Origin of the sequence: Thalassotalea euphylliae, from assembly GCF_042682785.1 — a bacterium.
GTDB lineage: Bacteria > Pseudomonadota > Gammaproteobacteria > Enterobacterales > Alteromonadaceae > Thalassotalea_F > Thalassotalea_F euphylliae.
In genome coordinates, this window is record NZ_JBHUIB010000007.1 from 114,933 (window position 1) to 171,656 (window position 56,724).

General features: G+C 43.9%; 50 protein-coding genes, 1 tRNA gene and 1 rRNA gene (1 of these 52 cut by a window edge). 25 read left to right on the plus strand and 27 right to left on the minus strand.

Annotated elements, in window-relative coordinates:
• Positions 1 to 400: the end of an alpha/beta fold hydrolase gene (locus tag ACFSJY_RS14180; RefSeq protein ID WP_386035497.1), read on the plus strand. Its footprint begins 545 nt before the window's first position; 400 of the gene's 945 nt are visible here — the last part of the coding sequence; its start codon lies beyond the left edge, outside the window; it ends in the stop codon at positions 398 to 400.
• A gap of 162 nt (positions 401 to 562) precedes the next feature.
• The gene (locus ACFSJY_RS14185) at positions 563 to 2,653 is read left to right on the plus strand and encodes a M13 family metallopeptidase (protein WP_386035643.1); all 2,091 of its coding nucleotides are present in this window, start codon (positions 563 to 565) and stop codon (positions 2,651 to 2,653) included.
• Between the two features lie 73 nt (positions 2,654 to 2,726).
• Here ACFSJY_RS14185 and ACFSJY_RS14190 read toward each other — a convergent pair whose 3' ends face one another.
• Positions 2,727 to 3,323, minus strand: coding sequence for a C39 family peptidase (locus ACFSJY_RS14190; RefSeq protein ID WP_386035500.1), 597 nt, complete (start codon positions 3,321 to 3,323; stop codon positions 2,727 to 2,729).
• Between the two features lie 474 nt (positions 3,324 to 3,797).
• On the opposite strand from ACFSJY_RS14190, the gene ACFSJY_RS14195 reads away from it, so the two are divergent.
• Positions 3,798 to 4,616, plus strand: a complete 819-nt coding sequence (locus ACFSJY_RS14195) for a class I SAM-dependent methyltransferase (protein WP_386035503.1) — start codon at positions 3,798 to 3,800, stop codon at positions 4,614 to 4,616.
• A gap of 94 nt (positions 4,617 to 4,710) precedes the next feature.
• Here ACFSJY_RS14195 and dbpA read toward each other — a convergent pair whose 3' ends face one another.
• On the minus strand, positions 4,711 to 6,096 hold the full coding sequence (dbpA, locus tag ACFSJY_RS14200; protein WP_386035506.1) for an ATP-dependent RNA helicase DbpA: 1,386 nt from the start codon (positions 6,094 to 6,096) through the stop codon (positions 4,711 to 4,713).
• A 139-nt stretch (positions 6,097 to 6,235) separates the two neighbouring features.
• On the opposite strand from dbpA, the gene ACFSJY_RS14205 reads away from it, so the two are divergent.
• The 4 genes from ACFSJY_RS14205 to ACFSJY_RS14220 all read left to right on the plus strand — a co-directional run bounded on the left by ACFSJY_RS14205 (position 6,236) and on the right by ACFSJY_RS14220 (position 8,366).
• Entirely contained in the window at positions 6,236 to 6,709 is a 474-nt protein-coding gene (locus ACFSJY_RS14205; RefSeq protein ID WP_386035509.1) for a LabA-like NYN domain-containing protein, read from the plus strand.
• A gap of 191 nt (positions 6,710 to 6,900) precedes the next feature.
• The gene (locus tag ACFSJY_RS14210; protein WP_386035512.1) at positions 6,901 to 7,446 is read left to right on the plus strand and encodes a CIA30 family protein; all 546 of its coding nucleotides are present in this window, start codon (positions 6,901 to 6,903) and stop codon (positions 7,444 to 7,446) included.
• Positions 7,446 to 7,661, plus strand: a complete 216-nt coding sequence (locus ACFSJY_RS14215) for a TIGR02450 family Trp-rich protein (RefSeq protein WP_386035515.1) — start codon at positions 7,446 to 7,448, stop codon at positions 7,659 to 7,661. The genes ACFSJY_RS14210 and ACFSJY_RS14215 overlap by 1 nt, the downstream gene beginning before the upstream one ends.
• 15 nt (positions 7,662 to 7,676) lie before the next feature.
• Complete coding sequence (locus tag ACFSJY_RS14220) at positions 7,677 to 8,366, plus strand: flavin reductase family protein (RefSeq protein ID WP_386035518.1); 690 nt, start codon at positions 7,677 to 7,679, stop codon at positions 8,364 to 8,366.
• Between the two features lie 38 nt (positions 8,367 to 8,404).
• On the opposite strand, the gene ACFSJY_RS14225 is transcribed toward ACFSJY_RS14220, so the two are convergent.
• From ACFSJY_RS14225 to ACFSJY_RS14240, 4 genes are all read right to left on the minus strand, one after another.
• Positions 8,405 to 10,012, minus strand: a complete 1,608-nt coding sequence (locus tag ACFSJY_RS14225; protein ID WP_386035521.1) for a cryptochrome/photolyase family protein — start codon at positions 10,010 to 10,012, stop codon at positions 8,405 to 8,407.
• Positions 10,005 to 10,163: a DUF2256 domain-containing protein gene (locus ACFSJY_RS14230; RefSeq protein ID WP_386035524.1), complete on the minus strand. Its 159-nt coding sequence runs from the start codon at positions 10,161 to 10,163 to the stop codon at positions 10,005 to 10,007. The genes ACFSJY_RS14225 and ACFSJY_RS14230 overlap by 8 nt, the downstream gene beginning before the upstream one ends.
• Positions 10,164 to 10,196: 33 nt before the next feature.
• A complete protein-coding gene (locus tag ACFSJY_RS14235; RefSeq protein ID WP_386035527.1) occupies positions 10,197 to 11,507 on the minus strand; it encodes a DASH family cryptochrome in 1,311 nt (436 codons plus the stop codon).
• Positions 11,508 to 11,600: 93 nt separating this feature from the next.
• A complete protein-coding gene (locus ACFSJY_RS14240) occupies positions 11,601 to 12,449 on the minus strand; it encodes a peptidylprolyl isomerase (protein WP_386035530.1) in 849 nt (282 codons plus the stop codon).
• Positions 12,450 to 12,573: 124 nt separating this feature from the next.
• On the opposite strand from ACFSJY_RS14240, the gene ACFSJY_RS14245 reads away from it, so the two are divergent.
• Entirely contained in the window at positions 12,574 to 13,284 is a 711-nt protein-coding gene (locus ACFSJY_RS14245; RefSeq protein WP_386035533.1) for a DUF445 domain-containing protein, read from the plus strand.
• 181 nt (positions 13,285 to 13,465) lie between these two features.
• Complete coding sequence (locus tag ACFSJY_RS14250) at positions 13,466 to 14,653, plus strand: amino acid aminotransferase (RefSeq protein ID WP_386035536.1); 1,188 nt, start codon at positions 13,466 to 13,468, stop codon at positions 14,651 to 14,653.
• 64 nt (positions 14,654 to 14,717) lie between these two features.
• Here the strand turns inward: ACFSJY_RS14250 and ACFSJY_RS14255 are convergent, their stop codons facing one another.
• Complete coding sequence (locus ACFSJY_RS14255; protein ID WP_386035539.1) at positions 14,718 to 15,323, minus strand: PEP-CTERM sorting domain-containing protein; 606 nt, start codon at positions 15,321 to 15,323, stop codon at positions 14,718 to 14,720.
• A 280-nt stretch (positions 15,324 to 15,603) separates the two neighbouring features.
• Here ACFSJY_RS14255 and gmk point away from each other — a divergent pair, with 280 nt between their 5' ends.
• From gmk to ACFSJY_RS14295, 8 genes are all read left to right on the plus strand, one after another.
• Positions 15,604 to 16,230 (plus strand): guanylate kinase, encoded by a 627-nt coding sequence (gene gmk / locus ACFSJY_RS14260; RefSeq protein ID WP_386035542.1) that lies wholly within the window; start codon positions 15,604 to 15,606, stop codon positions 16,228 to 16,230.
• A gap of 55 nt (positions 16,231 to 16,285) precedes the next feature.
• On the plus strand, positions 16,286 to 16,564 hold the full coding sequence (rpoZ, locus tag ACFSJY_RS14265) for a DNA-directed RNA polymerase subunit omega (protein WP_386035545.1): 279 nt from the start codon (positions 16,286 to 16,288) through the stop codon (positions 16,562 to 16,564).
• A 148-nt stretch (positions 16,565 to 16,712) separates the two neighbouring features.
• The gene (gene spoT / locus ACFSJY_RS14270; RefSeq protein ID WP_386035548.1) at positions 16,713 to 18,815 is read left to right on the plus strand and encodes a bifunctional GTP diphosphokinase/guanosine-3',5'-bis pyrophosphate 3'-pyrophosphohydrolase; all 2,103 of its coding nucleotides are present in this window, start codon (positions 16,713 to 16,715) and stop codon (positions 18,813 to 18,815) included.
• Positions 18,816 to 18,831: 16 nt separating this feature from the next.
• Entirely contained in the window at positions 18,832 to 19,221 is a 390-nt protein-coding gene (locus ACFSJY_RS14275; RefSeq protein ID WP_386035551.1) for a RidA family protein, read from the plus strand.
• Positions 19,222 to 19,546: 325 nt separating this feature from the next.
• Positions 19,547 to 20,257 carry a tRNA (guanosine(18)-2'-O)-methyltransferase TrmH gene (trmH, locus tag ACFSJY_RS14280; RefSeq protein ID WP_386035554.1) on the plus strand — a complete coding sequence of 237 codons (711 nt, stop codon included), beginning with the start codon at positions 19,547 to 19,549 and terminating at the stop codon, positions 20,255 to 20,257.
• A gap of 1 nt (position 20,258) precedes the next feature.
• Positions 20,259 to 22,352 carry an ATP-dependent DNA helicase RecG gene (recG, locus tag ACFSJY_RS14285; RefSeq protein WP_386035557.1) on the plus strand — a complete coding sequence of 698 codons (2,094 nt, stop codon included), beginning with the start codon at positions 20,259 to 20,261 and terminating at the stop codon, positions 22,350 to 22,352.
• A gap of 183 nt (positions 22,353 to 22,535) precedes the next feature.
• Entirely contained in the window at positions 22,536 to 23,534 is a 999-nt protein-coding gene (locus tag ACFSJY_RS14290) for a 2-hydroxyacid dehydrogenase (protein ID WP_386035646.1), read from the plus strand.
• A gap of 68 nt (positions 23,535 to 23,602) precedes the next feature.
• Entirely contained in the window at positions 23,603 to 24,901 is a 1,299-nt protein-coding gene (locus ACFSJY_RS14295) for a hypothetical protein (RefSeq protein ID WP_386035560.1), read from the plus strand.
• A gap of 74 nt (positions 24,902 to 24,975) precedes the next feature.
• On the opposite strand, the gene ACFSJY_RS14300 is transcribed toward ACFSJY_RS14295, so the two are convergent.
• The 4 genes from ACFSJY_RS14300 to rep form a co-directional block, all read right to left on the minus strand.
• Positions 24,976 to 25,449 carry a helix-turn-helix domain-containing protein gene (locus ACFSJY_RS14300; protein WP_386035562.1) on the minus strand — a complete coding sequence of 158 codons (474 nt, stop codon included), beginning with the start codon at positions 25,447 to 25,449 and terminating at the stop codon, positions 24,976 to 24,978.
• A 199-nt stretch (positions 25,450 to 25,648) separates the two neighbouring features.
• Positions 25,649 to 26,617, minus strand: a complete 969-nt coding sequence (locus ACFSJY_RS14305; protein ID WP_386035565.1) for a S41 family peptidase — start codon at positions 26,615 to 26,617, stop codon at positions 25,649 to 25,651.
• A gap of 71 nt (positions 26,618 to 26,688) precedes the next feature.
• Complete coding sequence (locus ACFSJY_RS14310) at positions 26,689 to 27,171, minus strand: hypothetical protein (RefSeq protein ID WP_386035568.1); 483 nt, start codon at positions 27,169 to 27,171, stop codon at positions 26,689 to 26,691.
• A 64-nt stretch (positions 27,172 to 27,235) separates the two neighbouring features.
• Complete coding sequence (gene rep, locus ACFSJY_RS14315) at positions 27,236 to 29,251, minus strand: DNA helicase Rep (RefSeq protein WP_386035571.1); 2,016 nt, start codon at positions 29,249 to 29,251, stop codon at positions 27,236 to 27,238.
• Between the two features lie 152 nt (positions 29,252 to 29,403).
• Between rep and ubiK the strand changes: the two genes are divergently transcribed.
• Positions 29,404 to 29,664, plus strand: a complete 261-nt coding sequence (gene ubiK, locus ACFSJY_RS14320) for a ubiquinone biosynthesis accessory factor UbiK (RefSeq protein WP_386035574.1) — start codon at positions 29,404 to 29,406, stop codon at positions 29,662 to 29,664.
• Between the two features lie 80 nt (positions 29,665 to 29,744).
• On the opposite strand, the gene ACFSJY_RS14325 is transcribed toward ubiK, so the two are convergent.
• The 5 genes from ACFSJY_RS14325 to ACFSJY_RS14345 all read right to left on the minus strand — a co-directional run bounded on the left by ACFSJY_RS14325 (position 29,745) and on the right by ACFSJY_RS14345 (position 34,877).
• Positions 29,745 to 29,918 carry a DUF6435 family protein gene (locus ACFSJY_RS14325; RefSeq protein ID WP_386035577.1) on the minus strand — a complete coding sequence of 58 codons (174 nt, stop codon included), beginning with the start codon at positions 29,916 to 29,918 and terminating at the stop codon, positions 29,745 to 29,747.
• Between the two features lie 131 nt (positions 29,919 to 30,049).
• Complete coding sequence (locus tag ACFSJY_RS14330; RefSeq protein ID WP_386035580.1) at positions 30,050 to 31,318, minus strand: Xaa-Pro dipeptidase; 1,269 nt, start codon at positions 31,316 to 31,318, stop codon at positions 30,050 to 30,052.
• 55 nt (positions 31,319 to 31,373) lie between these two features.
• The gene (locus ACFSJY_RS14335) at positions 31,374 to 32,882 is read right to left on the minus strand and encodes a S10 family peptidase (protein ID WP_386035583.1); all 1,509 of its coding nucleotides are present in this window, start codon (positions 32,880 to 32,882) and stop codon (positions 31,374 to 31,376) included.
• Between the two features lie 127 nt (positions 32,883 to 33,009).
• Positions 33,010 to 33,723: a helix-turn-helix domain-containing protein gene (locus ACFSJY_RS14340; RefSeq protein WP_386035586.1), complete on the minus strand. Its 714-nt coding sequence runs from the start codon at positions 33,721 to 33,723 to the stop codon at positions 33,010 to 33,012.
• Positions 33,724 to 33,947: 224 nt separating this feature from the next.
• Positions 33,948 to 34,877 (minus strand): SPFH domain-containing protein, encoded by a 930-nt coding sequence (locus tag ACFSJY_RS14345; protein ID WP_386035589.1) that lies wholly within the window; start codon positions 34,875 to 34,877, stop codon positions 33,948 to 33,950.
• Between the two features lie 291 nt (positions 34,878 to 35,168).
• On the opposite strand from ACFSJY_RS14345, the gene ACFSJY_RS14350 reads away from it, so the two are divergent.
• Entirely contained in the window at positions 35,169 to 37,346 is a 2,178-nt protein-coding gene (locus ACFSJY_RS14350) for a S46 family peptidase (protein WP_386035592.1), read from the plus strand.
• Between the two features lie 91 nt (positions 37,347 to 37,437).
• Here the strand turns inward: ACFSJY_RS14350 and ilvA are convergent, their stop codons facing one another.
• From ilvA to ilvG, 5 genes are all read right to left on the minus strand, one after another.
• Positions 37,438 to 39,009, minus strand: coding sequence for a threonine ammonia-lyase, biosynthetic (gene ilvA, locus ACFSJY_RS14355; protein ID WP_386035595.1), 1,572 nt, complete (start codon positions 39,007 to 39,009; stop codon positions 37,438 to 37,440).
• Entirely contained in the window at positions 39,002 to 40,888 is a 1,887-nt protein-coding gene (ilvD, locus tag ACFSJY_RS14360) for a dihydroxy-acid dehydratase (RefSeq protein ID WP_386035598.1), read from the minus strand. Before ilvD ends, ilvA begins: the two co-directional genes overlap by 8 nt.
• A gap of 181 nt (positions 40,889 to 41,069) precedes the next feature.
• Positions 41,070 to 41,996, minus strand: a complete 927-nt coding sequence (locus ACFSJY_RS14365) for a branched-chain amino acid transaminase (protein WP_386035601.1) — start codon at positions 41,994 to 41,996, stop codon at positions 41,070 to 41,072.
• Between the two features lie 52 nt (positions 41,997 to 42,048).
• Positions 42,049 to 42,306: an acetolactate synthase 2 small subunit gene (ilvM, locus tag ACFSJY_RS14370; protein ID WP_386035604.1), complete on the minus strand. Its 258-nt coding sequence runs from the start codon at positions 42,304 to 42,306 to the stop codon at positions 42,049 to 42,051.
• 13 nt (positions 42,307 to 42,319) lie between these two features.
• Positions 42,320 to 43,993, minus strand: coding sequence for an acetolactate synthase 2 catalytic subunit (gene ilvG, locus ACFSJY_RS14375; protein WP_386035607.1), 1,674 nt, complete (start codon positions 43,991 to 43,993; stop codon positions 42,320 to 42,322).
• 388 nt (positions 43,994 to 44,381) lie between these two features.
• On the opposite strand from ilvG, the gene ACFSJY_RS14380 reads away from it, so the two are divergent.
• A complete protein-coding gene (locus ACFSJY_RS14380; RefSeq protein WP_386035610.1) occupies positions 44,382 to 45,905 on the plus strand; it encodes a YifB family Mg chelatase-like AAA ATPase in 1,524 nt (507 codons plus the stop codon).
• Here the strand turns inward: ACFSJY_RS14380 and ilvY are convergent.
• Positions 45,882 to 46,778: an HTH-type transcriptional activator IlvY gene (gene ilvY / locus ACFSJY_RS14385; protein WP_386035613.1), complete on the minus strand. Its 897-nt coding sequence runs from the start codon at positions 46,776 to 46,778 to the stop codon at positions 45,882 to 45,884. The two genes, ACFSJY_RS14380 and ilvY, sit on opposite strands and share 24 nt — an antisense overlap.
• Before the next feature lie 135 nt (positions 46,779 to 46,913).
• Between ilvY and ilvC the strand changes: the two genes are divergently transcribed.
• From ilvC to ACFSJY_RS14400, 3 genes are all read left to right on the plus strand, one after another.
• Positions 46,914 to 48,398, plus strand: coding sequence for a ketol-acid reductoisomerase (gene ilvC / locus ACFSJY_RS14390; RefSeq protein WP_386035616.1), 1,485 nt, complete (start codon positions 46,914 to 46,916; stop codon positions 48,396 to 48,398).
• Positions 48,399 to 48,554: 156 nt separating this feature from the next.
• A complete protein-coding gene (locus tag ACFSJY_RS14395) occupies positions 48,555 to 48,740 on the plus strand; it encodes a hypothetical protein (protein ID WP_386035619.1) in 186 nt (61 codons plus the stop codon).
• Between the two features lie 91 nt (positions 48,741 to 48,831).
• Complete coding sequence (locus ACFSJY_RS14400; protein ID WP_386035622.1) at positions 48,832 to 50,745, plus strand: methyl-accepting chemotaxis protein; 1,914 nt, start codon at positions 48,832 to 48,834, stop codon at positions 50,743 to 50,745.
• A gap of 67 nt (positions 50,746 to 50,812) precedes the next feature.
• Here the strand turns inward: ACFSJY_RS14400 and ACFSJY_RS14405 are convergent, their stop codons facing one another.
• From ACFSJY_RS14405 to ACFSJY_RS14415, 3 genes are all read right to left on the minus strand, one after another.
• A complete protein-coding gene (locus ACFSJY_RS14405; protein ID WP_386035625.1) occupies positions 50,813 to 51,874 on the minus strand; it encodes an SEL1-like repeat protein in 1,062 nt (353 codons plus the stop codon).
• A gap of 154 nt (positions 51,875 to 52,028) precedes the next feature.
• Positions 52,029 to 52,595, minus strand: coding sequence for a PEP-CTERM sorting domain-containing protein (locus ACFSJY_RS14410; RefSeq protein WP_386035628.1), 567 nt, complete (start codon positions 52,593 to 52,595; stop codon positions 52,029 to 52,031).
• A gap of 148 nt (positions 52,596 to 52,743) precedes the next feature.
• On the minus strand, positions 52,744 to 52,875 hold the full coding sequence (locus ACFSJY_RS14415; protein ID WP_386035631.1) for a hypothetical protein: 132 nt from the start codon (positions 52,873 to 52,875) through the stop codon (positions 52,744 to 52,746).
• A gap of 92 nt (positions 52,876 to 52,967) precedes the next feature.
• Here ACFSJY_RS14415 and ACFSJY_RS14420 point away from each other — a divergent pair, with 92 nt between their 5' ends.
• Positions 52,968 to 54,587, plus strand: a complete 1,620-nt coding sequence (locus ACFSJY_RS14420; protein WP_386035634.1) for a response regulator — start codon at positions 52,968 to 52,970, stop codon at positions 54,585 to 54,587.
• Between the two features lie 99 nt (positions 54,588 to 54,686).
• Entirely contained in the window at positions 54,687 to 56,018 is a 1,332-nt protein-coding gene (locus ACFSJY_RS14425) for a spinster family MFS transporter (protein ID WP_386035637.1), read from the plus strand.
• Positions 56,019 to 56,283: 265 nt separating this feature from the next.
• On the opposite strand, the gene ACFSJY_RS14430 is transcribed toward ACFSJY_RS14425, so the two are convergent.
• Both ACFSJY_RS14430 and rrf read right to left on the minus strand, forming a co-directional pair.
• A tRNA-Tyr gene (locus tag ACFSJY_RS14430) sits at positions 56,284 to 56,368 on the minus strand.
• A 43-nt stretch (positions 56,369 to 56,411) separates the two neighbouring features.
• Positions 56,412 to 56,526: ribosomal RNA gene (gene rrf / locus ACFSJY_RS14435) — 5S ribosomal RNA — on the minus strand.
• Positions 56,527 to 56,724 lie beyond the last annotated feature (198 nt).

Genomic DNA, 56,724 nt, shown 5'->3' on the forward strand with positions numbered 1-56,724 from the left:
ACCTGTGGTGTTAGCGCGCAACTTACCGGATTATGAAAAACTGATTTCGTTTGTTTTTCATAACAAGCCTTTCATGCCTGACTTTTTCGTCACAGAGCTCGCTAAGCGTGCGGAACAAAGCTACGACATTCAAGCGAAAATTTTCGATGATTTACACAACGTTGCCGGAGACAAGCTAATATTAAGCTCGCCACTTGATGAAGCCCTGATCTCGTTTAACAAGCCCACACTTATCACTTGGGGCAAGCAAGACAGAATTCTGCATGCCGACGGCGCCAATAAGCTTGCCAGCAAACTCACCAACGTAAATGTTGAATTAATGGAGAACATGGGACATTTACCTATGATTGAAGCGCCTAAAGTAACAGCGAATCAATTTTTGGTCTTTGCTCAGAAGTAAACTAATCCCTATTCCAGTTCGTAACGTGTCGACAACGACAATTGTTACAATAATGTTAAGTTATTAATTGACACACACGACTCAATTGATAGTTTTCTATAGGTACACATAACAACTAGATATTATTTGCAATAATACGCCACCAAATAGGCTCCAATCATGATGAAAAGAACACTACTCGCGTCAGCAATAGCAACGTCTCTGCTATTGGTTACTGGCTGCAACGATAAACAAGCAGAACAAAAAACCGTTGAAAAGTCTGTAGAAAAAGTCGAGCAGACCACAGCGAAAGCTGAACTTGGTTCATTTGGCGTTGACTTGTCAGCACGAAATGAAGCCATCAAACCAGGCGATGACTTCTTTATGTATGCGTCAGGCACATGGTACGACAATTACGTAATGCCAGCCGACAAAACACGCTTTGGTGCGTTCACTGCCTTGGCAGAGCGCAGTGAAAAGCAAGTTAAGGAAATTATCGACAGTTTAGCGTCGCTAGAAAATCCAAGCGCGGAAGAAAAAATGATTGCTGACTACTTCCAAGCCTACATGGATGTTGAAGCACTCAATAAAAAAGGCATTGCGCCTATTCAAGACGTGTTAGATGGCATCAACAACATCAGCAATGTTACCGACCTAACTGCAGCATTTGGTCGCGCGTGGTTAGAAGGTACATCAAGCCCTATCAGTGGTGGGATGTGGTTTAACCGTATCAATCCCGATCAGTACCAAATGTCTTTAGGCGTATCAGGTTTAGGTATGCCAGACCGTTCTTACTATTTAACTGACAGCGAACGTTTTACAGATATTCGTACAGCCTATGTTGCCCATATTGCCGAAATGCTTCAGTTTGCGGGTATTAACGCGGAAGAAGCCTCTAAAAAAGCAGACGCGATTTTGGCGCTAGAAACCAAAATAGCGAATATTCAGTGGCCACGTGAAAAACGCCGCAACCGTGATTTAACGCTTAACCAAATTGAGCGTGAAAACCTAGCAACTGAATATGCTGGTTTTGATTGGGACACCTATTTCAAGCAAACAGGCTTTGCGATTCCACACCTTAATGTGTCGCAACCGGAACCTGTTAAAAACGTAATTAAACTGGTTAACGACGAGTCTCTTGATACGTGGAAAGACTACCTGACTTACCACGCCATTACAGGCAATGCGTCGTTACTCTCAGAAGATATTTACAACGCTGATTTTGCCTTCTACGGCACTAAATTGCGTGGTCAACAAGAGCCTCGCCCTCGCTGGAAGCGCGCGGTAAGCGAAATGTCCGGTACACAATCACTCGGCTTTGCTATTGGTAAAGTGTATGTAGACCGCTACTTCCCAGAATCTTCAAAAGCGCAAATGGCAGAACTTGTCGAAAACTTGCGTGTTGCGCTGGGCCAACGCATTGATGGCTTAGATTGGATGGGTGATGAAACCAAGAAAGCAGCGCACGAAAAGCTAGCCGCTTTCAACCCGAAAATCGGTTACCCAGACGTATGGCCTGAGTTAGACGGCATCAAGGTGAGTAATAACGACCTGATGGCCAATATTCGCAATATCCGTCAGTTCTTCCGTGCAGATGCTGCATCAAAAGAATTAGAGAAAACAGACCGTAACCGCTGGGGTATGACACCGCAACGTGTGAACGCCTACTACAATTCGTCGTTCAACGAAATTGTATTCCCAGCAGCAATACTTCAACCACCGTTCTTCGATCCAAATGCTGACCCTGCCGTAAACTACGGTGCTATTGGCGCAGTCATTGGTCACGAAATGGGTCATGGCTTTGATGACCAAGGCTCGAAGTCTGACGCTAATGGCATTCAGCGTAACTGGTGGACAGATGAAGACCGCGCCGCCTTTGAGAAAAAAGCAGACGTACTTGCCGCACAGTACAGCAAATACGAACCTATCGAAGGCAACTTTGTTAACGGCCGTAACAGCTTAGGTGAAAACATTGGTGACGTAGGTGGTCTTGCTATGGCTTACCACGCATACAAGTTAAGCTTGAACGGTAAAGAAGCGCCAGTGATTGATGGTGTGACGGGCGACCAACGCTTCTTCTTAGCATGGGCACAAGTATGGAAAGAAAAACGCACCGAGCAAAGCATGTTGCAACAATTACGCGCAGGTACTCACGCGCCAGGACGTTACCGCGCACAAGCCCCTCGTAACCACGATGCATGGTACAAAGCGTTTGACGTGAAACCAGGTGACGCGCTTTACCTAGCACCGGAAGACCGCGTAAGAATTTGGTAAATATATTTATCTACTGACAGTAAAAAGCCGCTATCAATTAGCGGCTTTTGTTTACGGTATCCTGCTATTTAAATCAGTATGGAGCAAGTCCAGCTAGTGTTGCATTCCAAAACATATTCCCACTGTATGTGAATGACTGACCATATGGTACTTCAAAAGTACCAAAATACGGGTCATGTATGAACATTGTCTGTTTTTCAGAATTGTAGCCAAAGCCAACTACAACATGACCAGAAAATGAGCCTTGATAAAAAATAATAATTGGCCTTCCTGAATCAATTTCTCTTACAAACTCACTCCAAGTTAATGGTGTTGGGTAATAATAGTTGCCTATTCCTAGGGCATTGAATGAATTAACAATTTGGTTAGTACTTCCAGCTGTGACGCAATTTCCAGGAAAGTTACAACAATCTATCCCATACCAGAACTGTAATGTCTGACATTGAAGAGCTCTTCTTCCATAATACCCAGAAACCATTTCAATCACAGCAGCCCAACACCACACTTCTGTCTGCTGGCGATAATGTGAAACATTTAATGTTTTTGCTGAAGAGTCAGAGTAGTCAGGAGTAAAAGTAGTACTTTGGTTTGATGAAGAGTCTAATCCTTCATCACATGCTATTAGAATAAATAAAACAGGTATAATTAATATCAATTTGTACGTTTGCATTGTCTTGTTTCCTTTTGCAATTAGTAATGTTCCTAGAGCAACAACACAAGAACGATCTAAGTGTAGTAGAATTAATTCGGAAGTAAGCTGAACTCTCAGACAGAAAACTGGAAATGCAGAATTTAGAGTAATCTACGGTAGATATTCCATATAAAGAAACACACGATAGGATATAAATATCAATAAGATAAGGGATTACATTGCCATAACAAGATTTCTTTCGCATCACACAAACTTGAATTTTCCAATGCTTACCCTGTTTTTCATTTATGAACTTTTTTGACTCTATTGTTTACTCTTTGCAGTACTTGTACGAATAGCCACGCCAAAAACTTTAAGCAAGATATTTCCGCCACCATTCATAATGGCTTAACATCATTTGCGAAAAATGTGACCCATACTCAGCCAACTGATGTATAACAATAAGTATTATTCTGACCCCAAAATCAAACACATAAACCAAGGTAATTTAAAATGAAAAACCGAACTACACTATTACCCTTGTCGATGGCGCTTGCTTTAGCACTATCTTTTACTAGTGCGGCTGATGGGCATGGTCACAAAAGCGCTGACAATGCACATCGAAGTGAAGCAAACCAGCAACGCGACGAGTTTCGAAAGCCTCACCAAACGCTTGCGTTCTTTGGTGTAAAAGCGAGCGACAAAGTGGTTGAAATTATGCCAGGCGGCGGTTGGTATACTGAAATTCTTGCACCTATGTTGAAAGACGAAGGGCAACTAGTTGCTGCACATTTCCCTGAGGCAACGACGTCAAAATACCGTAAGCGTTCACGCGATAACTTCGAGAAAAAACTGGCCGACAACAAAGATGTATACGGCAAAGTGGTGGTTGCTGACTTTGATGCGAACGCGAGTGTAGACGCAAAAACGACAGAGGCTGATGTTGTTCTGACCTTTCGCGGCTTACACGGTTTGCAAAATGGCGGTAACCTAGCCAGTGCATTTGCCCAGTTTAACCAAATGCTTAAAAAAGGCGGCACGTTAGGCGTTGTTCAGCATCAAGCACCAGAAGGCTACGATATCGTTGAAACATCTAAAAAAGGTTACCTGCCGAAGTCTCATGTTGTGTCTGTAGCGACAGCGGCAGGGTTTGAGTTAGTTGCTGAAGGGTATTTTCATAACAACCCACTCGATCGCATAGTGGCTGATGGCGTGCAAGGCGGTGTATGGAGCTTGCCACCTAGCTTGCGTGTTGAAAACGATGCTGATAAAGAAAAGTTTAAGAAAGTAGGTGAATCAAACCGTATGACATTGCTTTTCAAAAAGCGCTAACGGTTTCCTTTTTTAAAAACCAAAGCAGTTAACATAAAAAAGCAGCGCTTAGCTGCTTTTTTATTGCCTATTTCGGCCACTTGATATCGCTGGCTTAGTTCAAACTACGTGCTCTGAAGTTTTTACCTTTCATTTTGCCATTCATGATTTTTTTCAATGCGGCTTTTGCGACTTTGCCTTCAACGGCAACATAAGCTTTCATATCAAATACTTGAATTTTGCCTACCTGATTCCCCTGAATACCGTCTTTACCAGTTAAGCCACCCACGATATCACCTGGTCTCAGCTTTTGCTTTTTACCACCGTCAATCTGAAGCGTCACCATTTTCGGTTTATTAGGGCGTTGCGATAACACGCTGTCATCTGGCATCACGTAGTTTTGAATGTCTTGCTGTTGATAAGTTTCAATATCAGCAATACGGCGCGAATCTTTGTCACAATAAATAGAACACGCTATACCTTTACCGCCAGCACGCCCTGTACGGCCAATGCGATGCACATGCACTTCTGGATCGGGCGTTATGTCAAAGTTGATCACCGCATCTAGGTCATCAATATCTAAGCCACGCGCGGCAACATCAGTGGCAACCAGAATCAATGCGCTTTTATTAACGAAACGGACAAGGGTTTCATTTCTGTCACGCTGGTCTAAATCACCGTGCAATGCCAACGCGCTAAAGCCAGCGGATTTAAGTTGGTCAGCCACTTCTTGCACCACTTTTTTGGTGTTACAGAACACCACGGTTGATTCGGGCTTATGTGCCAGTAACAAACGGGTTAATGCATCAAAACGATCTTCATTGGTATCGACATGATAAAACGCTTGTTCAATGCTGCTTTCTTGATGCACTGACTCTACTTTTACATGTTCAGGCTTACGTAGCATTTTACCCGAAATCGCTTTGATTTTTTCAGGGAAAGTAGCACTAAACAGCAAGGTTTGTCGCTCAACAGGGCATTGCGCGACAATGTTGTCGAGGGCGCTTTGAAAGCCCATTTCTAGCATGCGGTCCGCTTCATCAAGCACCAACATATTGACGTGTTGTAAGTCGAGTCGGCCTCGACTCAAGTGATCTTCAATACGACCAGGCGTACCAACAATAATATGCGCGCCATGTTCTAAAGAGCCAATTTGTGGCCCCATCGGTACACCGCCACATAATGTGAGTACCTTAATATTGTGTATAGCACGCGCTAAGTTGCGAATTTCTTTAGCGACTTGATCGGCTAATTCTCGTGTTGGGCACAGCACTAACGCTTGTATTCTGAACTTTTTAACATCGAGTTTATTCAATAAACCCAGCCCAAATGATGCCGTTTTACCGGAGCCTGTTTTACCCTGCCCAATAACGTCTTTGCCCGCCAGAATAAGCGGCAAACTTTGCGCTTGAATGTCGGTCATGGCAGTAAAACCAAGCGAATCTAGGTTTTCTAATAATGGTTTCTTTAGCGGTAAAGATGAAAAAGTCGCAGCTTGCAAAAGATTGCCCTTAAATGTTGGGAAGGAAAGACATAAGATATCGACATATTGTAACAGCTAGCAGCCAGATTAGCTGAGCTATTTGCCTTTACGCATAAGTGATTATCACTTAGTCACCCTTTTACAGGCTTCGTATCCTATGATGAAAACCGCTATTTTTGTTGATGTTCAAAATATCTATTACACAACTCGCCAGGCTTTTGGCCGACAGTTCAACTACCGCGCATTTTGGCAACAGATATCAGAAAATCACGATATTGTATTGGCTAATGCATATGCCATTCAACGCAGCGACGACCAACAACATAAATTTCAAACAGCGCTTAAACATATTGGATTTAATGTAAAACTAAAGCCATTTATACAGCGTAACGACGGTTCAGCAAAAGGTGATTGGGACGTAGGTATCACCATAGACATTATGGAAGCTGCTCAAGAGGTAGACAAAGTGATATTGCTTTCTGGCGATGGCGACTTTGAACTATTGCTCGGTCATATTCACCATAAATACGGTACAACCACCGAGGTATTCAGCGTTGAACAGCTAACGGCAAATGGCCTTATCCAAATAGCCAACAGTTTTAAGCCTATTAACCATGAGCTGCTGCTCTAGCGATTGGAATAACAGGCCTGCTTATAAATTGAGCTTTTTAGGACAACCTTGCGTAGTAATTTAGGTATAACCTGTTTCATGAACTTTTTGCCTCGCTTTTGCGGGGCTTTTTTATGTCTAGCGATCTTGAACTAAACTTTTAACTACACCCAAGCGTAATAACCTTTATAGCTTCGACCGGAGCACACCCTATGAATATTTTCAGGATTGCTGTTTTGACTGCACTACTCTCCGCGCCCGCACATGCCGATGACATTCGCTTTGACGATGTGGAAACCCGCCACTGGATGACCATTAACGATACCGTGATGGGCGGTGTGTCTAACAGTCGTTTCTATCATGAATATGACTACGGTGTATTTGAAGGTGTTGTTTCGCTCGATAACAACGGCGGCTTTGCGTCGATTAGACGCGTGATATCCCCCGATTTTCATAACGGCGGAATCGTACGATTGATTGTAAAAGGTGATGGCAGACGCTATCAATTCCGATTGAAAACCGATGGCTTATATGAAGGTGCCGCCTACGTTGCTGAATTCACCACTAAAGCCGACCAATGGCAGCAAATTCAGTTTACCGAGAAAGATTTTACTCCGCGCTTTCGTGGTCGTTATGTTGATGGTGCGCCAGCATTGCGCTTCGGTGACGCCATTCAAGTAGGCTTGCTTATTGGCGACAAAATTGAAGGTAAATTTAAACTACAAGTGCAAGCCATAGAGGTGTTAGAAACCATTTAATGAATCAAGTTGCTTCGAAGAAACTGCTCCACTCTAAGTGGACACACGTCACCCCTGTCAAAAAAGAAAAGCACTTTACCATCATCAATGTCGAATTTGATGATGATGGCAAAGTGATACTTTGCGAAATCCAAGCCGTATTAACCCATAACATTCGTGAAATTAACTGGCGCGATTTAAAAGACAGCAAGGTATGGAAGCAAGGCTGGAAATAAACGCTGAAAAACTTTATGAAAACATTTAATCGTTCAACACTTAATACGCTAGAAGCGAGATATCGCACTCGCTTAATCAATAGCTTGTCCGGCTTTAAAAGCGCTAACCTCATAGGCACGCAAGACGCTGATGGTCAGCTGAATTTAGCCATTGTGAGCTCGGTTGTGCATCTAGGTGCCAATCCACCACTTATTGGCATGATCATGCGTCCTAATTCTGTGCCAAGACATACGTTCAGCAATATCATCGACACTGGCTTATTTACTATCAATCAAATTTCGACAGAATTCTGGCAAGCCGCTCATCAAACATCTGCTCGTTATGAACAAGAACAAAGCGAGTTTGACGTCGTTGGCTTAACACCAGAATTCTTGGAAAACTTTGATGCGCCATTTGTAGCCGAAAGCCAGCTTAAATATGGCGTTAAGCTGTTAGAAGTGAAGCACATTGAAGCTAACAATACAGAATTTATTATCGGCGAAGTGTGCCAAATTCATGTTGCTGACAGCGCGGTGCGCAATGATGGCTACATCGACATTGAAAGTTTGGAAACCGTTGCCGTATCTGGGTTAGATAGTTACCACGTAACCAACCGGCTATCACGCTTAAGCTATGCTAAACCTGATCGCCCTGTGGCCAGCCTTACCGTAGATGGTGAAAAAACAGCGCCAAACGCTGACTACTTTGCTGTGGTGCGGAACTAGACCGAAACTTGCGCACCACGCGCTATACACTGGATGACCTACAAATCGTTGAGATTAGCGAGGAGGTATTCAGCCCTTTCCAATGTTTGCGTCTGTAGCTCTGGTTTTTGCTTATCCCAATTACGGTACACCATGGCCTGACGAGGATTATTGCCAAACTTGTCACGATGCTGTGTCATAAAATGCCAGTACAAACTGTTAAGTGGACATGCATTATCACCCACTTTTTCTTTTACTTTGTAATCACAGTGTTTGCAGTAGTCACTCATTTTGTCGACATAATTACCAGACGCTGCGTATGCTTTCGATGCGACAATGCCGCCATCTGCGAACTGGCTCATGCCACGGGTATTGGGCATTTCTACCCACTCAATAGCGTCGATATAAATACCAAGATACCAGGCATCAACCTCATCAGGATGAATACCCGCTAGCAAACAAAAGTTGCCCGTTATCATCAAGCGTTGAATGTGGTGTGCATAAGCATATTGCAGTGATTGTTTTACGGCGTGTCGCATGCAATTCATGCGTGTTTCACCCGTCCAAAACCACTCAGGTAAACTGGCTTTCGCATCAAGCGCATTTTTTTCTGCGTAATGCGGCATATTCGCCCAATAAATGCCTCGCACAAATTCACGCCAGCCAAGAATTTGTCGAACAAACCCTTCTATTTGCGCCAGCGAGACCTGTGCACTGTTTTCTCGATAATACTTAATCGCCCGATCGACCACTTGCATGGGCGAAATCATTTTCGCGTTAAGTGCGAAAGACAGTCGCGAATGATACAAACTCCATTGGCGATCGGACATCATATCACTGGCTTGACAGGTCATCGCATCCTGAAACTTGCCGAAAAGCGGTAAACACACACGGCAAAAGTGCTCGAGTAAGTCCAAAGACTGCTGCCTGGTCACGGGCCACAAGAGTTCATCTGGCTGTTCACCGAAATGCACTATGTTGTGTCGCGCCAGTCTTTCATTAATCTCGCGAACATCATTGGCGAATAGCAAAGGCTCTGGCAGTTGCTCAATGTCAGCTGCTTTAAGTTTATTGCGATTGTCTTGATCGTAATTCCATTGGCCGCCTTCAGGCTCGCCCTCTACCATCAAGTAATCAAAACGTTGCCTAAGTTTGCGGTAAAAAACTTCTAGCCGATGACGCTTTTCCGCTTGAAAATAAGTAGGAAGTTCGTTGAACGTTAAAAAGAAGTGTTCTGTTTCAACGCAGCGTGATTGCCCCTCAAAACTTTTGGCAAAAGTAAAAAGCTCCTCACTTAATCGGTATTCGTCCGGCCGTTGGTAACTAAATGCTTGGCATTGATATTGGTCTAATAAGGCAGCAAGTAAATCCGGTAATGCGGTGAATTTCGCTGTTTCATCCAATGTTAAATGCAATACGTGATGCCCGGCCTGCCCAAGCGCATGGGCAAATTGCGACATCGCCAAGAAAAACGCCTGAATTTTTTGTACATGATGTTTCACATACTGCTGCTCTTGATGCAGTTCAGCCACTACATACAGCACGTCATTGTGCTTTTGATGAAACCAGCTATGCGCAGCATTCAGCTGGTCACCCAAAATAAGCCGTATTTCACGGTATGTATTGTTCAACGGTTTCTCGCCTTTCGTTTGAATTGCTTTATTCACTCGTGGCTTTTCCTTTGTTTTTATTGCTTCGACATCGCTTTGAGCAGAAGACGACCTCTTCCCAGCATAGTCGCCACTTTTTACGCCATGCAAATGGTCGCTGACATTGGGGACAAATTTTCTCAGGCAGCGACAACTTTTTATGGGCCATAGATGTACTTTACGCGGAGTTTTTGTCTAGAAGTTATTGCGCTATAGGCCAGTCGGCAATGTCGACAGAGTCTATGGGATGGGTAGACTGTTCGCCCTGCCAGCGCTTGACGTATTCACCGTCTGCATCAAACATTTGCTGTTGCTTTTCAATGTTGAAATGACGGCCACCGCGCGGGTCAACGCCCACGCCTGCAATGTATTGCCAATTCCCCCAGTTAGCGGCGGGGTCATAGTCAACCAACTGTTGCTGAAAGTACGCAGCGCCGTATCGCCAATCTAGACAAAGTTCGTTGACTAAACAGCTAGCGGTTATTTGTCTTGCACGATTAGAGATAAACCCGGTGTCTCGCAATTGATGCATGATGGCATTCACAAGTGGATAAGGCGTTGCGCCTTGCTGCCACTTCACAAACCTTTCACCGTGGAAGCTTGTTAACGGCTTTTTGTCGCGAGTCCCAGTAAAGTTAAATAGCGCGTCGCCAATTTTCAGTGCCAACCAATGAAAGTACTCGCGCCATAGCAGTTCAAAGAATATCCAATACGTGGACTCATTACTGCCATGGGTTATTTCATGATTTCGCAGCGCCGAATATATTTGGCGAACCGACAAACAGCCGTTAGCTATCCAAGGGCTAAACTTGGTCGACGCTGCCCAGTCGTCTATCGCATTGCGTGTTTCTTTGTAATGTTGAGCTAAGTCACTCTGAAAATAAGCGTCTAAATGCATCGCACCCGGTCTACTGCCGCCGTCAAACAGTGATTCACCAGAAAAACAGCCAGCGACTTGTTCGAACTGCTCACTGTCGATCGGAGATGGTGGCAAGCTCGCCAGTTGTTGGGGTGGCGCAATTGCCGGTAAATTTTTCTCTAACTTTCGTCTAAAAGCGCTGAAGCTAGCGGGCAGATCGTCTAGTGTAAAAGGCAATTGATGGCGCTCATACAGCGTGTGTTGCCAGATACCATTCCAGCTAACCATAGGAATCTTTTGCTGAAGCTGCAATAACTGTTGCTGGCTTTGACTATCACTTGCACTGGAGTAGTAAACCACGTCTACGTTGTGCTCACGAATCAATGCATTAAGTACGTGCGCTTTTTCGCCTACTTGCACAATCAAGTGCTGGTCTAGTGTGAGTAGCTGTTCCGATAAATCGTGCAATGCTTGCTGAATAAAGAGCTGTCTGTGCTCTCCGGTTTTAGCGCACTGGTATTGCTGTTTTTTCTGCTCGTTGGGGTCTATCACATACACCAACAATAAACGCTGACAATAGCTCGCCGCCGCGAATAATGCTCGGTTGTCTTGTACACGTAAATCTGAGGTGAACAGGAAGAGGCCTGTGTTCATCGTTGTACCTGTTAGCGGTTGTACTTTTCAATATTCATAATCGAAATACGATGAACACGAGGGTAAAGATTAGCAAGATCGCGGTATAAGCTGCTACCGGATGACCTTGCTTCTCACCGGTACTTGGCAAACATCTAATACTGGCGGTGGTTTTTTATAGAAAAAAGCGTGTGGCCTTGCACGGCGATCAACGATTTTGTCCTTAAAGGCTTTGCTATTTGTGTCCTCTATCTGGATAACAAATTGCTCTGCTTTGGGTAACGATGACATCAGTTGCATGCTCAAGATTGGCGTATAGTCTTTTGCATCAACGGGCTTATCACCTTCTATCACCGATGTGCGCTTGATCGCCTGGACATTGTCCATACCGTAAACCACTCGACCAAATACCGTCATAATGCGATCTAAGTAACGTGGAGCTTGGCCATTGGTGATGTAAAAATGACTAGTGGCGGAGTCAGGCTCATTCCCTCTTGCCATCGCAACAACACCAGGACAATGTGTAAGCCATGCTTTGTTATCTTTACTGTCGCTAGCCACGGCAAAACCATCAATAAATCCGGTTTGTTCGGCAAATAAGTCGTTTGATTGAATTGATGTGATGGCGCTGCTATCAAGAGTCCATTCACTCTCTATCGCCAGCGTTTTTTCTTTTGCGGACGCTTCTTCACTTTGTCCCGGACCCACTTGTGCAACAAAGCCGTCAATCACCCGATAAAACGTATTGTTGTCGTAATGCCCTTTGCTGGCTAATTCAGCAAAGTGCTTCACATGATTAGGCGCAAACTGTGGCGCCAGCTCAAACACTACTTGACCGTGCGGCAGTGTCATGACCATCAATTTTTCAGGGCTTACTGTGCGCCACTGAGTATCAGCAAGCGTTTGTGGACTTAACAGTAGCGCACCTAGCGCAATAGCATGTTTAATAAGGCTTTTTGTCATTGTTATCTCGTTTGATGTTTCCCTGATGAATGCCTGCTTATCTTGCGTAACACTTGTCGACAAATCAATACACTTGCTACCATTGCCGCCATTATCTTGATTTGTCGCAATCTGGGAGACAAATGTGAACAAAAGCAGTGTCACTAACTTTATTGCCTTAGCCCTTGTCTTGGCGGGTCATTTTACTGAAAACGCCATTGTTTTCGGTGTTGGTCTTTTTGCCCTGTCAGGCGCCGTGACTAACTGGTTAGCAGTGCATATGCTGTTTGAAAAAGTGCCAGGTCTCTACGGTTCAGGCGTTATTCCTGCACGTTTTGAAGATTTCAAAGTTGGTATTCGCCAACTGATGATGAATCAATTTTTCACGAAAGAGAATATTGATCGCTTTTTGTCTGACGATAAGGGAGGTGCTGCCAGCATTGACCTCACACCAGTTATCGAGAACGTTGACCTAAACCCCGCCTTCGATGGGCTAGTTGAAGTTATTGAAGGTTCTTCGTTTGGCAGTATGTTGGCCATGGTTGGCGGACGAGAAGCCATTGAACCCATGCGAGAGCCCTTTATAGGGCGCATGAAAACCTCGGTAAAAGACATCACCCAAACCGAAGACTTTAATGCCAGTTTGCGCGCATCACTTGAAGGCGACAGTAATATCGCCCACATGCAAGATAAAGTGAGCGATATTATCAGGCAGCGACTTGACGAATTAACCCCGCAATTAGTGAAAGAAATCATTCAAGACATGATTCGAACTCACCTCGGCTGGCTTGTTGTCTGGGGCGGTGTATTTGGCGGTTTAATTGGCTTAATTGCCGCGCTCACAAAAACGTTTTAATCGCTGTTGAGATTTGTTGCCACGGGTGTAAATTTTTAAGGCATATTTTATTGCAAAATATGCGGTAAATTTTTGATTCAGCGCTTTAATTTAGCCATCTAAATAGCTATGCTTGTTCTTTACATGCGCCAGCAAAATGCTTGGCGTTTTTATCCCGCAAACTAATAAGGTAAACGGAGCCATGTTTGGTAGCTTGAAGGCATTGCCAGCCGATCCAATTCTAGGACTATTGGCAAAATATCGTGAAGATGCAAACCCACAGAAAATTGACTTGGGTGTTGGTGTTTATAAAGACGAGTCTGGTCACACAGCCATTCTAAATTGTGTGAAGACCGCGGAAAAATTCCGTCACGATAACGAAGATACCAAAGTTTACATTGGCCCAACTGGCTCGCCGCTGTTCAACGACGAAATGGCGAAGCTTATTTTCGGTGATCACAAAGTATTATCTGAAAACCGTGCGCGTACGGTTTCAACACCTGGCGGCACTGGTGCACTTCGCGTAGCTGCTGAGTTCATCAAATCATGCAAAGCTGGTGCAACTATCTGGGTGAGTGACCCAACATGGGCTAACCATACAGGTTTATTCCAAGCAGCAGGCTTAACGGTAAAAACATACCCGTACTACGACTTTGAAAACAAAAAACTCGATTTCGAAGGTATGTTGAACGCATTAAAAGAAGTGAGCGCTGATGATGCAGTGCTTCTTCATGCATGTTGTCACAACCCAAGTGGTATGGACCTTAGCCAAAAACAATGGCAACAAGTAGCGGAAGTGGCTAAAACAAACGGCTTCTTACCTGTTGTGGATATGGCTTACCAAGGTTTTGGTGATGGCTTAGACGAAGACGCTTATGGCCTACGTTTAATGGCTGATAGCGTTGAAGAAATGATTGTTTGTAGCTCATGTTCAAAGAACTTCGGCTTATACCGAGAGCGCATCGGTGCAACAACCATTATCGGTAAATCAGCTGCGGCAGTAGATACAGCATATTCTGTATTACTTTACGTCGTTCGCGTTATCTACTCTATGCCACCAGCACATGGTGCAGCGATTGTAGAAACTATTTTAAGTTCAGACGAATTACGCAACGAATGGTACACAGAGTTAGCAGAAATGCGTGACCGTATTAACGGCAACCGCCAAATGATTGTTGATAAGTTAGTTGAAAATGGTGTGACACGTGACTTCAGCCACATTGTGCGCCAAAAAGGTATGTTCTCGTTCCTAGGTATTACCCCAGAGCAAGTACAACAACTGCAAGACGAGTACAGCATCTACATGGTTGGTTCTAGCCGTATGAGCATTGCTGGTATTGCCAACAGCAACGTTGATTACTTAGCACAATCAATCGCCAAAGTGCTTTAGCACGACATCGCTTCTAACAAAAAAGCCCACTTAATAGTGGGCTTTTTTGTTATAAATAATTAGGTTATTTCGTTCTTCTTGCTCTTAAACCCAATAGACCTAGACCAAGCAAAGCGATAGATGCTGGCTCTGGCACTACAGTAATATTTAAATTACCAAGTACACTTTCCATTCTAGCACCTTGACCATTATTGACTGACATCGGATCGAATAAGAAACCAATGTAGTCACCCGAAATTGAGCCTAAAACAGAAGAGATATCGACACTAATAGTGTCACCATAGTTTAAGCCGTTGACAGTAAAGCTACCTAACACCGTGCCTGTTGGGTTAAAATCACTATTAGTAACTACGCCATCACCATCAAAAGCGACAATATCGAACATACCTAGATAATCAACATCTTGACCGTAAAGAAGTTGACCTGTGTATTCAAGAAAATCGAAATTTAACGTCGCTGTTGCACCTGAAGCAATGCCAGAGATATCAAATTCAACAATACCTCTGGTTTCTTCACCACCCCAGTAACCTGTAGCGATAATATCAGGATTATTGGCATGGGTGTGACTACCGTCTGCTATCGCATCCATATCAACCGCTGAAATAATTGAAGCATTTGAAACTAAACTTACCGACAGTAAAGAGGCAAGTATCAGTATTTTCTTAAACATATTTTTATCCTTATTAGTATATTCAAAAGTAGCAACAGCCAGATATATGCCACCAATACTTTTCACATATATTTCAATAAAATACGAAACCCTTGCAATTAAAATCGTAAAGAGATGTAAAATATAGCTACACTTTCTGTTGACGCTTTTTACATGTCATTAACATCTTGATTTACTGAGAAGTTTGTCAGCATTTCTCATATAACTACATTCATCAGTAAAGACAAAATTTCACAAATTCGGTATAGTGCGCCCATCATTCGAACATATATTTTTAGCTATGACTTCTGGCAACCTTTTTATTTTATCGGCACCTAGCGGTGCAGGAAAATCGAGCCTTATTTCGGCCTTGTTGAAGCAAGACGCTGAGCGTGCTATGCAAGTGTCGGTATCGACGACTACGCGTGACCCGCGACCGGGCGAAGAAAATGGTGTGCATTACCACTTCGTTAATAAAGCAAGCTTCGAGCAACAAATTAAAGACGGTGTGTTTTACGAATACGCAGAAGTTTTTGGTAACTACTACGGCACGTCTGCTACCGCTATTGACGAACAACTAGCGCAAGGTATTGATGTGTTCTTAGATATAGACTGGCAAGGCGCACAACAAGTGCGTATGAAAAAGCCCGATGTCACTACGATTTTCATCGCTCCACCATCGCGCAAAGAACTAGAAAACCGTCTAAAGAACCGAGGCCAAGACAGCGACGACGTTATTGCTGGCCGCATGGCTCAAGCGCAATCAGAATGCTCGCACTATCAAGAGTTTGACTACATCATTGTTAACGATGATTTTGACACCGCGCTCAACGATTTAATGACGATTGTGAACAATCAGCGACTTAAGCGCAGCCAGCAGGCAATAAAGCATCAAGATTTATTCGACGATCTATTGGCTAATGATTGATCGTTTACTATAATAAGCGGCTATTTTTTAAATTAATCAGTGTTGGAGTAGCTAAATGGCTCGCGTAACTGTTGAAGATGCAGTAGATAAAATCGGCAATCGCTTTGACTTGGTGTTAGTTGCATCACGTCGTGCACGTCAAATTGCCACTGGTGGTAAAGATCCTTTAGTTGAAGTCGAAAATGACAAGCCAACGGTTCTAGCACTTCGTGAAATCGAAAAAGAGTTAATCACGTCAGACATCATGGATGACGCTGATCGCCAAGAACAAGTTCAGCAAGAATCAGCTGAGCTAGCAGCAGTTGCTGCAATTGTTGGTGGCCAACAAGGCTAATTCAACTTAGCATTCGAAGAAACGCGTACGCTCATATGAGACTACGCGTTTTTTTATACCTGTATTGGCATTCCGGTCAATAATGCGTATTCTAGCCTTATCCCACAACGTTTCTTTCTATACACGCCGTCATATTTGGGAGCAATGAGTGTATCTATTTGAACCATTAAAAGAATTTGTCTCTAGTTATCTATCAAAAGTACAGATAGATCTGCTGAAAAAAGCGTATATCGTGGCGCGCGATGCTCATGAGGGACAAATGCGTTCAAGTGGTGACCCATATATAACGCACCCTGTCGCCGTGGCGCTTAATCTTGCGAAGATGCATTTAGACCATGAGACGTTAATGGCTGCATTGCTTCATGACGTGATTGAAGATACGGAAGTCACCAAAGATGAACTCGCTGAGCTTTTTGGGAATACCGTGGCAGAGCTTGTCGAAGGTGTCAGTAAACTAGACAAACTTAAGTTTGATAATAAAGAAGAGATGCAAGCGGAAAACTTCCGCAAAATGGTTTTGGCGATGACCAAAGACATTCGCGTTATCTTGATTAAGCTTGCTGACCGTACTCATAATATGCGCACATTGGAGTCACTTCGACCTGAAAAACGCCGCCGCATAGCACGCGAAACCCTAGAAATTTACGCTCCAATAGCCAACCGACTTGGTATTCATGACATCAAAAATGAGTTAGAAGTACTTGGCTTTGAAGCACTTTATCCGATGCGCTCTCGTGCGTTGCGCTCTGCGGTAAAACAAGCGCGAGGAAATCGTAAAGAAATTATTAATAACATTCAGGGCGAAATTGAACAGCGCCTTGAAGAAGTCGGTATTAAAGCGCAAGTGATAGGTCGCGAAAAGCACCTTTATTCCATTTACCGAAAAATGCAAAACAAAGAACTGATGTTCAACGAAGTGATGGACATCTATGCGTTTCGCGTTATTGTGCCGGACAAAATTGACGATTGTTATCGTTCTTTGGGTGCGGTTCATAACCTGTTTAAACCTATTGAAACACGCTTTAAAGACTATATTGCTATTCCGAAAACCAATGGTTATCAATCGCTGCACACATCACTTGTAGGACCACACGGTATTCCCGTTGAAATTCAAATTCGTACCAACGATATGGACCAAATGGCCGATAAAGGTGTTGCTGCCCATTGGTTATATAAACAAGACAGTGATGACAGCGGCACTACTGCGCAAATGAAAGCGCGCCGTTGGATGCAGAGCCTTCTTGAACTTCAACAAAGCGCCGGCAGTTCGTTTGAATTTATCGAAAACGTAAAATCAGATTTATTCCCAGAAGAAATTTACGTGTTCACGCCTGACGGTCGGATTATCGAGCTACCAATGGGGGCAACAGCGGTAGATTTCGCGTACGCCGTACATACCGATGTCGGTAATTCTTGTGTTGGCTGTAAAGTTGACCGTAAACCTTATCCGCTGAGTCAGCCGATTGATTCAGGCCAAACGATCGAAGTAGTGACGTCTCCTGCTGCGAGACCTAATGCGACCTGGTTAAACTTTGTCGTTACCGCTAAAGCACGTATGCAAATTCGTTCCTATTTACGTTCACAAGAGCGTAACGAATCTGAAGCGCTTGGTTTACGATTGCTTAGTCATGCACTTGGCACTACGAAGCTTGAAGATATTGCCCAAGAGAAAGTTGATCAGGTAGTTAAAGAAACCGGTAATAACGACTTCGAAGAGTTATTGGTTAATATCGGCTTAGGTAACGCGCTTAGTATTGGTATCGCTAGACGCCTAACTGATGAGTTCACCGATGACAGTGAACAGCCCGCATCTTCTAAAGCCAAAATGCCAATCAAAGGTACTGAAGGCATGATGGTAACCTACAGTAAATGTTGTCGCCCAATTCCTGGTGACACCATCATGGCCTACTTAAGTCCTGGGAAAGGACTTATTGTGCATCAGGCAACCTGTAAAAACATCAAAGCACAAGAGTCGAAGCTATTCCCTGTGAGATGGGATACCGATATCGACAAAGAGTTTATTGCTAAACTACGCGTAGAGATCATGAACCATCAAGGTGCGCTTGCGGCATTAACGAACGTAGTCGCTAAGTGCGAATCAAACGTACACACGCTAAATTCTGGCGAGAAGGATACTGGCTTGTATGCCATCGACATGGAAATTACCTGCCGCGACCGTATTCATTTAGCCGACATTATTCGAAAAATTAAAGTCATGGTCGACGTGCAAAAAGTTGTCCGTAACAAATAATTCAACAGGATTCCCAATGAAAACAATTGTAAATACAGATAAAGCGCCTAGCGCTATTGGCACTTATAGCCAAGCCGTAAAAGTCACAAACACCGTATACCTTTCTGGCCAAATTCCTTTAATCCCTGAGACTATGGAAGTTATTGAAGGCGGCTTTGCAGAGCAAGCGGAACAAGTTTTTAAAAACCTAGTAGCTGTTTGTGAGGCAGCAGGTGGCGAAATCAATGATATGGTGAAAGTGAATATCTTTATGACTGACTTATCAAACTTCGCAACAGTTAACGAGATTATGGCGAAGTACTTCCAGGAACCTTACCCTGCGCGTGCAGCTATTCAAGTATCGGCATTACCAAAAGGTGTTGATATTGAAATTGACGGCGTAATGGAAATCCCAAACGTCGCTTAAATAGATAAATTATCTCAGCCTAAACAATTGACGTGTAGAGGCAAAAGCTAGGCGCAGACATAAATGCGACTTTTCGATACTTTTCGCATTTAAACAAGGCGCTGCGTATTTTAGCCAGAAAAACTATCGCTCAGCTATTCTAAACAGTTGGTGTTTAGCAAAGGCAGACGAGAAATAAAGCTAGGCGCAAGATATAAATGCGATTTTCGATACATTTCGCATTTAGACAAGGCGCTGCGCATTTTAGATGTATGAGCATACACGTAGTATGTGATTACGAATAAAATAAGTAGCAACGCAGTATCAATGTGAAATGTGAAGAAAGATGACTCCTGAAAGATTAGCGCGTATTAACAATATGCTCGACAAACGCCAACCAGACCTGTCCGTATTAATGGAAGGTGTGCACAAAGCACATAACCTTGCGGCAGTCGTTCGCACCTGTGACGCTATTGGGTGTAGTGAAGTGCATGCGGTTTGGAAAACTGAGCAAATGCGTACCTCTGGCGGTGTAGCAATGGGCAGCCAAAATTGGGTTAAGGTAAATCACTATGATAAAACAGCTGACGCCATTGCCCAGTTGAAAAAGCAGAATATGCAAGTGCTAGTGACGAACTTATCTGATAAGGCTGTCGACTTTAGAGAGATTGACTACACCAAGCCTACTGCCATTATTTTGGGCCAAGAAAAATTCGGGGCTTCCGACATTGCTAAAGAAATGGCTGATCAGGATATTGTCATCCCGATGGTCGGTATGGTGCAATCGCTTAACGTATCAGTAGCAAATGCTGTTGTGCTTTATGAAGCACAACGCCAACGTGAAGCAGCCGGTATGTACAATCAATCGACTATCTCTGAAGCAGAGCGCCAGCGTGTGCTGTTTGAAGGTGGCCACCCTATTGTAGCTAAAGTATGTAAAACCAAAGGCCTTCCATATCCTAAAATTGATGAAGAAGGTCAAATTGTTGCGTCAGACGAATGGTGGCAACAAATGCAAATGACACAAGCTGCGTGGCAGGAAATCGATAACGAGTAGTATGCCTGCGAAAGGACTCACCAATCTCGCCCAACTCACTATCGCATCGTTGAAAGGTGTTGGGCCTGCAATGGCCGACAAGTTTGCTAAGCTTGGGCTAGTGTCAGTACAAGACTTACTGTTTCATCTCCCTTTGCGCTACGAAGATCGCACGCGTGTGATGGCTATTCGCGATCTCATGCCGGGTATCTATACCAATATCATTGGCGAAGTCACCAATAGCCAAATTATTCAGGGCAGAAAACGGATGTGGGTGCTAACCATCAATGATGGCTCTGGCTCTGTCGACTTACGCTTTTTCCATTTTTCGGCGGCACAGAAAAATGCATTACCGATAGGTACAGAGATTCGTTGTTATGGAGAAATTCAACGAGGGCCACGTAGCTTTCAAATTGTTCACCCGGAATACAAGTTACTGGATCAAGACAATCCATTAACACCGGTTGAAGAAACGCTTACTCCTGTTTACCCAACAACCGACGGCTTAAGGCAAATAAGTCTGCGCAATATCACAGAACAAGCTCTAAAGCGCTTGGAACATGGTAGTGTCGAAGAACTGCTGCCTAAAGAGTTTCTAAATGAACCGTTTACATTAGCAGAAGCATTAGCACTTATTCATCGCCCACCACCCGATGTATCTACCACGCAACTTGAAGAAGGCCGTCACCCTGCTCAACTGAGACTAATTAAGGAAGAGTTGCTCGCTCATAACTTAAGTATGCTGAAACTGCGTGAGTCGAGTGACAAACACGAATCAGTGAGCATGACCGTCGATGATACTCTTAATAAAAAGTTTCTAGACAGTTTGCCATTTAAGCCCACGAACGCTCAGGCACGTGTGGTCGACGAAATCAGAACCGATCTCGCAAAATCACTGCCGATGATGAGACTGGTGCAAGGTGATGTGGGTTCAGGTAAAACACTTGTAGCAGCGCTATCCGCTATCACGGCAATTAGCCAAGGTTACCAAGTAGCCCTGATGGCACCAACAGAGATATTGGCAGAACAACATGCAATCAATTTTCAAAACTGGTTTGAGCCACTAGGAATAACCGTGGGTTGGCTTGCGGGCAAAACCAAAGCAAAAGCGCGCCGTGAAGCACTCGAAAAACTCGCTGATGGCACCATTCAAATGGCCGTTGGTACCCACGCCCTTTTCCAAGAGCAAGTTGCATTTAAAAAACTGGCACTGATTATTATTGACGAGCAGCATCGCTTCGGTGTTCATCAGCGCCTATCATTGCGGGAGAAAGGTGCTTTCGATAGTAAATATCCACACCAACTGATCATGACGGCAACGCCGATACCGCGTACTTTAGCGATGACCGCCTATGCTGATCTAGATACCTCAATTATTGATGAGCTACCACCAGGTCGCACACCTATTACTACAATAGCACTGCCTGATACACGCCGTGACGATGTCATTGAACGCATCCGACAGGGATGCACCCAAGATAACCGTCAGGCGTATTGGGTATGTACCCTAATTGAAGAGTCAGAAGTGCTGCAATGTCAGGCAGCAGAGGACACGGCAACCTACCTACAGCAAGCCTTACCTGAGCTCAAAATAGGGCTGGTACATGGCCGTATGAAGCCTGCAGAAAAACAAGCGGTAATGGAATCGTTTAAAGAAGGAGACTTGCACCTGCTCGTGGCTACAACGGTGATTGAAGTCGGTGTTGATGTCCCCAACTCAAGCTTGATGGTAATAGAAAATCCAGAACGTTTGGGCTTAGCACAACTGCACCAGCTTCGTGGTCGCGTGGGGCGTGGTGCTGTCGCGTCACATTGTGTATTGATGTATAAATCGCCACTATCGAAAACGGCGACGAAACGATTAGGTGTGTTACGAGAAAGCAACGACGGCTTTGTGATCGCGCAAAAAGACCTTGAAATACGTGGCCCAGGGGAAATGCTAGGTACAAAACAAACTGGCCTTGCTGACCTTAAAATCGCTGACCTAGTGCGTGACCAAGCGATCATCCCCGAGGTGCAGCAACATGCTTACTTACTTTGGAAGCAATACCCTAAACAAGCAGAAGCGATTATTGAGCGATGGATGGGTAACCGTGAGAAATACTCTAACGCCTAACACTGGCCTTAGTTGCACCATCAATCGTAACAGTCGACAGCTCAAATAGTTGAAAAAACTTCAATAAGATTTAATGGAAAAATAGCTTGAGCTGTTTCACACTGATGATGGTGGTGGCATGTTGCAATGCTCACCCAAACCACCCTAAAGCACCTCAGAGCCATAGCAGAAGGATCCGTTGCCATGTTTAAAGTCGCTGTATTTAGTAGCAAGAAGTACGATAAAAACTTTCTAGACAAGTTTAATTTCAATACATCACTTGCATTCGAGTATTTCGAGAGTAAGTTGAGTGCGGAAACCGTAGAACTTGCCAGCGGCTTTGATGCGATATGCATCTTTGTCAATGATACCGCTGATAAGCATGTCTTAGAAAAACTTGCGAGCTTTGGCATCAAGGTTATCGCCCTTCGCTGTGCGGGTTTTAACAATGTTGATATTGAAGCTGCGCAGCAATTAGGCTTGCAGATTTGTCGTGTACCCGAATATTCACCGGAAGCAGTCGCTGAGCATACCGTTGGATTAATGCTGACATTGAGTCGCAAGTTTCACAAAGCCTATAACCGTATCCGAGAAGATAACTTTTCTCTTGATGGTTTGATGGGTTTTAACCTCCACAATAAAACCGTTGGCATCATAGGCACAGGCAATATCGGTTTAGCGACATTGCGGATTCTTAAGGGATTCGGCTGCCACTTACTGTGCAGTGATCCTACAGAAAATGACGAAGCTGTCGCTATGGGTTGTCGATATGTATCGGCCGACACGCTGTTTGAAGAGTCAGATATTATTAGCCTGCACTGTCCTTTGTTACCGCAAACGAAGCACATCATTAATGAACAGTCACTCGCCAAAATGCGCCCTGATGTCATGCTCATCAATACAAGTCGCGGTGGTCTGATTGACTCTCATGCCGTGGTCAAAGCACTAAAAGAGAGGCGTTTAGGCTACTTAGGTATCGATGTTTACGAACTGGAGAGCAGCCTATTTTTCGAAGATTTATCGGGTGAAATTATTCAAGACGATGTGTTTGCACGTTTAAGCACATTCCCCAATGTGTTAATAACCGGTCACCAAGGCTTTTTTACTCAAGAAGCCATTTCTACCATTGCTAAAACAACCATCAGTAACTTACAGCATCTTCTAGAGAAAAAAACGCTCGATAAAGCATTTTTACTATACTAACTGCACTTTGAGTTGATGCAATTTGCGTCGAATGTATAATGCATACAAAAATAAAACAGGCATTTATTATGAAAACTTGGCTAATCAGCCTATTGGCAATGCTTAGCTTGCTAGCCACTGGTTGTAGTAAACAAGAAGAGCAAACCATGGAACAAACTCAAGCCCTAAATAACATTGCAGAGCAATACGTAAAACTTATCTTAGATGTTGGTCACCATCATCCATACTACATTGACGCATATTACGGGCCTGAGAAGTGGAAAGACGAAAGCACCAAAAAACCATTAGATGAGCTACTTATTCGTAACCATGACTTAGTCAACCAATTAGCAGCAACGCAAGTTGATGCAAGCCAAGCACTGCGTAAGCAGTTTTTAGACATTCAGCTGAAATCTGTCGATACCTTTATTCGTTTGCAACAAGGTGAGAAAATTTTATTCGATGATGAATCGCTGGGCCTTTACGACGCATTATCACCTACTATTACGGAGCAAGAACTTGATGCAGCACTCGCTGAATTAAGCTTGCTAATTCCGGGGGAAGGAGAGCTGAATCAGCGCCTCAATACATACAAATCCCAATTTGTGATTCCTTTGGATAAATTAGACACCGTTTTTAATGCGGCTATTGACGAAGCACGCAAACGCACCAAAGCGCATATCGACTTACCTGAAAATGAAAGCTTTACTATCGAATATGTGACAGACAAGGTGTGGAGTGGATACAACTGGTATAAAGGTAACAACTTTTCGCTTATTCAACTTAATACTGATTTCCCTATTTATATTGAGCGCGCAATCGACCTTGCAAGTCATGAAGGCTACCCAGGGCACCACGTGTTCAATTCACAAATGGAACAGCATTTGGTCGACAAAATGGGCTGGATTGAATACAGCATCTACCCATTGTACTCACCTATGTCATTACTTGCAGAAGGTAGTGCGAATTACGGTATTGAGGTCGCTTTTCCAAAAGATGAACGTTTAGCATTTGAAAAAGAGGTTCTTTTTCCTTTAGCTGGTTTAGATGCTACGCAAGTGAATACTTACTACCAAGTACAAGACAAGTTAGCGCTTCTATCTTACGCTGACAATATGATCGCAAAACGCTATCTGGATGGCGATATCGATAAAGAGGCGGCAATAGACTTACTAATGAAATACGCATTATCTAGCCAAGAAAAGTCGACACAGCGTATTGGCTTTATCGAAGCACACCGAGCGTATGTCATCAACTACAACCTCGGCCAGGACTTAGTGAAACAGTATGTCGACCGAGTAACTGGCGAAGATGATTTAGACAAGCGTTGGGCAATTTTCGCGGACCTGTTAGCGTATCCCAAAACAGCATCAATGATGGCAGAATAGAAGGGAAACCAGCAGCTAACACTCATACTAAACAGCCGCTAAAAGCGGCTTTTTAGTGACCCCAAGCGTTTGAGTTATTGCTGAATTGCTCTATGTCTTCGGGCGTGTTCAACGTATATATTAATAGCCAGCAATACAAACCCAAGGAAGAAGCAAACACCACCATAATCTAGGTATCTAAAATTGCCGTGCATTTCGTAAAGCTCATCGAAATTTCCACCTTTTAGCGTAGGGATCAAAATATCAACAATCCATAGGCCAAATAACACACTCGACGCTGCAAACGCTACTAGCCAGCTATATTTGTATAAATAATGGAAAGTCAGTCGCTCAATGTTTTTCGGTTTTTGCAGGTAAGTAGGCGTTACATTGTAAACACTCGCTAATGCTTTCGTTGTTTCAAGTGATGCGTTTCCTTGCTTTTCTACTCGCTGAATAGTGCGAATGCTCAAGCCAGTTGCCGCGGCAAGCTCTTCTTGGCTCCAACACTTTTCGGCGCGAAGCACTAGCAAAGTCTGATGGTTTAGCTCCATATTCATATTACTCATGGTTATTCCTTCTCAATATACTGTGTTCGAAGAAATACTAATGGTGTGCCCGAAAGTTACACTGTTATTCTAGCGACACTAGCCCGACAACACCACGACACTTATACGACAGTCTCCTAACAGTTCGCTGACATTGATTGCTATAGGCTATAGTCTCTTTGTAAAGAGGGCTTTAATAGCCCTCTACACTGACATCAAACTAACTTTCGCTGACATGCTGACTAGCCATCGCTATCGCTATCGCACTATCAAGTGCATCAACAGGTGGTACTTTAACGTCAGGCTCCACACCTACCTTTTCCCAGTTGGATTGGTTCGAAGAGATGATAGGTTTGAGTAGAGAAATACGAAATACCAACTCGTCGGTTATTTTTCTTACTCCTACATAAAAGCCTGCGCCAGCCGTTGCATCACCAACAACGGTTGCCTTATTATTCGCCTGTAACGCACTGGCAAAGAGTTCAGTTGCGCTAGCACTGTTGTGGCTTGTTACCAGCCATACAGGATAGTCATCTCGAAACTGAGTATGCCCACTGTGTTTATCCACTTGAACAGTTTGTGTCACGTTTCCTTGGGCATCAAGGGTTGACCAAAGTGGAGTTCTATCAGCCAAAAAATACCCTATCATATGGGCAACGAGCTCAGGTGAACCACCAATGGTGTCGCGCAGATCAATAACCATACCTTCCGTATTTGCTAGGAAATTAAAAGCACTGTCGGCAGTATTCTTCGCGTTGCTGTCAGGGTGAAACTTATTGAATTTAAGATACCCAATATTTCCCGGTAGCACTTTTACTTGCTCAAACGCATAGTTGTGGGTCAACTTTCCTTCTCGATGTTGGATGATATGACTGACCTCTTCCTCTGGTGATACCGTATATAGGCTTAGATGCTTGTCTCCGGTAATATCTCGGATATCACCACCAATACGCTCTGCAAACTTATCTAACGTATCGATATCATGATATTTGCCCATCGCATGTCGAGCGACAATAAAGTTTTTGGTTTCATCAACCACTGACGGTTCGATGTAGTGTTGTTCCATGACCGAAAATGTCTGGTCAAGTAGCTTAGTAATATCTTCGTGGCTGATTGACTGCGCAATAGCGACACAGCCAAATAAATAAAGACAGATCGCCATTAGGCGAAATCGTGTAATTGAATTCATGAATATTTCCTTCGTTTAACATATTTAAGGCAAGCGATGACTTGCCAGACTAGTCGTAAGAGAACTAGTGATTAAACAAAGGCGTCGATATAACGATAATTGAGGTTACTGTCTTTCCAGCCAGACAGCCTGCTTTTATTACGATGTATTCGCATATACCAGGGCGCCCGATGTGTTGCAGGGTCTGGTTGAAACGAAAACATTAGCCGCAACTTAGGCGCTGGAAATAGCGCTAAACTTTGCCAAGCAGCTTGTTGTTGATGATGGGTAAAGTGACTGGCGGGCTTTGCTTGAGCAACAAGTGCCGGCTCTTCAGCCAAAAGCTTAGTGAGTAATACGCCAACAGTCTGCAATTTACCGGAATCTGATGGCGCTGAAATTTCAACGCTTGAATTGAGTGCGTGTGGAAGTGAAAAGTAACGACCACTTTCACTATCATTATGGTGAAATACAGAAAAGCCAGTGACTAGGGCTAAACCAAACACCAAGAAACAAGTGACGATAAAGGCACTTATTTTTTGTTGCTGATTTAGGTTACTGGGTTGTTGGTTCATCAATCACTTCCGCTGTGGTCCAACTTTAATTATTTAGGCTAAACATTGAATTTCAATGCTTAACCTACTTCTTTTTCAACAACTCACGTAAATTTGCCACACCTGCTTTAGCGGTTTGTTGTTTTTGTTCTTGTGACTTTTTCGATTTTTCCGTTTCCCAAATCAAGTCATCTTGCGGCATTTCATAAAGGAAGCGGCTCGGTTCGGTGCGCGCAACTTCGCCAAACTGGCGGCGCTCTCTTGCGTAGGTACAAATCAATTCACGTTTCGCCCGAGTAACACCTACATAAGCAAGGCGTCGTTCTTCTTCCACATTATCTTCGTCAATACTGGATTGATGCGGGAGCAAGCCTTCTTCCATACCGATTAAAAACACATAAGGGAACTCTAGACCTTTTGAGGCATGCAACGTCATCAACTGCACTTGATCAGCAAACTCTTCTTCTTCGTTGCGCTCCATCATATCGCGCAATGTAAGCCTGGTGACCACTTGCGCTAACGTCATCGGCTCATCCAGCTCATCACCCTCTAGCATTTGTGTGACCCAGCTAAACAACTGCGTAACGTTTTTCATGCGCATTTCTGCCGCTTTGGCACTTGGTGAAGAGTCGTAAAGGTAGTCTTCATAATTCATTTCACGAATCATCGAGCGCAATACCGCAGGTGTGTCACCACGTTCTGAATTATCAGACGTTTCTACTAGCCAGCGCGTAAATTTCTGAAGGTTGACTAAGCCTCTGCCAGAAAGTGTCTGTTCTAAACCAAACTCAGAACTGGCAGCAAACATACTTATCTGACGCTTATTGGCGTAGTTACCCAGTTTTTCCAAGGTTGCAGGCCCAAGCTCACGCTTAGGTACATTGCAGACACGCAAGAAGGCATTGTCGTCATCAGGGTTCACCAACAAGCGCAAGTACGCCATGATGTCTTTGATTTCAGAACGCGAGAAAAACGACGTACCACCACTGATTTTGTAAGGAATACGGTTGGTCATCAGCGCTTTTTCAAGCAAACGAGACTGGTGGTTACCACGATACAAAATTGCGTAATCTTTGTAGTGAGTTTTGTTCATGAAGCGATGACCAATCAGCTCACCTACCACGCGTTCAACTTCGTGCTCTTCATTGCGCGTTTGCACCACACGAATTGGCATACCGTAGTCGTGTTCACTGAATAATGCTTTATCGTAAACATGCGGATTATTGGCAATAAGTATATTAGCGCAATGCAAAATACGGCCACTAGAACGGTAGTTTTGCTCTAGTTTGATGAGTTTCAGGTTTGGATAATCTTCACCAAGTAAAACAAGGTTTTGTGGTTTAGCACCACGCCACGAGTAAATCGATTGGTCATCATCACCAACTACAGTTAGGCGACCTCGCTCACCGGTGAGCAATTTAACCATTTCATATTGACTGGCATTGGTATCTTGATATTCATCCACCAGCATATATTGAATTTTCTTGCGCCAGCGCTCACGCACTTCGGGATAATTTTTTAGCAATAGCGTAGGAATAAGAATCAAATCATCAAAATCAAGTGCGTTATACGCCCTCATATGGCTGTGATAACGCTGATAAAATTCAGCATACATTGCTGTGTCGGCATCCACTGCTTGCTTGAGTACTTGATCGGGTAGTAGCAAATCATTCTTCCAATTAGAAATCATCATTTGCAATTTACTGAGCAAGTCTTTATCGCCATCAAGCTCTTGTTCGGTCAATTCTTTAAGTAGCGCAATCGTGTCCTGATCATCAAATAACGTGAAGCCTGGTTTGTAGCCAAGTGTTTTGATTTCACGACGGACGATATCCAAACCCAAGGAGTGGAATGTTGATACGATTAAACCACGTGTTAACTCGCGGCCCAACATACTCGCGACACGCTCTTTCATTTCACGTGCGGCTTTGTTAGTAAAGGTTACAGCCGCTATATTACGGGCTTTGTAGCCACACTTTTGAATCAGATAAGCGATCTTTTGACAGATAACACCCGTTTTACCACTACCTGCACCAGCAAGCACCAAACACGGTCCACTGACATAGTTTTTTGCTTCTTCTTGGCGTGGGTTTAACTTCATTCACAGGCTCGCTTGGCTAATACATGGTCTACTGATGATAAGGCGGCAGATTTTACCTTGTTTTGCATCCAACAACAGCCTTCGGTGAAATTTTTATGTGATCTGATTTAACTTTCGCTACAATGTCAGGCATTACAATTGAGGTTAGCCAAATGATTAACGCAAAGAAAATTGAAGAAATTGCTAAACAAGTAACCGATGCCATTCCACCGGGCGTAAAAGCGGTTGCTAATGACTTTGAAGAAAAAACAAAAACAGTACTTCAACGCAAGCTTTCACAACTTGACGTTGTTACTCGCGAAGAGTTTGACGTACAAACACAAGTTTTGATTAAAACGCGCGAAAAATTGGCATCACTTGAAAAAGCGGTTGCTGAACTAGAAGCCAAATTAGCCGACAAAGACGAAGGCTAAACTGGTTTGCGCTGAACCGCGCACAAATTAAGTGAAATTGAGCAGAGTGAACATGTCACTCTGCTCTAAACAATACGAACCTACCCTTCCTGTTCTTTGATCTGAATTTCTTTTGCAAGCGCCTCTGCTTCTGCGGTTATCATCGCATAACCTTTGATATCGCCATTACGTTGTGCGTGCATCGCTTTTTCTAATAAAGCCAAATGCTGTTTTTTTAGCTTTTTCGTTGGGTCAGATTTAAAAAATGAAAACATACTCGCTCCTTATTTTGTTGAATAAGAGTACGTATCGGTTTTAATTCAAGATGTATGTATTGTCTTTTAGGCGAGTTTTGATAATAAAAAAGCACCCGAAGGTGCTATTTATCACTTAATGATGTTACTTACTATTGCTTGTACACAATACCGTCTTTCATCACGAAACTAACATTTTCTAACAATGAAATATTGGCTAATGGGTCACCATCAACAGCAACAATATCAGCAAGATACCCTGCTTTGATTTGCCCTAAATTGCTTTGTTGTAGCAAACTCGCACTGTTGATTGTCGCCGCCTGAATAGCTTGTATAGGTGTCATCCCAAAAGTGACCATACGTGAGAACTGCTTACCATTGTCGCCATGCGGATAAATAGCCGCGTCTGATCCAAACACCATTTTTGCGCCCGCCTTGGTTGCCCGTTTAAAACTATCTCGCTGCGCCTTAGATACCATTTTTTCTTTTAAGATATTCGCTTCAGGCACACCGTTCGCTTCGCCAAAAGCAAGCGTATACTCAGTATTATAGATGTCACATGACAAGTAAGTGCCATGTTTCAGGGCAAGCTCTATAGCTTCTTCATCCATAAAACTACAGTGTTCGATAGAATCCACACCTGAGCGGATTGCGGCCTTGATACCTGAGGTGCCGTGCGCATGCGCTGCCACTATCAAGCCGCGCATATGTGCTTCTTGCACCGCCGCTCGCATTTCCTCTTCAGTGAGCTGCTGAATACCCACTTTTGTGCCCTTCGAAAATACACCACCGGTTGCACATACCTTAATGGTATTTGCACCATACTTAATATTTTCACGTACTTTCGCCCGCACTGCCCAGGGGCCATCAGCAACACCGCCAGATTTTGATTTTTTCTCTGGCGCAGAAAAGTTATCGTCACAATGACCGCCAGTAATACTCACCGAATGACCTGCCGCCCAAATACGAGGGCCCGGCACTTCGCCTGCATTAATACCATCGCGCACTCCAATAACACTGTAGCCAGCAGCCCCCAAGTTACGCACCGTGGTAAAGCCAGCCATCAAGGTTTTCTTCGCGTTTTTGACGGCTTTGACGGTTTGTCGTGGTACGGAATTTCCTTTAGCTGCTAAAAAGTTGTCTTCAGCGTCACTTGTTAAGTGAACATGCATATCCATAAAGCCAGGTAACAAGGTTTTATCTTTCAGATTGATAACCCTAGTGTCAGTACCTGCTTTGATACTGCCCTGCTCACCCACTTTAGTGATGACATTGTCATCAATCAGCACAGACACGTTTTTAACTAACTTACCTGACGCTACATCAACATAGCCTGCAGCGTGTATCAGCGTTTGCTCTGCTAACGCCGCCGCACTGTTGACAATCAACGCTAAACCGATAGCTAACGGTTTTAATTTCATTGTTACTCTCTTCACTCTCTGCTGTTGTTCTGTTTATAGCAGTTTTGCTATCGACTTAATACTTTGCTGCTTTATTTTTCGCAGGTAAGGACTTAACGATAAATTCACGTAAATGCTGATTTGAATCGCGTAAATCTTCATAACGCAGGTACATCATATGACCACTGCGGTAGCCTTGAAAAGACAAACGGTCTTTCATCAAGCCACTTGGATCAAGCTGCCACATAGTATATTTCGCATCAAAGTAATTAGTCGCGCCATCGTAGTAACCCGCTTGAATCATGACATTCAGATACGGATTCTGTGCCATCGCTTGGCGTAAGTTCTCACCAGTTTTATTGTTAGTGCGATCCCAAGGGCGAACAGGACCAAACATGTTGTATTTGATGTCCGTTTTATATTCGAGTTCTTCGCGCAAATAGTAATTAATTGCTGGCGTGAAGCTATGTAGCCAAGACGTCAGTTCTGCCCAGTAATCGGGACGTTCGCCTACGTTTTTCTTATCAATACCCAAGTAACGTGAATCAAGACGCCCAACCGTCTGCTGGCGGTCACGTAGTAAGGCTTTCCAATAAAACGTTGTCGCGATATCTAAGTTACTGCCAATGACTTCTTCGACTGATAAGCCAGAATAGCGCGCCACTTTTTTAGCAATCGCTTGCTTTTGCTCATCAGAAATAAAGCCACCTTTGGCGAGCGCTGGGATATATTCATTGATGGTAAACGCTTCAACTTCAGGTAACAGTTCGGCTAAGTCTTTCGCCTGTAACTCTTGGTCTAACGCCTTGTGATACCAAGCGGTTGCAGCAAAGTAAGGTAAGCGGTTAGCCGCTTTAACTGGGCCATTGCGCTCAATACCAATATCGGTTGGCGACACTAGCACCACACCATTTAAATACATCCACTGACGGTTTTGTAGCTCAAGTGCTAACCCCGAAACACGGGTTGTGCCGTAGCTTTCACCAATTAAATATTTAGGTGAACGCCAGCGGTCGTTGCGCGAAACAAAGGTATTAATCCATTCCGCGAGATACTTCACATCGGCATTCACACCAAAGAACATTTTCTTTTGCTGCTCTTTCGATGGCATTTTACCGTCTTTGTTCGGCAGTACACGTGAATAGCCAGTATTTACCGGATTCACAAAGACAATATCCGCGACATCAAGCACTGAATATGGATTGGTTTTTACGCCGTATGGCTGCAATGGGAAACCTTCATCATCAACGTTCAAGACTTTCGGTCCCGTGTAGGCAACATGCATCCATACAGAAGCTGACCCCGGGCCACCATTAAATGAGATAAGTAGTGGACGCTTGCCCTTGTCCTTAACATCACTGCGCTGATAATACGTGTAGAACAGGCTTGCTACAGGGTGGCCTTCTTCATCCCAAACAGGCTGAGTACCAGTTGTAGCGGTATAGTTAACTTTCTTACCTTTAATTTTGGTAGTGTGCTTGGTGGTATTACTACTATCAATATCGAGGGTTCTTTGATGCTGTTCTGCCGTTGCAGAAAGTGCAAACACTGAGATGAAGAACAGTGCGATGAATTTTTTAGTCATGACGGCTGCCTATTTATTATCGTAAACAAACAGCCTAGAACATCATGACTTACTTGTCAGAGCAATCACGTTGAGCAGCGCAACTTTTGCGGCAAACGCAGACTTGTAACAAGCTTGTTAATTGCATCTATTTGAACAACTTACGCTCTAGAACAAAGCCAAGTAAACCTGCCGTAAACAGTAAAACACCCAACACTTGCAGCCACGCATTGATAGGTTGAGGTACTTGAACTTCTTTGAAGTGCCGGTAGTAACGTTTACCACCTTCTACTGACTTCTCTACGTACTCCCCCATCCAGGTATCAAATCGAATGCGTTCAACATCCATTCGCTTCGTCATTTCCATTGCCTTCTGCTCACGAAGCTCTCGACTCCCTTTTTTGCCGTTCTCGATCAGGCGTGGCCAATCCCTAAAGATATCTTTTGGCTCACCTTCTAGCACTACTCCATCAGAGGTATATTCATGCTGCACACCTGTAAAAACTGACTTGCTGTAACCTGCATAAAACAACGTAGTGGCCAGCACAATAAGTAAACTTGAGATCAATAAATAGTTACGACGCTGGTTGAATCGATGCGACGTTTGCTTTGCTACCCAATGCTCCACGTCAGGCAATGAAGACAACTTTTGGACACTAGCCGATGAAATACTGCTCATTAATTCATCCAACTCAATATCCAATGCGGTAAGTAGCTTACGCAGCATATCATTAGAGGGCAGCGACTTATCATTTTCTAGTTTAGATAAATACGATTGTTCAATGCCGGCTATTTCAGCCAACTCAGGTTGGCTAAGCTTCTTTTCTTGTCTTAGTAGTTTTAATTGTTCACCTAAATTCATGATTTGTCCTTATTCGTTATTAAAAAGAAAGGCTTAGCCGGCTGCCTTGGACGTTATTCTTAAGGATTCATTGACTAATAAAAAGAAGAATATGTGGGAATGTCAGTGAATAATAGGAATTTTTTGTGCGTTTTCATCACCACCAGTATTTCAATAAACAATTGTGTCCTTGATATAAAAAAGCCAGGCGTCTAACCTGGCTTTATGCGAGGGGCTGTTTAGGGCTACTGCTCTTTCATATTCCACAGAATACCTTGGCCATCACCCATCACCGTTGTGGGCATTTGACCATTCCATTGCTGGGCTTTGACATACTCAACAAGCACTTTACTGGTTTTTATCGCTTCAGCCTTCTCTCGAATGGCCTCTGCCTCTGCCAAACCTTTTAAGCGAATGGCCTCTGCTTCCGCTTTTGCTTCAGTCATAATTGCATATGCAGAACCGTCTGCACGGGCTTTTTCAGCATCACGTTTAGCTTCTGCGGTGTTCACTTCTCGTTGCGCCTCTAATTTTTGACGCTCTAAACGGTGCTTTTCCGCTGCGGCTAAGTTTTTCTCCGTTTGCTTGGTTTCAATGCTTTGCAAGTATTTTGGTGGTAGCACTAGATTTTCGATTTGTGCGCTGTCTAACTTAACCGGAAACTCTGACATTGTAGTTAGCAAGGTTTCTTCAATTTTTTGAATTACTTTGCCTCGGTTCTGCACTATTTCTTCCGCTTTAAAACGCGCCAATGCATCTTTGGCAGCAGAACGTAAGCGCGGGTCAAGAATTCGGTTTTCGAACTGATCTAGACCACCATAGTTTTTATAAAGCTCGAAGGCTTCAGAACGAATCACTGTCCAGTTAACTGACACTTCCGCTTGTACAGGCATCTGCTCGAATGTCGACGCTTTTAAGCTTTCCGCATTTTTTCGAGTACGAATCTCTAATTCTTCTACTGAGTCTGCAAAAGGAACTTTCAAATGAAGACCAGGGTTAACTTGTGTCGTGGCTTCACCAAAGCGCTTAACAATGCCTACATGTCCTTCATCAATGGTGTAAAACACCATCCAAACAATGATAAAAATAACGGCTACTAAGCCGCCACGCTTAAGGTTTTTAACTATTTGAGGGGTGTCGACCGAATCTGTCGTGGTTAATCCTTTACTTAACATAAAAACTCTCCTCTTTAACTGTTTTTACATTGTGCACAAACGCACACGACATAATATGTCATTCTTTTTGGTTTTTTGCAAATCACCCCAAATAACCAGCGGTTATAAAAAGGTGGAAATTTCGCTTGAATATACTAGGTAGTTGCCGGATGCCACTGGAAGGTTTAGCATTGTTTACAATTTTTTAACTTAATGAACTGTTATATTATCTCAATCGCTTTATTTTTCGTTAAGTTATTAGAAATAACGTCTTTCACTTAAAAGCATTATAACCATCTCAGGAATATACATATGTTACACAGAAGATTGCTTAAGGCTCTGTCTTTAGCATCAGTCGTACTGGCAAGTTCAGTGCAAGCTGACGAAGGTATGTGGCAGCCACATCAATTGCAAGAAATCAGCGGTAAGCTAAAAAAAGCGGGCCTAGAGCTGGATCCTACGCAAATGGAAAACTTAAACCAGTTTCCGATGAATGCCATTATCAGCTTAGGCGGTTGCACGGCGTCATTCTTATCTGATCAAGGTTTAGTGGTCACCAACCATCACTGTGCATACGGTTCAATTCAGTACAATTCTTCTGAGGAAGAAAACCTGCTGAAGCAAGGTTTTGTTGCCAAATCACTTGACCAAGAATTACAAGCTGCACCTGGCTCACGCGTATACGTTACCGAGTCATTAACGAATGTAACCGACAAAATTACCGGCACCATTCCAAGTTCAACCAAAGGTGAAGCGTACTTCAAGGCGATAGAGAAAAACGAGAAAGCGCTTGTTGCAGCGTGTGAAACATCACAAGACTACCGTTGTGAAGTTTACAGTTTCCACGGCGGCCTTGAGTACTTCCTTATTAAGCAACTGTCAATTCGCGACGTACGTTTAGTGTACGCTCCGCCTTCAAGCATAGGTAAGTTCGGCGGTGATACGGACAACTGGATGTGGCCACGTCACACTGGTGATTGGGCATTCTACCGCGCTTACGTGAACAAAGACGGTAAGCCTGCGGATTACTCAAAAGATAACGTCCCATTCAAGCCAAAGGCGTTCTTAAAAGTAAATGCCAATGGTGTTGAAAATGAAGATTACGTGATGGTACTTGGCTACCCAGGTCGTACAAACCGCTATCGCATTGCGCAAGAAGTTGAAAACCAATTCAATTGGGTTTACCCAACAGCAAAGCGTTACCGTGAAGAGTACATTGATGTTATTAAAGAAACGGCACCTGCAGGCAGCGAAGCGCGCATCAAATACGAGAGCACATTAGCTGGCCTTGCCAACTACGCGAAAAACTATGGCTCAATGATTGAAAGCTTCAACAAGGGCGATATGTTAGCGCGTAAGCAAAAAGAGCTGAAAGACCTTCAAGCATGGATCAACAGCTCTAAAGCACGCCAAGAAAAGTACGGTAAAGCGCTGACAGAGTTGAATGAACTTGTTGCCCAAGGCCAAGTGAATCAAGAGCGTGATTTAATTTTAGCCTATATTGGCCGTACTAATTTAATCGGTGTGTCTAAGCGTTTATATCGCTTAGCAAATGAACGTCAAAAGCCAGATGCTGAGCGCAAGCAAGGTTACCAAGACCGTGACATGAATCGCTTTAAGCAAGGCATGAAGCGTGTAAATCGTCGCTATGACGCAGGTGTCGACAAAGCCGTGCTAAACCACTTTATCGCGCAATATGCACAACTTCCTGCAACAGAACGCAACGCGACGTTCGACAAATTCTTTGGCATTGATAAAACGTTTGATGCGAAGAAATTGGCAGCTAAGTTAGATCAGATGCACAAAGACACTGAGCTTGACCAGGAAGCTGTGCGTTTAGCGTGGATGGATAAGTCGGTTGAAGACTTCAAAAACAGTAACGACCCGTATATTCAATTTGCCGTTTCTCAATACGAGAACGATCGCAAATTAGAAAAACAAGATGACGAGTTGTTCGGTAAGTTGGCACAAGTACGCCCAGCATTTATGTCAGCAATGATCGCCTACAAGAAAAGCAAAGGCGAACCAGTATACGCTGATGCAAACAGCTCGCTGCGTATTACCTACGGTAATGTTAAAGGCTACTCACCTCAGGACGGTTTAACGGCAACACCGTTTACGACACTTGAAGGTATGCTAGCGAAATATGTTGCGGGTGATGACGAGTTCGACTTGTTCGAAAATATCCGCACAGCAATTGCGAACAAAGATTACGGCAACTACCGCCGCGAAAGCCTTAACTCAGTACCTGTGAACTACTTATCAACACTTGATATCACCGGTGGTAACTCAGGTTCGCCTACACTTAACGGTAAAGGTGAATTTGTCGGCTTAGTATTTGATGGCGTTTACGAATCAATCATCGGCGATTGGGATTACAACCCTAAGCTAAACCGTGCGATTCATACGAGCGTGCCATTTATGCTATGGACCATGGAAAAAATCGATGGTGCGCAAAACATTGTTGATGAAATGACGATTGTTAAATAGTAATCATCAATTAAAGAAACAAAAAGAGCAGCTTTAATCGCTGCTCTTTTTTATTGCCCGTTTATCAATTTATAGACGAATATGCGTGACGTTATTCGCTTTTCAAGAACGCCTGATAAGCGAGGTTTTGTGTTTCTTCATGCCATTCGTAGCCCAGATCTTTAAGATGGCGGAAGAATGCCAATTGGTCTTTGTCAGAGACTTCGAAGCCTGCTAATACTTGTCCAAAAGCAGCACCATGATTTCGATAGTGGAACAAGGTGATATTCCAGTGTTCACCTAACGTATCCAAGAACTTTTCGAGTGCGCCTGGATATTCAGGGAATTGGAAGCGGAAGATACGTTCTTCCACTTTTCTCTCACCTTGACCGCCAATCATGTAGCGGATATGTAACTTAGCCAGCTCATTATCGGTGAAATCTCGCACGGAATAGTTAGCAACACTTAACTGCTTTTGCAGCTCAACACGCTCTTCAACACCGCCTGCAATGCGAACACCAACAAAGATATTGGCTTCACGGTTGCCTGCATAGCGATAGTTAAATTCAGTGATCGCTCGGCCAGACAACTTTTTGCAGAAACGACGGAAAGAGCCTTTTTCTTCCGGAATGGTAACCGCTAGAACCGCCTCTTTTTGCTCACCTAACTCACAACGCTCTGACACATAACGCAGGCTATGAAAGTTCATGTTGGCACCAGACAAAATTGCCGCAAGGTTTTCATCGCCTTTGCTGTGTTGGCAATATTTACTGATACCGGCAAGCGATAAGGCACCAGCAGGCTCAGCTATTACACGCGTCTGTTCAAATATATCCTTGATAGCCGCACATATTTCGTCGCTATTTACCGTGATCACGTCATCACAATGGTCTTTAATCACGTCAAATGTGTGTTGACCTATCCGCTTAACGGCAACGCCGTCTGCAAATAAACCAACGTGACTCAAGTCAGTCGGCTCACCCGACTCCATTGCCGCTTTTAAACAGGCAGAATCTTCAGCTTCAACGCCTATCACCTTAATGTCTGGACGCAGTTGCTTAAGGTAAATCGCCATGCCAGCAAGCAATCCACCGCCGCCTACAGGAATAAACACCGCATCTAATTTTGCGTGTTGTTGCAAAAGCTCTTTCGCAACTGTGCCTTGCCCAGCGATAACATCCACATCATCAAACGGATGAATCAGTGTCTTTTGCTCTTCTTCGGCACATTCGATAGACGCTTGTTGTGCATCATTATAGCTTTTACCAACAAGGCGCACTTCAGCACCCAACCTACGGACATTTTCAACTTTTATGTCTGGCGTGGTAATCGGCATAAATATCGTTGCATTAATGCCTAGTTTACTCGCTGCTAAAGCTAAGCCTTGCGCATGATTACCAGCTGATGCGGCAACCACACCGTGAGTCGTTTGCGCTTCCGGCAAGTTTGCCAACTTATTATACGCACCGCGCAATTTAAACGAATGAACGGGCTGCTGATCTTCACGTTTAAGGAAAATTTGATTCCCCAATCGCGCCGACAATTTTGTCAGCGGCGTTAAGTCTGTCTCTTTCGCGACATCATAAACAGGTGCCAACAAAATACGACGAAGATAATCCACTCTTACATCCTGCAAACGCTGACTGGTGCCAGGTTCAATACTTTGTGTTGCTGCATCATTCATGTTGCCCTCCGCTTGAGCCATTCTCTTGGCTATTACCATCTAGCAACTCTCTATTGCGGACAGCGCCTTTATCGGCACTAGTGGCTAACATGGCGTAATTCTTTAACGCATAGCTGATTGGGCGAACACGATCTTTCGGTTGCCAACCTTTTGGCTTGCTGTTCATCGCGTCACGACGCGCTGCTAATTCACTTTCATCAACGTTTAATTGAATAGTACGGCTTGGAATATCAATATGAATTTCATCACCATTTTCTACTAAGGCTATCGCCCCACCACTTGCTGCTTCTGGTGAAATATGACCAATAGAAAGACCCGAAGTACCACCTGAGAAACGGCCATCCGTGATAAGCGCACAGGCTTTGCCTAAGCCCATCGACTTTAAGTAAGTGGTTGGATACAACATTTCTTGCATGCCCGGACCGCCTTTAGGTCCTTCGTAGCGAATAACCACGACTTCACCCGCGACAACACTGCCATTTAAGATGCCTTCAACCGCATCATCTTGGCTTTCAAACACATGTGCAGGACCTGTAAAGGTCAAGTTATCTTCGGCAACACCTGCTGTTTTAACCACACAACCGTCAAGCGCGATGTTGCCGGACAACACAGCCAAACCACCTTCGGTAGAAAATGCATTCTCTAACGAGCGGATACAACCGTTTTCGCGATCGTCATCCAAAGTATCCCAACGGCAGTCTTGGCTGAATGCTTTCGTTGTGCGAATACCTGCAGGACCAGCGCGGTAGAACTTTTTCACGTCTTCGTCTTCAGTTACTTTCACGTCGTATTTAGCAAGGTGCTCTGACAGTGAGGTACCTAGGACATTGGTCACATTCGTTCTTAGTAACTTGGCGCGTGCTAGCTCACCTAAAATACCTATAACACCGCCAGCACGATGGACATCTTCCATATGGTATTTTTGTGTTGAAGGGGCGACTTTACATAGCTGCGGTACTTCGCGAGATAGCTTGTCCATATCAGCCATGGTGTAATCAATACCCGCTTCTTGCGCGACTGCTAATAAGTGCAAAATAGTATTGGTAGAGCCACCCATCGCGATATCTAAACACATCGCATTGTGCATCGCATCGCGGTTAGCAATATTGCGCGGTAATGCACTTTCATCTTCTTCAAAGTAGTAACGTTTTGTCAGCTCTACAATTTGTTTGCCAGCCTCTAGGAATAACTGCTCACGATCAGCATGGGTGGCAAGCATTGAGCCATTGCCTGGCAATGCTAAACCTAACGCTTCCGCTAAACAGTTCATTGAATTGGCAGTAAACATACCCGAACATGAGCCACAAGTTGGACAAGCAGAGCGTTCAATTTCGGCACTTTGCTCATCGCTTACTGTTGGATCTGCGCCTTGAATCATGGCATCAACCAAATCGAGCTTGATAATTTGATCTGAAAGCTTAGTTTTACCCGCTTCCATTGGTCCGCCCGACACAAAAATCACTGGAATGTTAAGACGCATTGCCGCCATTAGCATGCCCGGCGTGATCTTGTCACAGTTAGAAATACACACCATGGCATCTACACAGTGTGCATTTACCATGTATTCGACTGAATCCGCAATTAAGTCACGTGAGGGTAAGCTATACAACATACCGCTGTGCCCCATGGCAATGCCATCATCCACCGCGATAGTGTTGAATTCTTTTGCGTTAGCGCCGGCTTTTTCAATCGCGCCAGCAACTAACTGTCCCATGTCTTTTAAATGCACATGACCAGGTACAAATTGGGTAAATGAATTAACGACAGCAATAATCGGCTTGCCAAAGTCTTTATCCGTCATTCCGGTTGCACGCCAGAGTGCACGCGCACCCGCCATATTTCGGCCTTGCGTTGACGTTGCTGATCTTAATTTTGGCATTGTTTCTTCCTACTATTGCTCTCGTTAATTTACTTTTGTTTTTACTTTTTAATTAGACTTTGTGTTTACATGTTGAGTGGCTAAATAAGTCGAGATAGTTGGATGGTTTTCGCGGCGGTAGCGCGGAGCCTACACATGTAGGTGAGCACTACCAACAAAGAAAACCACCCAAATAGCCGTCTTATTCGACTGGCTCTAACCAGTTCCACTTATCTTCGGTGCTTCCATCAAAGATACCGAAAAAGGCTTCTTGTAATGACTTAGTCACTGGACCACGTGTACCTTTACCAACAGGCAAACCATCAACCGATTTCACCGGTACGATTTCAGTCGCGGTACCTGTCATGAAGAACTCGTCAGCTAGGTATAATGACTCACGTGAAATTGGCTCTTCACGTACTTCATAACCTAAATCGCGCGCTAGCGTAATCACCGCATCACGTGTTAAACCTGGTAAGATTGATGCCGTGCTAAATGGCGTGTAGATCACATTGTTACGCACTAGGAACAAGTTTTGGCCTGCGCCTTCACTCACCATATTGTTTACGTCTAATGCGATACCTTCGGTGTAACCGTGGCGACCCGCTTCCATTGAGATAAGCTGTGACGATAAGTAGTTACCACCCGCTTTAGCTGCTGTTGGCATCGTGTTTGGTGCTAAGCGATTCCAGCTTGATACACCTACTTCTACACCATTTTCGATAGCGTCCGCGCCTAAGTATGCTTCCCAGCTAAACGCTGCAACCATTAAGTCTGCTTTTGCATCGAGTGGTGGACGAAGACCCATACCAATATCACCCAAGAAAGCTAATGGACGAAGGTATGCTGCTTTTAAACCATTCTTTACTACCGCGTCTTTACATGCTTGGAACACTTCTTCATTCGTGAACGGAATGTCCATGCGATACACTTTCGCTGAATCAAACAAACGATCAACGTGTTCTTGTAATCTGAAAATACAGGTGCCTTTGTGCGTGTTGTAGGCGCGAATACCTTCAAACACTGACGAGCCGTAATGTAGTGCATGACTCATGACATGGACGGTAGCATCAGCCCAAGGGATGAGTTTACCGTTAAACCAAATGAGTTCTGCGCTTACTTTAGCCATAATTTTTCCTATTAATGTTGGTCTTGTGACCTTATCTATTATCCCGCTACTATTATGCGCGACATTGCTGCATAGCGGTATCTTGAATTTCAACTTGATTGATATCGAACAACTTGTTCAGCTGGCAATGCAATTGATCCACCGATTGCTCTGAAGAAACGGTCATTTCTATGTCGAAACACTCGCTCTCTGTTTGCGGAAACATGGTAATACCTGTGACCATAAACCCTCTGTAGCGTGTGACTTGCAGCAGTTTTTCTAACACGGTTGGCTGCTGAGCCGCTGATATCCGTAATGTGTGTTGTTGCATGACTCTCTCCTGACTAGCTAGGTTTATGGGTTTCGATCATTTGATCATTTGCCGTTTCCGGCGGAACAAGTGGCCATACGTTTTCTTCTGCATCAATTTTTACTTGCAGTAAGTAAGGGCCGTTATGCGCGAGCATTTCATCAATTGCTGCTGAGACTTCATCTTTACGCGTGATTTGTTTCGCTTTGATGTCAAAAGCCTGAGCGAGCAGTGTGAATTCTGGGTTATCAGATAGGTCGGTTTCACTTAACCGACCATCAAAAAATAAATCTTGCCACTGGCGAACCATGCCAAGCTTGCTGTTATCAACAAGGACAATCTTTACTGGTAGCTGAAAGCGCTTGATGGTAGACAGTTCTTGGACATTCATCATGAATGAACCATCACCAGAAACCGCAATAATCGTATCCGTTGGGCGGCTAACCTGAGCGCCAATAGCTGCTGGTAATCCAAAGCCCATAGTGCCTAAGCCACCACTACTTAAAAAGTTCTCTGGGCGAGAAAAGTGCATGTGCTGAGCCGCCCACATTTGATGCTGACCAACATCTGTCGTCACTACTGCATCTCTCGGCATTTTGTCAGCGATTTCACGCAATACTTTCGGTGCGTAAATGCCTTCTCCTGGGTGGTTGTAATCCCATGCAAAACTGTCTTTCATATGCTGGCAGTGTGATCGCCAGTCATCGATAGAGAGCGGCATTGCCAACGCTGGTAAGTTAGTTTTTAGCTCGCCAAGAACGGCCGCATCAGCAACTCGACGTTTGCTGATTTCCGCTTGATCGATATCAAAATGAATCACTTTTGCATTCGGTGCAAATTCAGCCAATTTGCCCGTTACACGGTCATCAAATCGAGCACCTACTGCGACCAATAAATCACATTCTTGTACCGCTAGGTTAGCCGCTTTGGTACCGTGCATGCCCAACATACCCAAATAGCTTTCATGGTTTGCAGGAACACTACCCAACCCTTTCAAGGTTGAAACGCTTGGCATGTTAGTAACAGCGAGAAAGTCACGTAATTCCTTAACTGCGCCAGCCATACCGACACCTCCACCTACGTACAAAATAGGCTTTTTAGCTTGGCTCAAAAGGGCTAGTGCAGTCCCCATATTTGCCGGAGCTTGCTGTGTTTCTACTTCACGCGAGTCAACAACCTCCAATGTTTGGGTTACTGGCGCTAATTGGATGTCTTTTGGAATATCAACCAATACCGGACCTTGACGACCCGATAAAGCAATTTCAAATGCTTTGTGCAACGTCGCCGCTAGTTCATTAACATCACGAACTTGAAAGCAGTGTTTAGTGCACGCCAAGCTCAAACCCACGATATCAACTTCTTGGAACGCATCTGAACCCATCGCTTTAGTTGACACTTGGCCTGTGATGGCAACTACCGGTACAGAATCAGCCATTGCGTCTGCTAGACCCGTAATCAGGTTAGTTGCACCAGGGCCAGACGTAGCGAAACACACACCCACTTTATTCGAAGCGCGTGCATAGCCAACCGCTGAAAACGCCGCGCCTTGTTCGTGGCGACAAAGGAAATGCTGTACATCGCTGTCGTACAACGCATCGTAAATTGGCATGATGGCGCCGCCAGGATACCCAAATACGTGTTGCACACTGTGCTGCTTCAATACTTCAAAGAGCAAAGACGCGCCTGTGTGTGTGTTGTCGTTAGCCATGTTGTTTGCCATTTCCCTAGTTAGTCGTTGTTAAGTTTTTGTTTGCCCAAAGAAAAACCCCCGGTCCTTTCGGAGCGGGGGTTTTCGTGTTTTTGCTTTCTCAGAAATTTTTCTAGCGCAACAAACACCCCCGCGATGATTTAATAATCACCACGACGAGAATGTTAATAATCACTACGCTTACGTTTTGCATGTTTATCTAAATTTTCTGAAAAATTATTTAATTCGTTTACCTTTTTAAATTAGTAGCACAGCTTTTAACCACGGTGCAAGCATTTTTCTTATCGTTTTTTAAACAATTTTTTTACCTCGTGTTATAAGTGATTCGCGCGAAGTTCAAATTAGGTCTACACTGGTAAGGAAGTAAGCTGATTTAAAAGGGATTTTTATGTCGTTGGCTTGTGTTTATAGTCGAGCGCGCTTGGGATTAGACGCGCCACTGGTCACTGTCGAAGTTCACATTTCAAATGGATTACCCGCATTCAGTATTGTTGGGTTACCCGAAACCTCCGTAAAAGAATCCAAAGATCGCGTTCGCAGTGCGCTGATTAACTGCGGCTATGAATTTCCCGCCAAGCGCATCACGGTCAACCTTGCACCAGCAGACTTGCCAAAAGAAGGCGGTCGTTTTGATTTACCTATTGCCATAGGCATTCTCATTGCCTCGCAACAGCTCCCTGAACATGAGATCAGTCATTATGAATTTGCTGGTGAACTCGCACTGTCTGGCGAATTGAGACCGATAATCGGTGAAATTCCTTTAGCTTTGGCGTGCAAGGCAAGCGATCGCACACTCATCATTCCAAAAGCCAGTGCAAAAAAAGCACGTTGGATTAACAGTGAAAAGGTCATCGCAATTGAGCACCTCCAACAACTTTTTCCACATTTTGCTCGCCAGCAACAACTCGAGTATTTAACGCCTGCAACACGCACATTTGCGCAGCCTGAATATTCACAGGATATGCAAGATGTCATTGGCCAACCTCTGGCTAAACGTGCACTGGAAATTGCGGCAAGTGGTCAACATAATCTTCTGTTTGTTGGCCCGCCAGGTACCGGAAAAACCATGTTAGCCAGTCGGTTACCGACCATTTTGCCACCAATGACAGAGCAAGAAGCCATAGACACGGCGTGTGTGCATTCTATCAGTCAGCAAGATATTGATGAGCGAACTTGGCGCGTGAGGCCCTTTCGCGCACCGCATCACACGGCTTCATCTGCTGCACTCGTAGGTGGTGGCGGACAACCTAAACCTGGCGAAGTATCTCTTGCACATAACGGCGTATTATTTCTTGATGAACTACCAGAATTCGATCGCAAGGTATTGGATGTCCTCAGGGAGCCCCTCGAAAGTGGTGAAGTGACCATCTCTAGAGCAATGCACAAACAAACTTTTCCCGCACAGTTCCAACTAGTGGCGGCAATGAACCCCAGTCCAACTGGGTTTTACAACGATAAGCGCTCTACGCCTGAACAAACACTGCGTTACTTGAACCGCTTGTCAGGTCCGTTTTTAGATCGTATCGATATACAAATTGAAGTCGCTAGATTGCCGAAAGGCATGTGGGCAAATAGTGAGGCCGTTCAAGAAACATCTGAACAAGTTCGAGAACGTGTCTCTAAGTGCCGGCAACGTCAATTACACCGACAAGGTAAACCGAACGCGCAGCTTACCAGCCCTGAAGTGCGTGAACATTGCAAGCTGTCACACAGCGACAATGAATTCTTAGAGTTAGCGGTAGAAAAACTGGGTTTATCGACTCGAGCGCACCATAAAATTTTGAAAATTGCACGCACGCTTGCCGATATGGAAGCATCGAGTCATATTAAACATGAACACTTGATTGAAGCCCTGTCTTATCGAGCAATGGACCGAATTCTTCGTCATTTAACTGAGGCGGTTGCTGTCTGAAATTGATTGCAAGAATGCTTGAATAAGCGGTTGTTCTTTACGGATATTCAAACAACACACACCTAAGTCAAAGGGTAAAATGCCGTGATTAATATCCAGTGGCTGGACACGGTCTTTCACCGGGCTATGGTCAACAACCACTTGCGGGGCAATGCCAATACCACAGCCCAGGGCGACCATACTGACAATCGCCTCATGCCCCGACACTGTCGCGTAAATATTGGGCTTACCAAACTGCATACTGCGAAACCATTTTTCAAATCGTGTTCTCGCCGAGCCATGCTCAGGCAATATCACCGGTATTTCGGACCAATTGATCATTGGCGCCTGCAATTGCTGTTGAACGTTGCAAGCCATGGTGGGCGCAATGATATTGAGTGGTACTTGCTCAATATGATGAAAATGATAACCACTGGATAAGTTCTCTGGCATTGCAGCAATTGCTATATCTGCGTCTTGTTGCTGAACATGAGGTAGTGCATCTGCGGCATCCCCTGTTGTTAGCATTAACTCAACCAACGGATGTTGCTGGCGAAAGCTATCGATTAACGCTGGTAAATGACTGTATGCTGCCGTTACTGAGCAGTAAATATGTAGCTGTCCCGTTAGTTGTGCTTGCTGTTGGTTGAGTGAAAGTTTGAGTAAATCTAACTGTTCAAGTTGCTGCTCGGCAAACTGTTTCAACTGCTCACCCGCTTCGGTCAACTTAACGGTGCGGTTATCTCGATGTAATAGTTGGCATCCAAGCTCTTCTTCAAGACGACTTATCGTTCTGCTCAACGTTGATGGACTGACATAAAACTGCTCTGCCGTTTGGGCAAAGTGTAACTTTCTCGCCAAATGATGAAACATTGCCAGTGCTTTTGTATCCATAGCGCCTATCACCGCAGGTTATTGCATTATTTGCAACATATTAATGCATATAATTCACTTTAAGCAACATGGTTTGGTGCGTTATGGTCTAGCCAACAATTAAATTTATCTTTTTATCTTCATACGGAGCTAGCCATGGCTAACTACTTCAATACATTAAGCTTACGTGAGCAATTGGCTCAATTAGGTAAGTGTCGTTTCATGAAACGCGACGAATTTGCAGACGGTTGTAACTTCATCAAAGACTGGAACATTGTCATTGTCGGTTGTGGTGCTCAGGGCCTAAACCAAGGTTTGAACATGCGCGATTCAGGGCTAAATATTAGCTATGCATTGCGTGAAGCAGCCATTGCTGAAAAGCGTCAATCTTGGCGCTGGGCAACAGAAAACGGCTTTACCGTTGGTACTTACGAAGAGTTAATTCCACAAGCAGATTTAGTGCTTAACTTAACGCCGGATAAACAACATACATCAGCAGTAAGCGCAGTAATGCCGCTGATGAAGCACGGCGCAACATTGTCGTACTCTCACGGTTTCAACATTGTTGAAGAAGGCATGCAAGTACGCCCTGATATCACTGTAGTGATGGTAGCACCTAAGTGCCCAGGCACAGAAGTTCGCGAAGAGTACAAACGTGGTTTTGGTGTACCAACCTTGATTGCTGTTCACCCTGAAAATGATCCGAATGGCAACGGTTTAGCCATCGCTAAAGCGTATGCGTCAGCGACAGGTGGTGACCGAGCTGGCGTACTAGAATCATCTTTCATTGCGGAGGTGAAATCTGACTTAATGGGTGAGCAAACTATCCTGTGTGGTATGTTGCAAACAGGCGCTATCCTTGGTCACCAGCAGCTCGTCGCGAACGGTATTGATGCTGGTTACGCTCGTAAATTAATTCAGTACGGATGGGAAACGGTTACCGAAGGTCTGAAGCACGGTGGCATCACTAACATGATGGACCGTTTATCAAACCCTGCCAAAATCAAAGCCTATGATATGGCAGAAGAGTTAAAAGGTATCTTGCGTCCATTATTTGAAAAGCACATGGATGACATCATAGAAGGCCACTTCTCAAAAACCATGATGGAAGACTGGGCAAATGATGACAACAACCTACTAACGTGGCGTGCTCAAACCGCTGAAACGTCGTTTGAATTGGCACCAGACAGTGACACTGAAATCACTGAGCAAGAATACTATGATCGCGGTATTTTCCTTGTTGCCATGATCAAAGCAGGTGTTGAGCTCGCATTCGAAACTATGGTTGCGGCAGGTATTATTGAAGAGTCTGCATACTACGAATCACTTCACGAAACACCTTTGATCGCGAACTGTATTGCCCGTAACAAGCTTTATGAAATGAACGTAGTTATTTCAGATACAGCAGAATACGGTAACTACTTGTTTAGCCATGCTGCAGTGCCATTATTATCAGATTTTGTGAGTAAATTGAGCCTAGAAGACCTAGGTGAAGGTTTAGCATCAAGCTCAAATGGCGTTGATAACGTGCGATTAATCGAAGTAAACGATGCCATTCGCAACCACAGTGTTGAGGTTGTAGGTAAAGAACTTCGCGGTTACATGACTGACATGAAACGCATTGTTGAGGCTAGCCTATAGCCTCAACGCAACCAAATTGCTCGCTGCAATAGGGCGATACCGAGGTCGTAAGCAAACGACTAGCGCTGGTATCGCCCACTTCCTTTCTCATTATTTCTGATTGATCTTTAAGCACTTCATGCCCGTAGAGCCTTTATCAAGTACAAAGGTAATACTATGGATACTCAACTACGCAAGGCATGGTTGCAACTGGGTATCAAGGATGAAGAACTCGCCCCACTACTAAACTTTAATGCAGAGCAATCACGCGCCGTGATCGCTATGATGGTTAACGATGAAAGTCTCTCATCCCAACTTAGAGCGATCGCTAAAAACACTGCTGATTCACTCGCTTATGATTAGTTCAGTTACTTACTAGACGGTCAACTTTTCTAGTTTCATTTACGCAGCATCTGGTACAATAAAAGTACATTTTATTGTCAGGTGTTGTCTCGTGGTATTGTCAATTAACCAAAAAATTACGTTTGCACTTCTGTTCAGTGTTCTTCTTACCGCCCTTCTGATTGGCTCCTTCAGCCAATGGGCAGCACGTGATGTTGTTGAATCGCGTCTACTCGAAAAAGAACTCCCAAACACCATGAAACAAATCAGTGGTGAAATCGACAAAGAAATAGCATTAATGCATGGCGTAGCTAAGCAAATTGCCAGCGATCCCTTCATCTTAAGCTGGTATGCAAATGGTGCAGATAAAGCTGGTGAAGCCCTCGTTCTAGAGAAGCTTACCAAACTAGCTAACGACAATGGTTACAGTAAAACGTCATTTGCAGATCGACCAAGTGGCAACTATTGGAATCAAGAAGGTTTTCTGAGACAACTGCAAAACAATAGTGAAGATGGCTGGTTCTTTGCGTATAGGGATAGTGGTCAAGCATCATCCGTTAGCATATACATCTATCCCGATGGCAAAAATATCGATCTGTTTGTGAATTACCAGCAACTCAACGGCAAAGGGCTTGCTGGAATTGCTAAATCGTTCGAAGATGTCGCTAAGCTCTTGAGAGCGTTTAAGTTAGAACAAACAGGCTATGTATTTTTAGCTGACAAAAGCGGTACGATTCAACTACACAACAACAAACAATTAATCGGTAAAAATGTTTCCGATGTCTACGGGACAGACGCAGCAAAATTACTGAATACCAGAGAGTATAATCAGATCACTGCCGAATCTGCTGGTGAGCCTTTACTCGTTACCTCTAGCTATGTACCGAGCGCAGAGTGGTTTGTTATTGGTCAAGTACCAGAGGCTGAGGTATACCAATCACTGAATGATACCACAGTGAAAATGATTATTTGGACGCTTGTTGTTGCCATCGCCGCTGCTGCTGCGTCGATGTTCATCGCACGCTCGATTACGCAACCTATCGCTAAGCTGGCAGAGCTGTTTACTCAGATGGGTCAAGGTGAAGCTGACCTAAACTATCGCCTTCCTGAAAGCGGGCAACAAGAATTGGTTAAAGTTGCCACAGGGTACAACGCCTTTATTAGCAAATTGGCAGAGCTTTTTGAAACGGTAGCTAAATCTAGCCACGCATTACGTGCTACTGCCGATGCATTGGCTACAAAAGCGCAGCAGACACAGAATAGCGCCGCCAATAACGACGAAAATACTCAGCATATCTCTCATGCGTTATCACAGATTAACATCACCGTTTCCGAAATTGCAGAAAACGCAGTACAAGCGTCTGATCTAGCGGAGAATGTGAGAGAAAACGGTAATGCCATTGCAGAAGTTATCGTCAACACTAAATCAGATATCGACCAATTAGGGACTAAGATCCACGACGTTTCCAATGTTATTGCAACGTTAACGGAAAATACGGAAACCGTAGCTCAGGCATTAAGCGTAATTGAGGCGATCTCGGACCAAACAAATCTACTTGCACTGAACGCCGCGATTGAAGCAGCGCGTGCAGGTGAACACGGACGAGGCTTTGCAGTTGTCGCAGAAGAGGTGCGTAGTCTTGCAGGTAAAACTGCCGACTCGACAACCCAGATTCAGGCCATTATGGAAAAGCTTCAACAAACATCGACAGCCGCTACAGCAGAAATAGAGGGCATTGTTGCTCAGTCTGCCAATACCACAGAATCAATCAGTAAAGCAGAAGAAAAACTTGAGGCAAGTAGCGAACTAACGCACAAAATCTCTGATACTAATCATGTCGTTGCAACAGCAACCGAAGAGCAGGCGATTACTTTGAATGACATTAACACCAATATGTCAGATATCAGGGCAATTTCTGAAGAGAATATGCAAAATGTTCAGGCCATTGCCGACAGTACAGAACAACTAAATGAGCTGGCAGAAACACTAGACTCACTAGTGACGCAATTCGAGCACCGCAAATAAAAAAGCGGTGCCTAGCACCGCTTTCTCCTATAAATATTACTCGGCGTTAGCGCTCTACTCATCTTCATTAATCAATAAACGGCTTACCTTGATGGTTCACTGTTAAGTTAACACCGTTATCCAACAAACGCTGATAGAAGGCATTCACATCACAGCCTTTTGTTTGACTGCATACAATAGTGAATTTTTTCACTGCACGCTCATTGCTTTGAAGAGATGCAGACTCTAGCCAATAAAGCGCTTTGTGAAAATTAGGCTCAACCACTTCACCTGCCATATAGTATTCAGCCAACTTCATTTGTGCCAAGCTAAAGCCCATGTTGGCTGATTTTTCGTAACGCTGAAACGCCTCCACTTCATGGTCTTGTAGATAATTCGCTTCTTCAAACGCTAACCCAGATGCATACTCTCGTTCACCAGGAATATATGTGGCACCAACGCGGTATCCTGTGTCATTAATAACAAAATTACCAAACAACATATTCCCTTCCGGTCGAGCCGCTTCAGTCACACCGCCAGCCTCATATAACGCATTAAGCTTGGTGATGCGCAAGTTTAGGTGATTCTTACCGAAGTAATTAAATGCTCGAGTTTGTCCCGAAGCAATAGCATCTCTGAATGATGACTCATGACGATAGTAGAAGTTACCTACCGCAAGTGAAACGGTATCGCCGGTCAAATCAACAACTTTAGCAACACGGTATCGCTGATGAGGGCGCAAATCGTCAGATAAATGCCTGTAATCAATCATCATAAAGTCATTGATTTGCGGATAACTTACAATTTTTTCGGTTTGCAACGTGTGCGCGTTGTCAGCTTGATACCAATAGTAAGCGCCATAAGCAATTAGAAAGACACCGAGGAACTTCAGTAAAAAATGGTAGATGGTGAAAACAGAGCCAGAAAGCTTTTGATAGAGTTCACTCGCCATGTCTTGGCGCTCTGCAATATGCAGACATTCTGTGCATTCTAAGCGCACACTTTTACCGACGGGAAACAGAGGCAAGCTTTCCAAAATCAGGTAGGTATATTTTATGGCGCCTTTAACGTGGTGCTTTTCATTGCCACAATAAGCGCACTTGTGCCCGTAAGTTACACCGCCATTAATGACTGATTCACTGTATTCCATTACGCCCCCTAATCATTTGTTACATTGTTATAACAAATGCTCGAATTTCCTTCAACGAGTTTTACTAAAGGTTTCGTATTTTACGATTTATAATATATGAGCCTAAAAAAAGCGCCATTAAGGCGCTTTTTCCGTTCGATTTACGAAGACCAACTTAAGCTTTTCGTCGTGCACCAAACGCTAAAAGACCTAAACCAAACAACGCAATGCTTGCTGGCTCCGGAATAGCCGTACCGTAAAACATAGCATTAACTTGGTATGTTTCTGCGATACCGCCTTGTGTACCAGAAGCAAGTGAGATGCTTGTGAATGATTCATCCGAAATAAAGCCCCAGAACTGTCCAGCAAATGAATCTGGGATTTCTTGCGTTAGCACTTCACCTGAAGACAAAGTAATTTGCAAACCTAAGCCAGCTCCACCTGGTGATAAGTCCCAAAGTCCGCCGAAGGCATTAACGTTGCTGTTGAATTCAATAAGTGTATCCTGCATTGATGCAGTCAAACGGTCATACATACGTCCCGCACCGATATCAAACTCTGACGCACTAGAACTGATAGCTAAACCATTCGCTAATACGGCTGAATCAAAGTTCTCAGTATGATATTGAGCTACATTGGCTTCCCAATCGGCTTGATCGGTATAGAAGATAATACCTGCTTGTGCAGAAGTAGTTAATACTGATGCCATCAACAAGATAGCTGTTAATACTATGTTTTTCATGCAAATTCCTTATTACTAATAATATGACTGCGGTGCATTGTTTCTGTCATAAGCAAAAAGCAATCCAGAATTAATATTGTTAATATTATCAATGACTAAAAAACATCCAACAAAAACAGATCCGAGCAGTGTAAAAATATTAAACAGTCTAGAGAATACTGATTCGCGCTAATATCGCTTTGTATACATGAGGAAACTCCAAGATATAGGGCAAGCGCTTTTGGGTTAATATGCGGGTATCTTGGAGAGTATCTAGGGATGAAACGTTTTGTTCTTTCATCAACTAAGCTAAAGCCAAGCCGCTAAAATCGTAGACAATATGGTTTATTTCCGATAAAACACAATGAGTAGTTTTTGGTCAGTAGGTAAAGGATGTCTACCACAGATTATCGTGACAAAAGGTTTTTGATCGTAGATAGCCTGAAGCCGTCTAGGGATGTACTGAAAAAATTTGCTTTTAATCTCGAGCCAGAAGTTGTCGAGGCGAGCGGATACGCTAACGACATTGTATTGAGGTGCTCAGAGAACCATTATGACGTATTGCTATTGGGTTATGACTTAGGCGAGAGTCAGAAAAATGGGCAGCAATTGTTGGAAGAGTTGCGCACCAACGGGCTTATCAACCGGCAGTCCATTGTCATTTTGATCACCGCAGAAAACTCACAATCTATGGTATTGGCGGCGTTAGAGCACAAGCCAGATGATTACCTCACCAAACCCTATCGGATAAAAGACCTCCTTGATCGACTCGACCGATGCTACAAGAAAAAGCGTAGGATGGAGCCCATATACAAAGCGCTTGATAACAAGAGTCCATCTGCAGCAATACAGCTTTGTGATGAGGCGATTAAGAATAACACGCCTTATGTGCATGAATGCTATGGCATAAAATCCAGACAACTTTTTGAACAAGACAAGCTTAGAGAAGCCGCAGATATATATTATCGTTTTGAAACTGAACGGAATTGTCAGTGGGCAACAATTGGGCTTGGAAAAATAGCACTAAAGAAAGAAAAGTACCCCGAAGCCATCAGCTATTTTGCAAATTTAATTGATCGACATCCTCTTTACTTATCTTCTTATGATTGGCTTGCCACAACTTACGAGAACATAGAACAGTACATTAAAGCACAGGAAGTCCTTGAGGAAGCGATAAAGCTATCACCATTATCCGTCAAACGACTAGAACGCTACGCTAAGCTTTGTCTAGACAATGGAGACTTTGCAAAAGCAACAAAAGCGTTTGATCAGAACTATCAACTATCGTGTAACTCTATTCACCATAAGCCTGAAAATGCCTTCAATTTTTCTCATGCACTGAATCAGCTAGCCAGCGACCTCAGCGACTATCAGCTAAAGCTCAAGAAAAACCGTGTTGTAAACGCATTAAGCGAAACAAATAAAACCTTCAATCAACTGGGTGTGAAACTGCAATCTCATTTACACACGGTTAGGCTAATGCTTAAAACACACGACGAATATGACGCACGTCGCTTGTTAGGTTCAACAGAAACGCTGATAGAAAAAGTCAGTGATGAGCTTGATTCAAAAGCACTCGTCGGCCTGTCCAAGTTACTCGTTGAGCTCGATCGCAAGGGCACCGCAAATGAACTGATTGCCCAACTAGTGGAGAAAGATCCGGACAATGTCCAAGCTATCATAGAACTCGATAGCATCTGTGATGATTCTTTACGAAAAGAAGACCAAGCGGTTGCTCAAAATGCAATCAGCCTAGCAATAAAACATTTTCGGGCACAAGACTATGGTAAATCACTGAGTGGCCTAAAGGCTGCCATGCAACTTTATCCAAACCATATAGGAATAAAGCTCAACACCATACAAGTACTGCTAGCGTTATACAAAGAGTCTGGCAAACAACAAAGGCTTGGTGAAGCGTCAAAGCTCCTGTCATCGCTCGTCGGCTTGCCAACAAGCCACACGGGATATCACCGATACAAATTACTAGAAAAACAATATAACTCGCTTAAATAAGGAACTATTTATAAAACTTATACTTATCAGCCGTTTATTGACATAGCCAACAATACCCCTGTATATATTTTAAGCACCCCAAAAAACTAGGTTGATTACATGGAAGGGCAAAGTGTTAAAAAGCAACACACGACAGGCAATGATATTTCTTCTCAATTATCACCGCAAAACTCTTCTCCGGCACAAAGAAGCTACGCACTTATCTTATTGACCGTTGTATATAGCTTTAACTTTATCGACCGACAATTGCTTGCAATTCTGCAAGAGGGTATTAAAGCAGATCTTGGACTATCAGACAGTCAGTTAGGGTTACTTACCGGCTTTTCTTTTGCACTTTTCTATGTCATTGCAGGCATTCCTATCGCTAAATGGGCGGATAATGGCAACCGAAAAAACATCATATCTATAGCGCTTTTCTTATGGAGCTTGATGACTGCGATCAGTGGTTTTGTTCAAAATTATCTTCAATTATTGTTAGCGCGGATTGGAGTTGGTATTGGCGAAGCAGGTGGCAGCCCGCCATCCCACTCGATTATTTCAGATATCTATCCCCCAGAAAAAAGAGCCAGCGCGATAGGTTTTTATTCTACTGGGGTTAATATCGGTATTCTTTTTGGCTTTTTACTTGGTGGTTGGCTCAACGAAGTATTTGGCTGGCGAACAGCTTTTATCGTGGTAGGCGCTCCTGGAATTTTACTAGCTGCTGTGGTGTGGTTAACGCTTAAAGAACCTGTCAGAGGACTGATGGAAAATAAAATAGCGAGCAAAGACACGCCTTCTTTCAAATCCGTATTACATCTATTGTTTAGCAGAAAATCTTTTGTGCATCTGGCGCTAGCTTCAGCTTTAACAGCCTTTGTCAGCTATGGCTTAGTCAGTTGGGCAGCATCATTTATGATCCGCATTCATGCAATATCAACCACAGAGCTAGGCATATGGTTAGCGATGATAATTGGCGTAGGTGGCGCCATAGGTGTATTTGGTGGTGGTGTTGCGGCAGACAAATTAGCGAGGAAAGATCAACGTTGGTACAGTTGGTTACCCGCGTTATCTGGGCTTATTGCTTTACCCTTTTTGATCGCATTTTGTCTCGCTAGTTCAAAGAACATTGCACTCATGTGTATGGTGATACCCGGTATTATGGCAAATGTATATTTAGGCACTGTCATTGCAACTACACACAACCTCGTCGGCCTAAAAATGCGTGCGATGTCATCAGCGATACTTTTTCTTATCCTGAACATTATCGGGCTAGGGTTAGGTCCATGGATAATAGGCATCCTAAGCGACCTTCTAAGCGACGATTACGGTAAGGAATCTCTAAGATACGCGATGCTCTATGTATTGCCGTTTGTGAGCTTTTGGTCTGTCTGTCACTTCTATCGATCAGCGCGGTACTTAAAGCAAGACCTGGCAAATGCGCCAGACTAAGGATACCAAAAGGTATTGAGCAAATATTAAGCATAAAAAAGCCCGGAATAGTCGGGTTGGATAGTAAGTTGAGTAGGACTATTTCGGGCTACAGCCCACGACGCTAGCCACACTTCATGTGTTCAAAATTGTTCGACGTGAAAGGCCTCACTAATGTCGCGATGCCATGGATGGCAAGGAGCGACCCGACAATTATGTCGAGTCAAGGCTATCATCACATATTCAAGACATAAAAAAACCGTCCAATAGGACGGTTTATTTTATATGGTGGAGGGAGGTGGATTCGAACCACCGAAGGCGGAGCCGTCAGATTTACAGTCTGATCCCTTTGGCCACTCGGGAACCCCTCCAAAACGGGATAAAGCCCAGTTTTCACTGGGCTTTGTAATAAGTGCCTAGCAATGACCTACTCTCACATGGGACCTCCCACACTACCATCGGCGCAGTTACATTTCACTTCTGAGTTCGGCATGGGATCAGGTGGTTCTATAACGCTATTGTCGCTAGGCGAAACTTGTATTTACCGCCTAAGCAGTAAATCACAATTCGGAATTCTGTATATATCGTAATTCAGCATACGAGTACGTGACTCATATTTAATGACTTGTCAGTCTACAAAACCACTTGGGTGTTGTATGGTTAAGCCTCACGGGCAATTAGTATCAGTTAGCTCAAGGCCTCACAACCCTTACACACCTGACCTATC

What these genes read in the sequence shown, in the direction of transcription:
- ACFSJY_RS14185 (WP_386035643.1), top strand. Translation starts at nt 563, where the DNA reads ATGAAAAGAACACTACTCGCGTCAGCAATAGCAACGTCTCTGCTATTG.
- ACFSJY_RS14190 (WP_386035500.1), bottom strand. Translation starts at nt 3,323, where the DNA reads ATGCAAACGTACAAATTGATATTAATTATACCTGTTTTATTTATTCTA.
- ACFSJY_RS14195 (WP_386035503.1), top strand. Translation starts at nt 3,798, where the DNA reads ATGAAAAACCGAACTACACTATTACCCTTGTCGATGGCGCTTGCTTTA.
- ACFSJY_RS14205 (WP_386035509.1), top strand. Translation starts at nt 6,236, where the DNA reads ATGATGAAAACCGCTATTTTTGTTGATGTTCAAAATATCTATTACACA.
- ACFSJY_RS14210 (WP_386035512.1), top strand. Translation starts at nt 6,901, where the DNA reads ATGAATATTTTCAGGATTGCTGTTTTGACTGCACTACTCTCCGCGCCC.
- ACFSJY_RS14215 (WP_386035515.1), top strand. Translation starts at nt 7,446, where the DNA reads ATGAATCAAGTTGCTTCGAAGAAACTGCTCCACTCTAAGTGGACACAC.
- ACFSJY_RS14220 (WP_386035518.1), top strand. Translation starts at nt 7,677, where the DNA reads ATGAAAACATTTAATCGTTCAACACTTAATACGCTAGAAGCGAGATAT.
- ACFSJY_RS14230 (WP_386035524.1), bottom strand. Translation starts at nt 10,163, where the DNA reads ATGGCCCATAAAAAGTTGTCGCTGCCTGAGAAAATTTGTCCCCAATGT.
- ACFSJY_RS14235 (WP_386035527.1), bottom strand. Translation starts at nt 11,507, where the DNA reads ATGAACACAGGCCTCTTCCTGTTCACCTCAGATTTACGTGTACAAGAC.
- ACFSJY_RS14240 (WP_386035530.1), bottom strand. Translation starts at nt 12,449, where the DNA reads ATGACAAAAAGCCTTATTAAACATGCTATTGCGCTAGGTGCGCTACTG.
- ACFSJY_RS14250 (WP_386035536.1), top strand. Translation starts at nt 13,466, where the DNA reads ATGTTTGGTAGCTTGAAGGCATTGCCAGCCGATCCAATTCTAGGACTA.
- ACFSJY_RS14255 (WP_386035539.1), bottom strand. Translation starts at nt 15,323, where the DNA reads ATGTTTAAGAAAATACTGATACTTGCCTCTTTACTGTCGGTAAGTTTA.
- gmk (WP_386035542.1), top strand. Translation starts at nt 15,604, where the DNA reads ATGACTTCTGGCAACCTTTTTATTTTATCGGCACCTAGCGGTGCAGGA.
- rpoZ (WP_386035545.1), top strand. Translation starts at nt 16,286, where the DNA reads ATGGCTCGCGTAACTGTTGAAGATGCAGTAGATAAAATCGGCAATCGC.
- ACFSJY_RS14275 (WP_386035551.1), top strand. Translation starts at nt 18,832, where the DNA reads ATGAAAACAATTGTAAATACAGATAAAGCGCCTAGCGCTATTGGCACT.
- trmH (WP_386035554.1), top strand. Translation starts at nt 19,547, where the DNA reads ATGACTCCTGAAAGATTAGCGCGTATTAACAATATGCTCGACAAACGC.
- recG (WP_386035557.1), top strand. Translation starts at nt 20,259, where the DNA reads ATGCCTGCGAAAGGACTCACCAATCTCGCCCAACTCACTATCGCATCG.
- ACFSJY_RS14290 (WP_386035646.1), top strand. Translation starts at nt 22,536, where the DNA reads ATGTTTAAAGTCGCTGTATTTAGTAGCAAGAAGTACGATAAAAACTTT.
- ACFSJY_RS14295 (WP_386035560.1), top strand. Translation starts at nt 23,603, where the DNA reads ATGAAAACTTGGCTAATCAGCCTATTGGCAATGCTTAGCTTGCTAGCC.
- ACFSJY_RS14300 (WP_386035562.1), bottom strand. Translation starts at nt 25,449, where the DNA reads ATGAGTAATATGAATATGGAGCTAAACCATCAGACTTTGCTAGTGCTT.
- ACFSJY_RS14305 (WP_386035565.1), bottom strand. Translation starts at nt 26,617, where the DNA reads ATGAATTCAATTACACGATTTCGCCTAATGGCGATCTGTCTTTATTTA.
- ACFSJY_RS14310 (WP_386035568.1), bottom strand. Translation starts at nt 27,171, where the DNA reads ATGAACCAACAACCCAGTAACCTAAATCAGCAACAAAAAATAAGTGCC.
- rep (WP_386035571.1), bottom strand. Translation starts at nt 29,251, where the DNA reads ATGAAGTTAAACCCACGCCAAGAAGAAGCAAAAAACTATGTCAGTGGA.
- ubiK (WP_386035574.1), top strand. Translation starts at nt 29,404, where the DNA reads ATGATTAACGCAAAGAAAATTGAAGAAATTGCTAAACAAGTAACCGAT.
- ACFSJY_RS14325 (WP_386035577.1), bottom strand. Translation starts at nt 29,918, where the DNA reads ATGTTTTCATTTTTTAAATCTGACCCAACGAAAAAGCTAAAAAAACAG.
- ACFSJY_RS14330 (WP_386035580.1), bottom strand. Translation starts at nt 31,318, where the DNA reads ATGAAATTAAAACCGTTAGCTATCGGTTTAGCGTTGATTGTCAACAGT.
- ACFSJY_RS14335 (WP_386035583.1), bottom strand. Translation starts at nt 32,882, where the DNA reads ATGACTAAAAAATTCATCGCACTGTTCTTCATCTCAGTGTTTGCACTT.
- ACFSJY_RS14340 (WP_386035586.1), bottom strand. Translation starts at nt 33,723, where the DNA reads ATGAATTTAGGTGAACAATTAAAACTACTAAGACAAGAAAAGAAGCTT.
- ACFSJY_RS14345 (WP_386035589.1), bottom strand. Translation starts at nt 34,877, where the DNA reads ATGTTAAGTAAAGGATTAACCACGACAGATTCGGTCGACACCCCTCAA.
- ACFSJY_RS14350 (WP_386035592.1), top strand. Translation starts at nt 35,169, where the DNA reads ATGTTACACAGAAGATTGCTTAAGGCTCTGTCTTTAGCATCAGTCGTA.
- ilvA (WP_386035595.1), bottom strand. Translation starts at nt 39,009, where the DNA reads ATGAATGATGCAGCAACACAAAGTATTGAACCTGGCACCAGTCAGCGT.
- ilvD (WP_386035598.1), bottom strand. Translation starts at nt 40,888, where the DNA reads ATGCCAAAATTAAGATCAGCAACGTCAACGCAAGGCCGAAATATGGCG.
- ACFSJY_RS14365 (WP_386035601.1), bottom strand. Translation starts at nt 41,996, where the DNA reads ATGGCTAAAGTAAGCGCAGAACTCATTTGGTTTAACGGTAAACTCATC.
- ilvM (WP_386035604.1), bottom strand. Translation starts at nt 42,306, where the DNA reads ATGCAACAACACACATTACGGATATCAGCGGCTCAGCAGCCAACCGTG.
- ilvG (WP_386035607.1), bottom strand. Translation starts at nt 43,993, where the DNA reads ATGGCTAACGACAACACACACACAGGCGCGTCTTTGCTCTTTGAAGTA.
- ACFSJY_RS14380 (WP_386035610.1), top strand. Translation starts at nt 44,382, where the DNA reads ATGTCGTTGGCTTGTGTTTATAGTCGAGCGCGCTTGGGATTAGACGCG.
- ilvY (WP_386035613.1), bottom strand. Translation starts at nt 46,778, where the DNA reads ATGGATACAAAAGCACTGGCAATGTTTCATCATTTGGCGAGAAAGTTA.
- ilvC (WP_386035616.1), top strand. Translation starts at nt 46,914, where the DNA reads ATGGCTAACTACTTCAATACATTAAGCTTACGTGAGCAATTGGCTCAA.
- ACFSJY_RS14395 (WP_386035619.1), top strand. Translation starts at nt 48,555, where the DNA reads ATGGATACTCAACTACGCAAGGCATGGTTGCAACTGGGTATCAAGGAT.
- ACFSJY_RS14405 (WP_386035625.1), bottom strand. Translation starts at nt 51,874, where the DNA reads ATGGAATACAGTGAATCAGTCATTAATGGCGGTGTAACTTACGGGCAC.
- ACFSJY_RS14410 (WP_386035628.1), bottom strand. Translation starts at nt 52,595, where the DNA reads ATGAAAAACATAGTATTAACAGCTATCTTGTTGATGGCATCAGTATTA.
- ACFSJY_RS14415 (WP_386035631.1), bottom strand. Translation starts at nt 52,875, where the DNA reads ATGAAAGAACAAAACGTTTCATCCCTAGATACTCTCCAAGATACCCGC.
- ACFSJY_RS14420 (WP_386035634.1), top strand. Translation starts at nt 52,968, where the DNA reads ATGTCTACCACAGATTATCGTGACAAAAGGTTTTTGATCGTAGATAGC.
- ACFSJY_RS14425 (WP_386035637.1), top strand. Translation starts at nt 54,687, where the DNA reads ATGGAAGGGCAAAGTGTTAAAAAGCAACACACGACAGGCAATGATATT.